The sequence below is a fragment of the Rhodococcus sp. NPDC059969 genome (assembly GCF_042738325.1).
Taxonomy (GTDB): domain Bacteria; phylum Actinomycetota; class Actinomycetes; order Mycobacteriales; family Mycobacteriaceae; genus Rhodococcus_F.
Window position 1 is genome coordinate 56,896 of record NZ_JBHWUF010000002.1, and the last position, 57,671, is coordinate 114,566.

Here is a 57,671-nt window from a genome sequence, read left to right on the forward strand (position 1 = left end):
GGAGATGGCGATGTTGCGGACCAGGATCTGGCCGTCTTCGAGTTCGGGGAGTTCTACCTCGACGGTGGAGAAATTCTCCGGGGTAGGCCAACCGTTGGGGCGTGAAGCGAGATGGATTTCTCGGCTGACAGTGGTGGTGGTGCTCATTCGTCGTCCTTACTTACTTCGAGGGTGACCTCGATGTTGCCGCGAGTTGCGTTGGAGTACGGGCACACCTGGTGCGCCTTCTCCGTCAGCTCGACGGCCTGATCGTGGGGCAGGTGGGGGAGTGAAACTTCCAGCGTCACAGCGAGTCCGAAACCACCTGCACCGTTGGGGCCGATGCCGACTCGCGCGCCGACTGCGGAATCGGCCACGTTGGCCTTCTCGGCGCGGGCGACCATCTGCAGTGCGGAGTGGAAGCAGGCTGCGTACCCGGCGGCAAAGAGCTGCTCAGGGTTGGTGCCTTCGCCGCTGCCGCCCATTTCCTTGGGAATGGCGAGACCGAGATCGAGGCGGCCATCCGAGGTGCGAGCGTGACCGTTGCGGCCTTCGCCGGTGGCAAGTGCTTCTGCGGTGTAGACGATGTTCATGACTTCTTCTTTCCGTCGGAGTGGGCATTGGATGCTTGAAGTGACTCGCCGAGACGAGTGAGAACGTCTCGGAGCTCGGTGAGTTCGTCGTTACTCAGACCAGTGGCGCCTGCGAGCTTGGCAGGGATGTTCTCGGCCTTGCTACGCAAGGTGGAACCCGACTCCGTCAGGTGGATCTCGACGCGACGCTCGTCGGTGGTGAGGCGTCGTCGTTCGATGAATCCCAGGCCCTCGAGCCGCTTGAGCAGCGGCGACAGAGTTCCGGTATCGAGATCGAGTGCCTCACAGATCTCTCGCACGCCGCGGCCGTCTCGTTCCCAGAGTGTCAGCAGGACGAGGTACTGGGGGTACGTGATCCCCAGGTCGTCGAGCATTGCTCGGTACGCGGCCGTAGTAGCCCGCGACGCCGAATAGAGGGCGAAGCAGACCTGGCGTTCGAGGGCGAGTGGGTTGGTCACGAGAACAACTGTAGCGCACAGTTAAGTTGTGCACAACAAAGAAGTGTCAAACAGACCTGGGGTGATCAACAGTCTGTCTACGGCGTCGACAGAATCTCGGAGACACGCTCCAGGAAGGTATGCACTGTCCGGGCCGCGGGTGCCGGAAACCTGGTGCGCACTGCCAATCCGTCGTGAGTGCGAGAGAACCAGAACTGAACGTCGTCTGCGCTCGACACGCGACTGAGTTGCTGCGGATTGATCGGCGCAGGCTGTGATTCGCAGGACTGTGATTTGCAGGACTGTGATTTGCAGGACGGCGATTCGCTGGACTGTGATGTACGGGGGCGCGATCCACCAGGCATGCTTCGGTAGTCGGCGTAGGACACCGAGAAGATGTCTCTGCGAGTGGGCGAAACCTCGGGCCCCAAGCTCTGCAAGACTTGTCTCGACGACACGGACGACAGTGAAAGTGACTCGTGGAAAGCGAGATTGACTGCCCGAGCAGTGCTGTGAAGATTGTCCATGCTCGTCACGGTGATGGGCGCATTGGCCACCAGCCAACCGAAGGTGTGGTTGTGTCGCGGTTCCCGACGGGTGTGGACCGGGAACAGTAGGTGTGTGTCCCTCTTGCCGGTCAATTGTGTTGTGGCCAAACCGATCGATGCGAGAATCGCGCCGAACGACGAGTGTCGATGATCGGCGCAGTTCTGGTCGAACAGCTCTGCTTCGCCGGCATCGAGAAGCATCCGGGTGTCTGTGCCCTGGGGCGACATGGTTCCGGCGGGCAGTCCCAGATCTACGGGAAAATGGGGAGTGTCACCCCCGCATGATCGGAGGAAGGACCGCCAACCCGCAATGCGGTGGTCGCCGGGTTCTGGATCCGCGGTTGCCGATTCGCGGAAGCAGTAGTTGAGGAAACTCCCGGGCTCCGGCAGGAGATCCGACGCCGTCGGAACACGGTCCGCCCGCGTGTATTCGCGATACAGAGTACTGATCTCGGCAATTGCGATGCTCATGGACCAGCCGTCGCAGATGGCATGGTCGAACCCGCAGATCACTGTTGACTGGTCCTCGCGGGTGATGGCACCGAGAAAGTACGCGGGAAACGCAAAAGGGTTGCACCATCGATCCAAGCGCTCGCCCAAGAGTTCTCGTACCTGTTCAGGTGTTCGTGCGTCAGCCACTGTTTCCTCACGCAGGCGCAGATCGCCGACGTCGGCGACGTCGACGAACAGTGCCGAGGATTCGCCCGGATCTTCGGCCTGGGAGAACGAGCACGACAGGGCGTCGTGACGGGACGTCCATTCCTCGAAGCTGGCCTTGAGTGCGTCCGTGTCGATGGGGCCGGGAACGTCGAAAGTGGCAGCGAGCCAAGTCGTATCGCCGCGGCTGCCGGCAAGATGCAGCTGCTGATTGGAGGTCGGAGGAACCGGATACGTCGATCCGGAGGAGATTTCGCTCGGCGTCCACTGCAGGATGCGGCCCGGCCGTGCCTCGAACCTGTCGAGAAAGGTGATGTGCATCAGGCGGTCTCCACTTCCTGACGTGCATCCGCCTGACGAACGACGCGGTAGTCGCCGGCATCAGCGACCGTTCTCAGGACGTTGCGGAGGTGTCGAAGGTATCGATCGACCGATGTGTGTGCCTGCTCGGTGTCGGGAAAGCTGACCATCACATACGTACGGTCTTCCTTCCTGTTGATCCACATCGACAGATCACCCGTAGTTCCAGGTCCACCCAGTGCGCGCGCTTCGAGTTCGTCGTGGTGCTCGGCACCGGGAATGAGGCGCATGTCGATGTACGACACCATCGGCGGGACCGACGTTCCGCCGATGTCGGTTCCGGTCAACTTCGACACCTGGGCGATCACCGAATGGATGGACACGTCCGCGAGCCCCTTCACTGCGGCGCGAGCAGCATGGGCAAGGGGGAGTGCATCGGTGAAGCTGGTGACACCACTCAGCATGAACGAGACCGGGACGAGATTGATGAACCAGCCTTGAGAAAAACGGTATCTCGGATCGGAGCGAGTACCGACCGCGTTGAGCGCGAAGTAGTTCGCTCTGTTCGCGACCTCGATCTCGGTGAGGGCGAGGGCCGCGAATATCCCCGTGGAGAAGCCGACGCCATTGGCCTTGCACAGCGCTGCGAACGCGGCCGACTCGTCGCTGTCGAGAACGTCGATATGTGTGCGGGTCGACCGGGTCTGCTCGCCCCGCGGCACGCCGAGGTCGAGGGGGAACGTCGGGAGTTGTCCGGCGTTGGCCGCGAGAATCGAAATCCACTGCTGCACAGGGGCTGCGGACAAGTCGAGGTCCCCCGCGGCTGCCCGTTCTTCGCCGCTGTACTCGACATAGCTTCCGGGGGAGGGAAGTTGAGCGTCGATGCCGGTGCTTTCGGCGATGTACAGGGCACGAAGTTCTTCGACGCCCAGCATCAGCGACAGGCCGTCGGTGTGCGAGTGATCGACGCCGTAGTAGATGGTGAAGCCGGCGCCCGTGCCGTGTTCGACGGCGCCACTGATGAACGAGGGCCACTGCAGTGGGCTGGTATCGCCGGCGAAACTTCGGCTCACGTGTTCGCGAACCGCATCTGTCGTGTTCAGGGGACCGACGCTGTGTGACGTGAGTTCGATCGTCGACGCCTCCACCACCCGACGGTCGATGACCCCACTACCAGCGGGATCTTCGGATGGTCTGACCTCGAACCAACTGTGCAGTGTGTTGTGCCGCAGGACAAAAGCCTGCACTGCCCGCCGCAGGGCCTCCCGATCGAGATCACCGGGCAGAGTGAAGGTGAATCCGATCCACGGTGACCAGTCGACGCCTTGTGAGCGCTTGTGGTCGGCGGTACGAATGTGTCCCTCTTGCAGGAACGAGAGCGGTTGTTCGCTCCGTGGTGCCCTGGATGCCGCCGCCAGGGATTGCTCAGTAGGCCTGAACTCGGTGAGCGTCCCGGCTTTCGGTGCCCAGAGATCGATCGGTGTCATTTCCATGAGAGTTCTCCTCGATCGTTGCAGCGGGGTTGATCGGTGCAGTGGTGTCAGTCGACGCTGCGGATGTTTCGGTCAGGAAGGCAAAGTCCTCCATCTCACGGCGTAGCAACCCGGCGAACTGATGGATGTGGCGGCTCGTGCGCGCGTTGCCCGGGTGGCGTATGGCCAGATTGAGCCCTTCCGGCGTCCGCGTCAGCCAGATGTAGACGTCGGTTCCCGAATGATCGCGACTACGAAGGCCTCTGGTCTGCCAGCTCGTCCACTGCTCGGCACCGGGAACGTGACGAACGTCCATGTAGGAGAGCACGAACGGCAGGTGCTGCGGGCAGTCGATCAGCTCACACACTTTCGAATACGGCAAGGCCGCTGCGGGTCGGACGCGTCGTACCGCCGCGCCGGCAACCTGGGCCAGATCGCTTACAGTAGCGGCGGGGGCAATCGGAATCCTCACCGGCACAACACCGATGAACCATCCCAGGGATGCAGCCCATCGAAGCTCCGAACGGGTGTGTTGCGGCACGACGACGCGGAATTCGTCTGCACCGGTGAGATCGCCGGTCACTTTGGCCGCGCACGCGAGTATCGCGGCAAGGAAACCTTGGTTGCTGCGCTTGCTCGCTTCTGCCAGGCGTTCGGCTCCCCGGGCGCTCAGAAGCCAGGCGGACAGGCTTTGCTGAGGAACTCGGCGTCCGGTGACCGGTTCGGGTAACGCCGGAAAGAGCGGAGCCTCACCGTGCGTGTAGAACTCACGCCACGTCTGCACCGCAGGGTGGAAGCAGTCCGCGTGTTCCACGAGATCTCGTTCCGTGGTGCCGAAGTCGATGTAGCTCCCGGTCTCCGGCGGCGAGGTAGGGCTTCCCTCGCTCAACGATCGGTAGATCGTCTGCAGTTCATGCGCGGTCAGCGCAACCGAATATCCGTCCAGCAGAGCATGATCAGCGGCGAAAACCACGGTGAAATGATTGGGACTTTCAATCGTCGCGAATTGATACGCAGGCCAGACGAGTGGATCGGTCGACCGGTCGAGCAGTTGCTGCAGGTGCGTGAAGACGGACATCGAGGACGCCAGGTGTCCGACTTCGGTGCCCAGAATCCGGACCTCTCCGGGCCCCGCGGTGCGTCGGACTATCGCTTCGCCCTCTGTGGCGACGTGTGTCCGCAGCACTTCGTGGCGATCGATCCAATGATCGAGTGCAGCCGCCCAGATCCTTCGGTCGAGTCGATCGTGGATGCGAAACGAGGTACCCAACCAGGAGGGAGTGCATCCGTCGATCTGATGGTGCACCTGCTGTCTCACCTGTTCGGCATGTTTCAGGTGTGCTTCGTGAATGTAGCTGGCGGGACGCTGGTCGACAGGCCAATGCTCGGGCGGATTCACCGCAGCGGGAGTCCACTCGGTGACGGTCCCAGGCGGTAAGGGATAGTCGGCAAGTTCCGTGAATTCCATTGGGAAACCTGATCTCTCGAGATGGCGAAAGGTGGGGATCGTGAACGGGGCGGATGTTTGTAACCGAGAGTGACAGATGATTAGTCAAGGCAAGTAGAACGCGACCCGAGGCTGCGCGCAACTGCTTCGGTCCGGGATGTGACGAGGAACATTCCGCTCGTTATTTCGGACAATTCGAATACTGGACATCCGGTTTACAGCCCCTGGTCAGCTGTCAGTTTATCGATCAATCACTCTGTGGTGAAACAAATTTCATCAACCTGCTTCAACAGCTGTGAGATCGCGACACATTCGAATATGCAAATAGTGGAATATGTTTGTGTGTAGTAAGTTTCGTTGAGATTCTGATGTATCTCTTTCTATTGCAACACGGTTCGTGTAGGTCCGGCGTGCGCACTCGGTGCCGCGGATTGTTCACCGAGTATTGACATGCTCGGCATCTGCCGGTCGTATGCAGACGGTATCTGTAAGCGATGACTGATCCGATGGAATACGACCTGGTTGTGATCGGCTCCGGCCCGGGTGGGCAGAAGGCTGCCATCGCAGCCGCCAAGCTGGGTAAACGGGTGGCGATGGTCGAGAAAGGCAACATGCTCGGGGGAGTGTGCGTCAACACCGGCACCATTCCGTCGAAAACACTGCGCGAGGCGGTTCTCTACCTCACCGGGATGAACCAGCGCGAACTGTACGGTGCGAGTTACCGTGTCAAGGAGAACATCACTCCGGCCGACCTGCTGGCGCGAACCCAGCATGTCATCACCAAAGAGATCGAAGTCGTGCGATCTCAACTCCTGCGCAACCGTGTCGAATTGTTGGTAGGGGTCGGCTCGTTCGTCGACGAGCACACCATCCTCGTCGAGGACGCCTCGCGCGGAGACAAGATGACGATCACTGCGAAATTCGTCGTGATCGCGACCGGAACGTTGCCTGCCCGTCCGTCCGGTGTGTCCTTCGACAGTCACCGGGTGCTCGACTCCGACGGAATCCTCGATCTGACCTCCATCCCGACCACCATGGTCGTGGTGGGTGCGGGAGTGATCGGTATCGAGTACGCGTCGATGTTCGCGGCGCTCGGCACCAAGGTCACCGTCGTCGAAAAGAGAACGTCGATGCTGGACTTCTGTGACCCCGAGGTCATCGAATCGCTGCGGTTCCATCTGCGCGATCTGGCGGTCACCTTCCGATTCGGTGAGGAAGTGACGGCAGTCGACGTCGGAGCGAACGGAACGCTCACGACGCTGCGCAGCGGCAAGCAGATTCCCGCCGAGACCGTGATGTACTCGGCTGGACGTCAAGGTCTCACGGCGCCACTGGCACTGGAGAACGCCGGCCTGGAGGCAGACGAACGCGGGCGTATCTACGTCGACGACAATTTCCGCACCAAGGTCGAACACATCTACGCCGTCGGTGACGTCATCGGATTCCCGGCATTGGCGGCGACGTCGATGGATCAGGGTCGACTCGCGGCCTACCATGCCTTCGACGAACCCGGCGCGAAACTGATGGATCTGCAGCCGATCGGCATCTACTCGATTCCCGAGGTGTCGTACGTCGGCGCCACCGAAGTGGATCTGACCAAGGAGTCGGTGCCGTACGAAGTCGGGGTTTCCCGATACCGTGAACTCGCGCGTGGACAGATCGGCGGTGACACCTACGGAATGCTCAAGATTCTGGTGTCGACGGATGACCTCAAACTGCTCGGTGTTCATATCTTCGGCTCGGGTGCAACGGATCTCGTGCATATCGGTCAAGCGGTGATGGGGTGCGGCGGGACCGTCGAATACCTTGTCGACGCCGTCTTCAACTACCCGACGCTGTCCGAGGCGTACAAGGTGGCGGCGCTCGACGTCATGAACAAGATCAGGGCTCTCAAGCAGTTCCACTAGGGGTCGGGGTGTCCTCAGGTACCGGTCAGGGTTGGTCGGTGTACTTCTCGGGTAGCACTTGTTCGAATACCTGAGGGTGATGTCAGGACTGGGGAAATAGGGCAGGGTTCACGTCTATGACCATTGCCCTGGAACTTCGTGTGGACTTTCGATGCTGATCGGACTGATAGCCGCAATCGTGGCGTGTGTCGGATACGGCGTTGCGTCGGTGCTGCAGGCGTACGGTGCGCGCAAGTCGGCAGCAGCCGCCGAGCAGCGGGGCGAGTCCGGGCACGTGACGGCGTCGGGTGGCCCGACCTTGCGGTCGACGTTCGCAGCCGCGCTGACGGCGTCGTTCATTCTGGGCACCGTGCTCGATGCGGTCGGATTCGCCGGTAGTGCGATCTCCGCGCGGCTCATTCCATTGTTCTTGTCGCAGACCGTGGTCAGCGCCAATCTCGTCATCACGGCGGTGCTGGGGACCGTGGTCCTGGGCATCCAGCTGCATCGCCGCGACTGGTTCGCGATCGCCGCTGTGATCGGATCGCTCCTACTGCTCGGCTTGTCGTCGGGTCACGCGGGCGGCGGGAGTTCCAATGACGTCGTCCACTGGGGCGTCCTGGTGGGCTCGGCGTTGATCTTGTCGATCGGCATCGGTTTGATCCGATGGTTGGGTTCACGCGCAGCAGTTGTCGCCGGATTGATCTCGGGTGTGCTGTTCGGCTGTCTGGCCATTGCCGTACGCGTGGTCTACGGAATCGATCCGTTCGAAATCGGCACGATGCTCCGCGATCCGGCCGGGTGGGCAATCCTCGTCTCGGGCCTGGGCGGTTTCTATCTGCACACGGTCGCGCTGCAGCTGGGGTCCGTCAACGGAGCGACGGCGGCCCTTGTCGTCGGCGAGACGGTTGTTCCGGGAATCGTCGGCGTCGTGGTACTCGGTGACGCGTCGCGACCGGGACTGGAATGGCTTGCCGTCGTCGGCTTTGTCGGGGCGATCGCCGGTGCCGTCGCCGTGGCAGTCTTCGGCGCCGCGACCCACGAGGAGAAGCCGGTCGAAGAAGTGACCGTCTGATCCGTTAGCGAAAGTGTCCTCGAGGACACGACGGCGAACACGACTACAGACGTGTTAGAAAGGCAGTTCAGGCCGATCTCGGAGGGGCAGCGATGCACGGGGCAGAAGCGAAACACGAGGCCGAAGCGAAACACGAGGCCGAGGCCATCGCCAGCAACAAGGCGAATTGGGATGATCGCGCCGATGTGCATGTGCGCTCCGAAATGTACGACGTCGGAGGGTTTCTCGCCAACAGCGCGACCATTTCCACAGTTGTGCAGAACGACTTGTCGATTCTGGCCCCACATCTGCCGGAGTCAGGAGTGCGGGGTCGCTCGCTTCTGCATTTGCAGTGCCACATCGGGATCGACACCATCTCCTGGGCGCGACTTGGTGCGATCGACGTGCACGGGCTTGATCTGTCACCGAATTCTCTGCACCACGCAGCTCGTATCGCAAAGGCCGACAACCGCCGGATCACCTGGGTGGAAGGTGACGCGCGATTCGCTTCGACGCTTGTCGACAGGCGTTTCGACACGATCGTCACCAGCGCCGGGACCATCGTCTGGTTGCCGGAACTCGCCACCTGGGCTCGGTCGATCCACGACCTCCTCGAGCCGGGTGGGGTGTTTCAGATCCGCGACGATCATCCGATCCTCGGCGCAATGGCATTCGAACCGTGGACGATCACCGACGACTACCTCTCCGGAGGCGGTGTGCGTTCGTACGAAGACTCTGCGACCTACACCGGGAACTCCGACGGACAGATAGCGCACGCCACTAACCACGAATGGCGCCACGATCTAGGCGAGGTCATCGGTTCCTTGCTGGATGCGGGCCTTCATATCGAATCAGTTTCGGAACTTCCCTACATGGACTGGCCGGCCTTCCCGGAACTCGTTGCGTGCGCCAACGGATGGACTCTGTCGGACCACGCTCCGAGGATCCCCCTGAACTTCGCCATCGTCGCCAGACGAATCAGTGACGTGAGTAAGCAGGGCTGATTCCCTTGGGGGACTTCGCTAACTTCCTGGAGTCGCGTGCGGCTTCGGTGCATGACAATCGAGCGGCCAACTCGCCTGATCACCGTCGGTGCGCTGTGGGTCTTGCCGCCCGGAAAACGCGTGGGTCGTAGTCCTTTCGAGCTAATACTTTTGGTGGATAGCGCTTTTCGCTCGAACTCTGCATGGCGTTGTTGCAACCGTTCGACGGCATCTGCAGTACCAGGGTTCGCAGGAACAGGTGTCGCTGTTCGGTGGGCCCAGCGGTAACGGAAACCGCATTCTGGCAGATAGTTCTAGTGCGCGACCGATGCCTCGCATACGTCATGTGGTCACAGGCAGCGGGATGTTGACCGGAGGAAATCAATGAGCAGCTTGGACATTCAACGTTGGTCGAACGACTTCACCGCCCTCACCAAGGTCATATCGGAAGGCATCGAACAGTTTGTTCTTCGGTTCATTTCCAGCTGAAATGATCTGCTGAATTGTGATGAAGCAGAGTTACTTACGGAGTTTCCGAGGCCTGGGCCGGGGCGAGCACGTAGGAGAACACGTACGTCATCAGGGCGATGGCCGCCAGTACGATCAAGGACGTCGGGAATCCTCCGGCATCTCGCACCGGGTCACCCGTAGCGATGACAGCCGCCATGAACACTGTCGCCACCAGTAGGGTCACCGCCATTGTCGAGTACGCAGCGAACCGATGCTTCCAGCGGCGGACTGTGCGCGCCGGCCATCTGTGACCTGTGCTCAGCGCACAGCGCCCGCCTGCAACGGCGCTCGAGCCGACAATCAGCCCGACCAGTGCTCCGATGAAGGCGGGTATGAACAGTCCTACCCAGGACCAGGCTTCATCGCCGACTATCGGGATCATCACGGCGACACCTGTGACGGCGCCGGTGAGCGCGGCCAGACTCAGTTCCTTGTCGACCCAGCTCATGGATCAACTAGAACACAGGCACGATCGCGGGGCTGTGAAGTATTGCGATTCAAGGGCTGAAGAACTCGAGGCGGCGGTGCAGACGCGAGATCGACGGGTCTCCGATCGTGCGTCTGCCGTCTGTGCGTGCCTGGCTCGGGGTCATCCCGTAGAAGTCCTTGAACGCGCGCGCCAACTGGGACTTGGACGTGAAGCCGCAACGCTGCGCCAGCGCTTCGATCGTTTCGTTAGGCATCTCGGCTCGGGTCAACTCGCGATACACGAGTTCGAGACGCTTGCGCCGTATGACAAGCGCAATTCCGCCGTCGGACGCGAACGCGCGGTAGAGCTGGGCCCGGGAGACCGACAGGGCCGCGCACATGGTCGTAGGCCCCAGCCAGGTCTCGGAGAGATGCTCGGCAATGTAGGCGTACGCACGATCGCGGAGAGAGTGATCGGGCCGCGGCAACAAGTCGGGCTCGGCGATACCCAAGCTGACGCGGAGAAGTGAAGCGACGACGTCCTCGTAGCCGGCCGCAGCATCGGGGTCGAGATGCGGCAGCGCCAGTACGACCGATTGCAGGCACTGAGCGAGAACGTAGGCGGGAACTCCGCGCAGGACCGTTCCGTGGAGGGAACGACCCTTGGACTCGGCCTCGACGAGAGAGCGCGGGGCGAGGAGCGTGATGGTGCGCCCTGTCGCCTCGGCTTCGGCGGCGGCGGTCCAGGTCCGCCCTAGGTCGAAGAACGTGACGTCCCCTGGGCGGGCGACAAAATCCACCCCCTCGGCATCACCACTCACCTGCCCGTCGAGGACGACCTGGATCATGTACTGATCGTCGAGTCCGCTCTCGGCGATGACGATTTTGTTTCGGGTGTACTTCTGCGCATTGAAGGTAGTTTCACCGATCAGCGAGGTCCCGATGGGCAGAGCGGATATCGAGCCTTCGAGCGGAGTGTCGGCACCCACCGGTTCGGTGACGAAGAACGGACGCGTCGCGTCGCGCCAGAAGTCGTCGGCATCTGCGGGGTCGACCGATCCGGTCGACACGCGAATGCGGGCGGAATTGATCGACACGCGGGCATGATATGTCAGATCCTGCAGGCCGCAGTCACTCTCCCGCAAATAATCGTCGATAGTGATCGAGCCCACATATTGAGACAAAACGGACGAGTTTTTGAGACGCACGGCCCTCGCGTGTCGTGCAGATTCTGTCTATGTTGTTCGTTATGGGTGGACAGGCTGTGAGTTCGGTTCTCGAACGAAATCTCGAATTCGGTGGGGCTCGGCTGCTCACTGGCCGAAAATCGTGACGTCCCCTTCAAATCGATCACAGCTATCCCGAGCAAAGCGAAACCCGCGCGGAACGGGCTCGCTGCATCGGCGTCTCGCGGGTCGTGGACCGACCGCGGTACGCCCTCGCCTCCTGGCTTTGATGGAGCGCCCCGCGGGGTTGACGGTCATCGACTCGCCCCGAGGGTTCGGCAAGACCGAACTCGCGGCCTTGTGGTTGACAACTCTCGGGACGGTGCCGAGTAGACCGGTTGTGTGGGTGCCGGCACCGTCGAAACGGATGACTCCCGTCGACTACTGGAACTCGGCTTTCGCCCTGATTCAGGATTCGCTGGAATCGCTGAAGGCTCCGCCACGAATCCTCGACGATCCGGTCGGAGCCGTCGAATCACTTCTCCACTCCTCGGCTACGCCGTTCGTGTTGGTGTTCAATCGCATCGACCTGGTCGAGGGAGACGAGGTGGGGCACCAACTCGTTGACCTGATCGTGCGGTTGCCCGGGTTGAAAGTGATTGTCACGCTCCAGGATCGATCTGCAACGGACTTGCTCGACGGTGTGCGCGTGGACGAGTACCTATGCATGAACGACCTCAGATACACACTCGACGAGTCCACGATTCTGTTTGCGGACGCCGGGATTCACCTTCCGTCCGGCATCGTGCATTCGATCTGCGAACGCGTTGCGGGTGTCCCTGTTCTGATGAAGGTTGCTCTGAGCGCGGTTGCGGGGCTGAGTGAACCGAATCGCGGGCGTGAACGCGTTCAGAAGCGGGTGGACCAGGCGATCCTCGCTTACGTCAGTCGCACCGCTCCTCGATCGGGCAAAGCGCTCGAGCTGTTCGACTTCACGACGACGATCGCCGCCGCGCGCACGGTCACACCTGCGATCGCGGCCGTCGTGTCCGACGACCTTGACGTGACGGGCAAACTCGACGTGCTCGAGTCTTTCGGACTCATCTTCCGGGACGGCCGCGCCGGGGAGCCGGCCTGGTATTTTGCGCCATCAGTTCGATTGGCGCTCATACGGATACGGTCCGAACAAGGGGCGAGATTCGAAGACCCCTTTCCGATGCTCGTCGACCACGCTCTCGCGACTTCGGATTTCGCCAGTGCGGTCCGCTACGCGATGGACGGTCGTCAGTGGCTTCGCGCGCTCGACATACTCGAACGGCACTGGGCCGATCTCTTGGTCGATCACACTGGACTGATTCGAACGGCGTTGCAATCGATTCCCAGTGACGTCTTGGCCGAGAACCCCTCGATCCTGGTGGGGCGTGACCTACTCGAATCACGCCTTCGTCCACAGTTGATGAACGGCGATTCGCTACCGACGGAACCTGCGGAGTTGCGCGCAATAGGCGGTAGTTCGCAAGCATGCAGTTTGTTGAACGTCGGGACCGTCCAATCCGTCGTACTGAGAACGTCCGGAAAGTACCAGCGCTCAACCGACATCACACGCAAGTTGGCGCACGTCGTGTACGGACTCGGCGACGAATCGTTGAGCGCGTTGGGGTCTCAACTGCCCGCCCTGCGGCTGATCTGGGGAGTCTCGCATCAGTTGACCGGTGACCTCGGTGATGCCGCGGTGGAATTGCGGCTCGCGTATCACGGCGCCGTTCAGCACGGTCCGGAGTTCGTCCTGCGGCACGCCGCAGGCAACGCTGCGCTCAACTCCGCGCTGATCGGCGATGTCACACACGCGACAGAGTGGCTTCAACTCGAAAGCATGCACCCGGACGTTTCGGGATGGTTGGGACCACCTTCGCACATGGGCGGAGCGATCGCGCGTGCACTGGTGGCGTACGACAGCGTGGACCGGATTGCGGGCGCTGCCGCGATGGACGTGCTCGCCGAGATCACGCCGCCAGGGGATCTATGGGCATTTGCCGCCTACGCGTACACGAGATTCGCACTGCTGCAATCAGACCCGTTCTCGGGCCTGATTTCATTGCAGCGTGCAGTGGCTACGCATGGTCACGTGAATCCGTGTGAACGATCGCTCGGTGACGCACTTCTCACCGCAGCACGCATCGATCTTCTTTTGGCGTCCGGGGAGGGTGCGAAGGCACTGGAAGAAGCAGTTGCTGCCGCGCACACGTTTGCTGTTGTCACGGTTTCTGTCGCTCGTGCGCATCTACTGACCGGAGCGCCGGCACAGGCATTGGAATTGTGCCGTGAAATTGACTGGAGTGGAGAGTATCTCACCAGAAATCGTCTCGAATCGCTGTTGATCGAATGCGCAGCGCTGGGCGAACTGGGCACAATCGCCGCTGCCGCGCGTCCATGGGAGCAGGCTCGCGGACTGCTCGAAACCTCGGGTGTCCTGTCGGCGCTGGCGACGATACCGCGGGATCTGATCAGGCGACTCGAGGAGCGGGCCGAGGGCTCGAGCAGTGCCGTCGCGGCCTTTCTCGAATCCGAAGCGCCGCAGATGTATCCAGCGGTGATCGCTCGAGTCCAATTGACGAAGCGGGAGATGGACGTTCTCGTGGAACTCGGTCTCGGCATCCCGATCGGTGAGATAGCGCGAAAGTTGTTCGTATCCAACAACACGTTGAAGAGTCACCTGCGAGCCCTGTATCGCAAACTCGGTGCGCATTCCCGCGAAGAGGCCGTCGCGGCAGCGCACCGACACAACCTACTCGGCAGCGGGCAGGACTGATTACCGGTTAGTGCAGATTGCGCTGGGCGTAGACCTTCATCGCATCACGGACCAGCACAGCGGTGCCTTCGCCGTACTTGTCGTAGTTTGCAGTGAAGCGAGGGTCGTCGACGTATATCTGCCCGAGTCCGGTGAAGGCGTCGGCGCTGGGAGTCCTTCCCTGCCAACCGATTTTTATCCACTCGAACTGTCTCTGGGTAATCGACTGGACGTCGTCGCTCTCCGCGGACAGACCGGCTGTCACTGCGGTGCCGAATGCTTCTGCGATGTCAGCTTGGTTCTGCAGATGCGCTTTTCGGTCCTGCTCGGACATCGATCGCCACCAGTTGTCCCCGCTCGTGTAGGCGTCCTTGCCCCAACGCTCGATGACCTCGTCCTTGTATCGGGTGTGGTCGAACCCGTCGAAAACATCTTCCGGCATGAGTGATTCACCTTTCTTCGTCTTGTTCAAGGTCCTGTTGACCGATTCGATCTGTCTCGAGATCCGCGTGCGCTCTTGCTCGAGAAGTTCGAGGTGGGTACGCAACGCGGCGGCCGTGTCGCGTTCACCGGTGAGGACTTCGGCGATGGCCGGCAATCCGAGTCCGAGTTCTCGGAGCAGTAGGATGCGCTGCAACCGCACCAGGGCGTCTTCGTCGTAGAAGCGGTAGCCGTTGGCGCCGATGCGGCTCGGTTCCAGGAGTCCGAGATCGCCGTAGTGACGCAGCGTTCGGCTGGTGGTACCAGCGGATTTGGCGAGTTCTTGGATGGACCATTCGCTCACGTGTAGTTCCTACTCTCGGATCGGTTGTGCTCATTCAGCATGCAAGTTGACGTTGCGTCAATGTCAAGGATGTTTTCGGTTTGCATTGTCGGGAACGTTTTATGTCCGTTTCGCCGTATCGCCACGAACGGGTCTCCAACTGATTGATTCGATGACCTAGGTCACGTGATTTGGCTCACAAATTGTCAATTTGAATAGTTGAACAAGCCTCTGTTGACGCTTTCACATACCTCGACCACGATCATCTGAACAGATCGAGTTACGCGGTTGTTGAAAATGCACGGTAGTTGAAATGCACTGCAGACGGAACGGTGGTCCACGATGACTGAACTGGTGTCGGGCGTAGCCCAGGCCAAGCCCTATGACCTCGATGATCGGTACCGGTCGGGATCGGGACCGGTGTTGCTGACCGGTGTTCAGGCAATTGCACGCGGCTTCGTCGAGCAGCACGTTCGCGACATTCGGGCAGGTAAGCGTATTGCCACCTTCGTGTCCGGTTACCAGGGCAGCCCGCTCGGCGGCGTCGACAAGATGCTTCACGGCATGCCGAAGGTACTCGCAGAACACGACATCACCTTCATCCCCGGCTTCAACGAGGAACTTGCTGCCACCGCGGTGTGGGGAAGCCAGACGGACCTCCCTGCAGGAACCGCGACCCATGACGGCGTGACCGGCGTCTGGTACGGCAAGGGCCCCGGCGTCGACCGCGCTACCGACACCATTCGCCACGCCAACATGTACGGCGTGAACCCCAAGGGCGGCGTCGTCCTCCTGGTGGGCGACGACCCGGCGTCGAAGTCATCTACGGTTCCTGCCGTCAGTGAGCGCTCGCTTGCTGCGATGGGTGTGCCGGTTCTGTTCCCGCGCAATGCCGAAGAGATCATCACGATGGGTATGCACGCTGTTGCACTCTCGCGTGTGTCCGGTTGTGTCGTGGCGCTCAAGATCGTCGCCGACGTCGCCGACGGCGCCTGGACGATCGACGGCAGCATCGCGGACTTCGACATCGTGGTTCCGGAGGTGCAGTTCGAGGGCAAGCCCTTCGTCTACAAGCAGCGTCAGATGGCCGCGCCGCCGGACAGCGTCATCGCCGAGGCCGATCTGTACGGCCCGCGATGGGATCTGGTGCACGCGTACGGAACTGCCAACAATCTCGACGTCATCGAGGTCAACCCGTCCGGTGCGAAGATCGGTATCGCGGCCACCGGGACAACTTTCGACTCCGTTCGCCAGGCGCTGGCAGACCTCGGTGTCGACGACGCCGCGCTGCACCGCGCGGGTATCCGCCTCCTCCGCATCGGCATGTGTTATCCCGTTGTGGGCGAGAAGGTTCGCGAGTTCGCCGAAGGTCTCGAGCAGATCGTCGTGGTCGAGGACAAGACCGCGTTCATCGAGGCGCAGATCCGGGAAGTCCTGTACGGCACCGACGATGCCCCACGCATCATCGGCAAGCGCGACGGCCAGGGCCGTCTGCTCATGCCTGCCAGTGGTGAGCTGACTGCAGGTCGGCTGCTGGCCCCATTGCGCCGCGTGCTCAAGCCGCACGTCGAGCTCAAGCGCACCCTCCCGGCGCCGCTGTCGCTGAACGTGCTCTCCGCCAAGCGAACCGCGTACTTCTGCAGCGGGTGCCCCCACAACCGTTCCACCGCTATCCCCGAGGGTTCCATCGGCGGCGGCGGAATCGGTTGCCACACACTCGTCACCATGTCCGGCCGTGAGGACAGCGCTGTCACCGGTCTGACGCAGATGGGCGGCGAGGGCAGCCAGTGGATCGGGCAGGCACCGTTCACCGACGTGCCTCACCTGTTCCAGAACATCGGCGACGGCACCTTCTTCCACTCGGGTCAGTTGGCTGTCCAGGCGTGCATCGCTGCAGGCGTGAACATCACCTACAAGTTGCTCTACAACGAGGTAGTGGCGATGACCGGTGCGCAGGACGCGGAAGGTGCCCTCTCCGTTGCTCAACTCAGCCACAAGCTGACCACCGAGGGCGTCAAGCAGATCATCATCTGCGCCGACGAGCCTTCGCGTCACAACAAGCGCGCACTGGCCAAGGGAACCAAGCTCTGGCACCGCGATCGCCTCGACGAGGCTCAGAAGGAGCTTCGCGAGATCAAGGGCGTCACAGTGCTGATCTACGACCAGCACTGTGCGGCCGACGCTCGTCGTCAGCGCAAGCGCGGCACGCTGCCCACTCGCAACACTCGCGTCGTCATCAACGAGGCAGTGTGCGAGGGGTGCGGTGACTGCGGCGTCAAGTCCAACTGCCTCTCGGTCCAGCCCGTGGACACCGAGTACGGCCGCAAGACGAAGATTGATCAGACGTCCTGCAACACCGACTACACCTGCATGGACGGCGATTGCCCGTCGTTCGTGACCGTCGAACTGGTACCGGGCAAGAAGGCTCCCAAGGCCGCACGTCCCGTCCCGCCGGTCGTCGCAGATCCTGATTTCGGCCCGCTGACAACCACGCAGAACGTCTTCCTGGCAGGCATCGGCGGCACCGGCATCGTGACCGTCAACCAGGTGCTCGCAACGGCGGCACTGCGCGCAGGCCTCGAGGTGGAGAGCCTTGACCAGATCGGACTGAGCCAGAAGGCCGGGCCCGTCGTCTCGCACCTGCGTTTCAGCTCCAGCGCGCTCGAGCCGTCCAACCGCCTCACCCCTGGCAGTGCGGATTGCATCGTCGCATTCGACCTGCTGACCGCGACGGACAACAAGAACCTCGACTACGGCAACTCCGAGAAGACGGTCTCCATCGCGTCGACGTCGCAGACGCCGACCGGAGACATGGTCTACGACAAGGCTGTTCGCTACCCAGAGGAGACTTCACTCCTCGCCCGCCTCGACAAGGTATCGCGCACCCTGCGTTCCTTCGACGCCCTCGCAGCGGCGCAGGAGCTGTTCGGTAACACCGCAGCTGCCAACTTCCTGCTGATCGGTGCGGCCTACCAGAGCGGCGGACTTCGTCTGCCGGCCGAGGCCATCGAAGAAGCGATCGGCATCAACGGCGTTGCCGTGGACGCGAACATCGCAGCATTCCGTTGGGGTCGCGCAGCAATTGCCGACACCGCTGCGTTCTCGGCCGTCACCACGCCGGCCAAGTCCGTCCGCGAACCCGTTGTCGCACCGGCTCACATGTTCGCCGGAACCACCTTCACCGGTGAAACCCTGCGACTGGTGGAACTGCGTGCTGCGCAGCTCATCGAGTTCCAGTCCGTCAAGATCGCCCAGCGTTACATCGATCAGGTCCAGGCAGTCTGGACTGCCGAGCGTGCCGCAACCGAGCGGACCGACTTCAGCGAAGCGGTTGCCCGCGGCCTGTTCAAGTTCACCGCGTACAAGGACGAGTACGAAGTTGCTCGTATGCTGGTCGACCCCGCTTTCATCGAAGACGTCAAGTCGCAGGTGCCGGCCGGGGAGAACCTGACCTACAAGCTCCACCCGCCGATCCTTCGAGTGATGGGCCGCAAGAAGAAGATCGGCCTCGGACCCAAGTCGCATGTTGCACTGAAGGTTCTGGCCAAGGGCAAGAAGCTTCGCGGCACCAAGCTCGACCCCTTCGGCTACATGCACGTCCGCAAGGTCGAGCGTGAACTGCTCGCCGAGTACGAGGCCATGATCGCTGATCTCTCTCGTACGCTCGGCACCGACGGATACGATCGCGCCGTCGAGATCGCGGCGCTGCCTGACGTGGTTCGTGGCTACGAGGACATCAAGCTCGGCAACATCGAGCTGTACAAGACTCGCCTGCGCGAACTCGGCGTCGGTGAGTAGGAGCGCCGGCGAGTAGCTCGAAGAAACTGTGCCCCAGCAACCGTTGTTGCTGGGGCACAGTTGTGTTCGGAGCCGAATCGTGCGTAGACAGGTTCAGGAGGGCGGGAACTGCCCGTCGGCAACCACGGCGCTTCCGTTCCACGTGAAGTTCACGATGTTCGGTCCTCCTTGGGGGCAGCAGAACGCGTCGTCGTCCAGCAGCCATCGGTATTGGACGGATACCGAATCCTTGTTGCTGTCGATGACGTGTGTGTATGAATACGGCTTACTGGTAGCCGTGCCCAGGTAGGTTCCGTCGCGGAAGAACAGAACGTGTGTCTGATACGTAGCATCGCCGACGCCGTCGCCGTCGACCGAAACCCAGAGCAGGTCAGGGCAATTACCGACCTGCTCCTCGCTCGAGGATGTCGGTATCCAGTTACCTCCGTTGACGTCGGTACCCAGCGTGCTGATGGCATCGGTGACGAGCGGAGAGCCGACGTCGAGACAGGGACCCGAAGCGGGGATTGCTGTCGTGGATGCGCTTGTGCGGGTGTCCGATTGTGGCGGGGGAGAACTCGCTACCGTCGTCTCGGATTCGCTTGCCGTCGAAGACGCCGCCGCCGAACTTGCTGTCGTTGAACTCGCCGCTTCAGGTGTTCCTTCGGTCGACCCGCAACCGGCGACCGTCAGGGCAGTGGCCGTCACCAGTGCAATGGCCGCGGCGACGACCGAAATCGGAGCTTTCCTGCGCATGCGTCCTCCAGAGAGTATGGGTTCACGTGTTCACGTCCCTCCTTCGTTCTGTCGCCGGGATATGCGCTTGCGTTATCGAACAACTGGTAACGATCGGCTATCAGGCTTCGGTGTCGACGACTTCTGAGGCGTCGTATCGCACGGATCCGGCAACCACGGTCATTGCGATCTCCGTGGTCAGGAGAGAATCGGCCCCTTCGGTGAACGGATCTTGTTTCAGCACGACAAAATCGGCTGATTTACCCCGAACCAGTTGGCCGGTCACATCTTCCCATCTGCACGAGTAGGCAGCGTCACGAGTTGCGTGGGCCAACGCATCCGCAAGGGGGAGGGCGTACTTCGGCAGATTGGGTGCCAGTGACGGATCGATTGCGGATCGGCGGGTGGTGGCGATGAACATGTTCGGCAGCGGCGGGTGAGGCGCCGTCGGAGCGTCGGAACCCAACGCCAGAATCGCTCCGGCCTCGGTGAATTCAGGCCAGGGGTACGCGCGATTCACGCGATAGTCGCCGAGCATCGCCTGCCAGTTCTCCTGAATCGCAGGGTCAGCGTGAACCGGTTGCATCGAGGCGATGATGCCCAGGCGGGCCAGCCGTTCGACGTTGTCTCGCGTGATGGACTCCAAGTGTTCCATTCGGTGCCTGCGGGGAATGTCTCCGTTGGCGGCGATCGCGTACTCGAGTGCAGTCAATCCGATTTCCGACGCCTCGTCGCCGATCGCGTGCATGGCGATCTGCAGGCCGGCGGCGTCAGCTGCGGTCACGACCGGGATCAAGGACTCCAGATCCCAGATGGGCTCGGCGTTGGTGCCGTTCGAGTAGGGTTCTTTCATTGCGGCAGTGCAGCTGTCGATCACTCCGTCGATGATGATCTTGATTCCGGCGATGCGGAGCCACGGCCCTTGGATGCGTTTGTGGAGTTCGGTGGCCTGGTGAACTTGCCGCACGTTGTCGGCCTCGTTGTCTTCGCGGGTCATCAGCCAGTGAGCCGCGACTCGTAGCGGGAGGGTGCCGTTCCCGGCGTCCAAAGCTCTTTCCAGCGCGGCCAATTCGTCCGCGCCGAGGGCCATGTCCACCGCACCGGTCACGCCGTCCTCGAGATAGTGGCGGAACGTGAGCGCGAGGGCGGCGTCCCGGTCCTCGTCCGAAGCGAGTTCCGCCAGTTTCGGCCAGACGTAGAGCATCATGGCCGTCTCGTACAGCATTCCGGTGGCTTCTCCGGTGTCCGGATCCCGGCCGATACGACCGCCGATCGGATCGGGAGTGTCCGCGTCGATGCCGAGTTCTCGCAGTGCTGCGGTGTTCACCCAGACCGAATGTACGTCGTTGGCGTCGAGGTACACCGGGCGATCGGGTACGACGGCGTCGATCATCTCTCGCGTGGGGTGCTCTCCGTTCAGCGCCGAGAACAACCAACTGCGACCCAACAGGCGCGGCGCGTCCGGGTTCGATTCCGCGAATTGCCGGATGCTGGACTGAATGTCGGCAAGATCGGTGGCATCGAGGAGATCGAGCTTCTGCAGCGCGAATCCCATCATGACCAAATGTGTATGGGCGTCGACAAAACCGGGGAGCACGACCGCACCTTCCAGGTCGACCACCTCGGCGTTGGGAGCCAGGATTTCGGCATAGACGGTCTGGCCCACGAACCTGAGCTGTTGGCCCTCGACGACTATCGATTCGGCCCACCCGTCCTCGGCGGCCGTGAAGATCTTTCCGTTTCGGTAGTGAGTGATGCTGTCATTCATGACTTCTACGTGATCCTTACGCGATGACGGTGGTAGTGATGGCGGCGCTGTGGTGACGATACGCACCCTCGGTACGTGCGGAGAGCCGCGATACCAAGGCGAACGGGACCAACAAGACGAAGCTGATCCCCGAGATGATGACTCCGAAGGTCGGATAGCCGAGGCTCGCAGTCACCGAAGTGCCGAACAACGGCGCAAACGCGGAACCGATGAGGTAGGTACCGAGCAGTGGGGCGGACCATCGGCCGGCGGCGTCGAGGGCCGCCGAGATGGCGACCAAGACGATGAACGTTGCCGCGTAGGTTGTGTTCCAGGCGATCACCAGGATGAGGTAGATCGTGGAATCGGTTGCGAGGCAAGCCGACAGCTTCAGAATTGCCCCGAGGATCAGGAGTGCCGAGATCGACACTGTCCGGCTGACGTGGGAACCCAGCGCGGTCAGGACAACTGCCGCGAGGACACCACCTGCCGTTGATGCGCTCAGCGCGAGCCCCATCTGTTGGTCCGAAAGTCCGGCGTGCTCCGAGCCCATGATGCCGAGTACTGCCCACAGTGAGTCCTCGCTGATCGCCCAGACGGCGAGCATCGCGAGGAAGGCGGTCCCGGCAAAAGTGAGTCGTTTCGCGCTGACCCCGGCGGGGAGAGTTGTGGTCGCCTTGGCGGACTTCGTCGCCTCCGGCGACTCTTTCACCGGGGATGACGGCAACCAGGTCACCGTCGCGGCGGTGGCAAGCGCCAGGACCGCGACGATGCCGAAGGCGTTGGTCATATGTGTGCCGAGGATGGGAATGAGAGCGAGGACCGCTGTGACGACGACCCGATTCACAAGTCCGCTGATGCTTGATACCCGGTCCGGGTTCGTGAGCGCTGCCAATGCCGCGCCACCGACGGATGCGGCGCCACCAGCGCCGACGCCGCCGATGATGATCGCCGCACACGCGATTGCCGTGGTCGGTGCGATGGCCGCGACGCCGAATGCAGCCGCCATCGCGATCAGACTGATGCGGCCGAGCAGGTGACGACGCGGACCCGATGCGATCCGCGTGGTGGCGAGGCAGGTGCCCGCGCAGACCAGCAGCGACGCGGTCAGGACGGCACCAGCGGCAGATTCGGTGACACCGAGGTCATCGACCATTGCCACGATCATCAATGGGATGAGGTTCGCGGTGATGAACCCCATGACGCCGATGCTGAAGACGGCAACACCGCGGTTGGTGGTGAGTGGAACCCGGTCTGACTTCGTATTCGCAGAAGCGTTGTTTGGCACTAGGGCAACCCCAAGTCCTGAAGGGGGTGGCGGAACCGACCCCTGATGGCGTGATGCGAGTCACTTAATGAATGTGATTCGTTAAGTATGGGGACGGCCGAGGGCTCGGTCAAGAGGTATAACGAATTTGATTCGTTAATTGTATGTTTCGGGATATCGACTCTCCAAAGTGGCGTCACCGGTCTGTTTCTTGTTGCGAGGCTTATGCTTCCGCAATGGCTGAGATCGAGGAACGAACCCGCTACTTCGAGCGCTACGTCACTTTCATCGACGCGATAGTTGCCATCGCGATCACGCTGCTCGTCCTGCCGTTGGTCGAATTGACCAGCGACCACCACGGCACCACGTCCGAGCTGCTGCGCGAGCACGCGGCGCAATTCTGCTCCTTCGCCCTGAGCTTTCTGGTGATCTTCCGGCTGTGGTGGTCGCAGCATCGACTACTTCGTTTTGTGATCGACGGGGACAAGGTGGTCGTGCGCGGGCTGGGGTTGTGGGTACTGACGATCGTGTTCTTGCCCTTCCCGACGGCGCTGGTTGCAGCGCCGTCTCAGGACCTGGGAACCAGGGCTCTCTACATCGGGACGATGGCCGCCAGCGCTGCGTGCCTGGCGGTGGTCGCGTGGGGTCTGGTCCGCAACCCGTCGTTGAGCGAAGAGAGTGCACAGCCGCACTTCACGGCCGAGATCGTCACCGTCCTGATAATGCTGGTGGCACTGCTCGTCAGTGTGTTTGTCCCGGTGACGTCGTACTTCCCGTTGCTTCTTCTCCTCTTGTCGACCCCGATCGAAAAGCTGTGGGATCGAGTGGCGGTGAAATCGAGAGGCGGTGAAATCGAGAGGCGGCGAAGGTGAAATGAGCTAGTCGGCGCGCGCGGTCATCGCGGATTTCTTCGCCTTGTTTCCGCAGATGTTCATCGAGCACCAGCGTCGGTTGTTGCCGCGACTGGTATCGACGTAGAGGCCGGTGCACCCGTCGCCTTGACATGCTTTGACGCGGTCACGGTCGGGACCACCCAGTATCGCGATCGCGTCGGCTGCCACGATCGACAGGGCGTCGCGGACCGGATTGTCTCCGGTCGATTTCCAGAGGGCTCGGCCGCCGTAAAGGGTGAGGTGGGCGCTGCCGAGTTCGGATGCGGTGTTGACGATCGCGACATCGGCGCGTGAAGCCTGGCGGTTCTCGCACACGGCGGTTCCAATGCGATGAATGGACTCACGTAAATCCTGCGCGTCGTGGAGGTCGTCTGTCGTTGCTCTTGCCGCGGTGTTCATCAGATCGTTGGCGCGCAACCATAATTCGACCCGCTGCGGACTCGTGAGTCGCTCGAACCTCGAGCCGTTTCGATTGGTGAGGGTGGCGGTGAAGCGGAACGCGAGCGTGTCGTTGTCGAGTCGAAAGACGTCCCGAGCGGATTCATCAGCTCCTGCTTCGTTCACTTTCGCCCTCCTTTGTGGTGAACCATCTCAACCGGTTCGACACCAACTGTACCTGTATGAGAGTGTTCAACCGTCTTAGATGGTTCAACACTTTCGAGAGGGAATTCCATGACTTCTGTTTCCGTGGTCGGTTTGGGCGCGATGGGTCGTCCCATCGCTCGAAATCTGATGGGCGCAGGGTTCGACGTGACGGTGTGGAATCGCAGCCCTGAAGCGGTAACCGAACTGGTCGAGGAAGGGGCGACCGGCGCGAAAACCGTTGCCGAGGCATTCGAGTCCGGTGTGGTGCTGTCGATGTTGGCGGATGATTCGGCCGTGTCTGCGGCCATTCTGGATCCCGCCGTACTCTCATCCGTTCCGAGTGGAACCGTGCACGTCAACATGGCCACCGTCAGCGTCGATCTTGCCAAGCGTGCCGCCGCAATGCACGCCGAGCACGGCATCGGTTACATCGCGGCGCCGGTGTTCGGACGCGTTTCTGTTGCTCAGGCTGGTCAGTTGAACATCATCGCCGGTGGCGACAGTGCCCTTCTCGAGCGAGTGCAGCCGTTCTTCGACGTCATCGGGGCTCGCACCTGGCCACAAGGTGAGCGTCCGGAGCAGGCCAACATCGTCAAGATCATCGGCAACTACCTCATCCTCTCCGCGATTCAATCCTTGGGTGAGGCAATCACATTGGGGGAGAGGTCAGGTGTGGACGCAAGCCAACTCGTAGAACTGCTGACCTCCACGATCTTCCCGGGGCCGGTTTACTCCAGCTACGGAAACCTCGTCGCGACGCGTCAGTACGAGCCTGCGGGATTCACCACCGCTCTGGGCTTCAAGGATCTGAAGCTTGCGCTCGACGCCGCCGACAGCGTCAATCTGGATTTGCCGTTCGGTGGCGTACTTCGGGGCGTGCTCACTCAGGCTCTGGCGAACGGTCAGGGCGAGATGGACTGGGCGTCGATTGCAGAACTGGTCCGTTCCGGCCAGTCGGGCGAAGGCAGTCCCGAAACACCGACGAGGTGAGCGCGACTTCGGACGGGACTGTGACTTCGGACGGGACTGCGACTTCGGCACTGGCGGAGACCGATTCCGTCCGGACACTACCGCTTTCGGGGTTGTCGGCACTCGCAACGGCAGGTTTCATCGCGATCACAACCGAAACCATGCCGGCCGGACTACTGGTGCAGATCGGGTCAGGACTGTCCGTATCTGTCTCCGGCGCCGGGCAATTGGTCACTGCATACGCCTTGGGCTCTGTCGTCGGGGCTGTACCGCTGATCGCAGTGACGCGGGGATTGCGACGGCGCGCGGTCCTGGTGTCGGCGATTGTAGGGTTCGGTGTCTTCAATCTGGTGACAGCGCTGTCGTCGAATCTTGTTCTCACCTTGGGTGTTCGGTTTCTGGCGGGCATGGCGGCAGGTGTGGTGTGGGGATTGCTTGCCGGGTACGCACGTAGGATGGCGCCCCCTGACCTGCAGGGGCGGGCCGTTGCGGTTGCCTCAGTCGGACAGCCGATTGCGTTGGCAATCGGCGTTCCGATGGGGGCGTGGCTCGGGACCTTGGCCGATTGGCGCGTCGTCTTCGCCTTGATGTCGGGTTCTGCGCTACTTCTGGTGGTGTGGATACTCGCAGTGATGCCGGACTTTCCCGGGCAACAAGCGGATCGGCGGCTGTCGGTGCGGAAAGTCCTGGTCTTGCCGGGCGTACGACCGATTCTCCTTGTCGCGTTCTTGTGGATCCTCGCGCACAACATTGTGTACACGTATCTGGCGGCGTTCCTGGATCGCATCGATTTCGGCGATCGGTTGGGAATCGTCTTGTTCGTGTTCGGACTTTTCGCCTTCGTGGGCATCGGTGTGGTCGGGGTGCTCGTCGACCGGGCGCTTCGAAGCCTCACCGTGTTGAGCTTGGTGGTCTTTGCCGCAGCTTTGACGGCCTTGGGTGTCGGCGGCGCGAACTTCGCAGTGATCGCACTCAGCGTTGCAGTATGGGGTGTGGCATTCGGAGGCGCTCCCACTCTCCTTCAGACTGCGCTCGCGGAAACGACGGGTGACGCGGTGGACACTGCACAATCGGTTTTCGTGACGATCTTCAATTCGGCGATCGCAGCGGGTGGCGTCGTCGGCGGCCTGATCTTGGCGAACAGGGGTGCGGGAGCGTTGCCCTTGGTGGCGCTGGTGCTCATCGTGGTCGGTGTTCTTGTGGCCAGTATCCGACAAATCGGACATCGCTTGTGATTCACTTCACGCATGCGGAAGTCATTGTCGGTGGTTGCGCTGGTTGCTGCTTGGTTTGTCGCAGGGGCGATGCCTGCGGGGGCGGCGGATGCGAACTGGTCCGGTGATTACTCGCTCAAGCGCTTCGCCGCGACCAAGACGGGTACAAGTCTGGCCGCCGGCCAATGGGAGCCGGATTTCTCCGATACGTACACGTTCGAGACGGACTGCTCGGGCGGAGTGTGTGTTGCCACTGTGGTGGGCGGGCCGGCTCCCGCCAATCCGACTCTGCCGCAGCCGGCGCAATACACCTGGGACGGAACCAGTTGGGTGCACCCCTATGACTGGGAGTGGGATTGCTACCAGGGTGAGGGTGTACCCAAGGTGTGGGCGCCGGCACACTCGGACGCGTACTACACACCTCAGCCCGATGGCAGCCTGAAGGGTTCGTGGCGTACCGACATCAAGAGTGGTCCCTGCGAGGGGTCGGTGATCATGCACATCGAGGCGTACCCGGTCGGTCGATCTACCGGATCTTTCGGTAGTTGAGAACGATCTTCGTCCCGAGTGTGTTGAAACAAATCTGAGCCCACGGGAATTGATCGAGCCCCATGCACGTTAATTGAGTCAGTAACGCTCAACTTTCTGCAAGGAGGCTTCGGAATGCCAGCATTCTTCGGGCCCGAGGGTCCCGGTCGCATCGATATTTCCCGGCTCATGAGCAGGGCCACCCAGCAACTCATGGCTGACGCTGCACGCGTAGCGGCTGCTCGCGGTGATTCGGATCTCGATGCACTGCACGTTCTCCGCGTCATGGCGGAGCAGGATCCGGTCCGCACGCTCATGCAGCGCGCCGGAGCCGACCCGAAATCCGTGGTCGACGCCGTCGACCTGCGACTGCCACAAGGCCGTGAGCAGGGTGCATACTCAGCTCCCGCGCTCAGCAGCGCCGTCAAAACTGCTTTACTCGAGGCACATCAACTGGCCCGAGCCCTGGGATCGACGTACATCGACCCCGAACATCTCTTCATCGCACTGGCCGGTGACCCCGATCATGTCCCGGGTCGCCTGCTCGCTTCCGCCGGTATCACGCCGGAGAAGCTGCAGGCCGCTGTTCAGAATCCCGCGGCCGGTCCAGTGGAGGACGAGTCCACCACTCCGACGCTCGACAAGTACGGCGTCGATCTCACCGATCGGGCTCGCAACGGCGGTGTCGATCCGGTGATCGGCCGCGCCGACGAGATCGAACAGACCATCGAGATCCTCTCCCGCCGTACCAAGAACAACCCGGTCCTGGTGGGTGAGGCCGGCGTCGGCAAGACTGCCATCGTCGAAGGGCTGGCCCAGCGCATCGTCGACGGGGACGTCCCGGAATCGTTGGTGGGCAAGAAGATCGTCCAGCTCGAACTGTCGAGCATGGTTTCGGGTACCCGCTACCGCGGTGACTTCGAGGAACGGCTGACCAAGGTGATCGACGAGATCACCGCACACAAGGACGAGCTGATCGTCTTCATCGACGAGATGCACACCATCGCCGGTGCAGGCGGCGGTGCCGAAGGCGCGATGGATGCCGGAAACATCCTCAAGCCCAAGCTCGCTCGCGGTGAACTGCACATCGTCGGCGCCACCACGCTCGACGAATACCGCAAGAACATCGAGAAGGATCCCGCGCTCGAGCGGCGCTTCCAGCCCGTACAGGTCGGAGAGCCGTCGATCGAGGACGCGATCGCCATCTTGAGCGGACTGCGCAGTCGCTACGAGGATCACCACAAGGTGCACTACACCGACGAGGCGATCACCGCTGCGGTGGAATTGTCGGCACGGTACATCGGCGACAGGTTCTTGCCGGACAAGGCAATCGACCTGATCGACCAGGCCGGTGCCAGGCTCCGTTTAAGGACGGCCACCGTAGACACCGCTGCCCTGCAGCAGCGTCTCGAGCAGCTCGAGAGCGACAAGGAAAAAGCCGTCGCCGACGAGTTGTACGAGAAGGCGTCTACCCTGCGTGACGAGATCAACGGCGTCGCAAAGCGTCTCGAGAAGGCAGGATCCTCGGTTCCTTCCGAGGAAACTCCGGACGTGACCGCTCAGCAGATCGCCGAGGTTGTCGCTCGCGCCACGGGTATTCCGGCCAGCCAGATGACTCAGGCAGAGAAGGATCGCCTGCGCCGTCTGGAGGAGGAACTGCACGGTCGGGTCATCGGACAAGATGATGCCGTTCGCGCCATCGCTCGTGCGGTGCGTCGTAGCCGGACAGGTATGAGCGATCCTGATCGCCCCGTCGGCAGCTTCCTGTTCCTCGGACCTACCGGTGTCGGTAAGACGGAGCTCGCAAAAGCTCTGGCTGCCACACTCTTCGGTGACGAGAACAAGATGTTGCGCTTCGACATGAGTGAGTTCGGGGAACGCCACACGGTCAGCCGATTGGTCGGTGCTCCTCCCGGATACGTCGGCTACGGCGAGGCCGGGCAGCTCACGGAACAGGTGCGTCGTAACCCGTACTCGGTGGTCCTGCTCGACGAGATCGAGAAGGCACACCCGGACGTGTTCAACAACTTGCTCCAGGTGCTCGACGACGGGCGTCTGACCGACGGCCAGGGTCGCACGGTGGACTTCAAGAACACCGTCGTGATCATGACCAGCAACCTCGGCTCGGACATCATCTCGAGCAAGTCCGGTGGACTCGGCTTCACCACGGGTGATGCAGAGTCGGCGGAGAAGCCACTGCGCGACCGCGTGATGGCCAGGTTGCGCGAATCGATGCGGCCGGAGTTCCTCAACCGCATCGACGAGATCGTGATCTTCCGCAAGCTCGACACCGAGCAACTGCACCGGATCACTGATCTGTTGCTTGACGACAGCCGGAAGCGGTTGCAGTCGAAGGGCATCGACATCGAGTTCACCGCCGACGCGGTGGACTGGATCGCCGAGCACGGGCACCAGCCCGAGTTCGGGGCTCGCCCGTTGCGCCGCTCGATCCAGCGAGTGGTCGACGACAAGATCGCCGACATGCTGCTCGACGATCTCCTCGAAGAGGGAGGCAGCATCACCGTCGCGGTTGACGAGGGTGAGTTGGTGTTCAGCTAGGGGCACAGCCCCAGTGAGCGGTTAGGGAGTCTCTGGGCTCCTTAACCGCTCACAGGCGCGCAGCGCCCAAAATCTCCGCCGCCAGAGCGTCGTTGTGCCGGAAGAACCCTGCATTGGTGCGCGGGCGAGGGAACGCCGCCGACCAGTTGTGTCCGGCAACCCACGGCCCGGCAGCAAAGCGACGGGGATGAGCAGTGTTGTCCTGATGAAGAATTCGTGATGTTCCGTCGACGGCGAGCTTCGCCGAACTGTCGGCGGTGGCACGTAGTTCGACTGCCTCGCCCCGACCGTGAAGTGTCCGCAGGAGCGAGTCACCGCTCGCGCTGATGGAAGCGACCGGCAAGCGCGCCTCGACGAGGGTGTTCGCGGCCACGATATCGGTGTGCGACGCACTGCGAGCGACAAAGATCCCTGCTCCCGTTGCCGGGTCGATCTCGGTGGAGAACACCGAATCCGGCCCGAGGAACTGGACGATGCCGGCCTCGTTGAGGGCGACCAACTGTTCCAGACGCTCGGGCGGCGGACCACTGGCAATGAAGCTGAAGAACGAATGTAGCCAACCCTCGACGTCCTTGGCTACGGATTCGGCCGGGATTCTGCCGCGCCGCAACAATTCTCCGACGGTCATGTACGTCGACAGCAGCGCCGAGAAGACAGCTGCGTCGGCGCTGAAATACGGGTCCGACCGGCGTACGACGTCTGCCGAGATGTATTCGGTGATCCGAGATTGGACCTCGGCAAGTCCGTCGTAGCGCTCACCGCCGAGTGGGCGGTTGAGCCGTTCGAGATCGATACGGTCTTCCGGCTTCGGGACCGCGTTCTCGACCAGTTCCTGCAATCGAGGCGATCCCCAAGCCAGCGAGGCGAATTCGGCGTCGAACTCCTCCCAGGTGCCCACCGTCCGGTCCGGGTGCGAGGCGAACAGTTCGTGATAGTGGGCGCCTGCCAGTTCTTTCGACGCGAGCGGCCAGATGTCGTTTCGGAAATCCAAAGGCCCGTCGCCGGGAACAAGATCAGCGGTGAAGAACCGCGGTAGCGGTGGCCGGGCGTCAGCGATCGAGTAAGAGATCTTGGAGTGATACGGCACGCCGCGACGAGATCCGGCATACAACAGTGGTTCCCGACCCGAGGGAGCGTAGGTGAGGGCGCCGTCGTCACCGCGTTCGAAAATGCCGCCGCGGCTCTCGGCGAGCAGAACCATCCAGTCGATGAAAGCCAAACCGAGTCCGGCGATCAGTACCGGCTCGCCTGCTGGAATGACATCGGCATCGAGGTCGGCGGTGTATCCCGGACCTACATAGGTCAACCCGTGCTCCGACGCGAAGCCGCTCAGTGAGGTTTCGCGCGGAGCAGCCAGCGCATCCGGGTGCCCCTGTGCAAGAAGGACGGCCGTCGCCTCGATGACAACGCCGTCGTCCAGATGAACATTTTGTATTTCGCCCACGTTCACGATGTCGACCACGGATCGTCGATGAACCCGAACATCGACGTGCGCTGGTGCGGAGTCGACCGCGGTCTGGAACACCCAGTTCAGGTACCGGCTCTGCAATGACCTCGATGCAAACGACGACGGCGTGACGGTCGGCACTTCTGCCGCGATTTCAGGGAAGTGGGCAAGCTCTGCCGAGTTTTCGGCGACCCATTCCGCGAGCGTCGGACCCGGCAGTACCGGACCGGTCACTGCGGTGGTCTCGTCGGTGAACATGGTGACGTCTGCGGTCGTCGAATTCATCCACAGGAGCGGCGCCTGGCTGCCTCGCCAAATACGGCCGGCACCTGCCGGATACGGGTCGACGACATGAATGTCGATCGGTGTGGGATCGGCGTCCACCGATTCGTGAGCGAGGATCCGCTCGAGTACGCCGGTACCGCGGGGACCACCGCCCACGATCACGATGACAGTTGCTGTCCCCACTGAGGTACGGGGTCGATCGCCGGGCACGAGTCCTCCATCGGACCTGGCAGAAAGCACCCGCACCTCAGCTGAGGGGGTTGCTGCGACGTCACGGAGCCAGGACTCTCGATCGCTCTGGATGGTTAGTCCAGCTTATCTTCGGAGAATCGTGAGGCAAGGAATTCCGGACATCAGATCAGCGTGAATCAAACAGTTGTCAATCACTATCTTCCGGTTTGAGTTGCAGGCAGGATCCGAGCGTGAACATCCCCGAAACCGATTCGTGAACCGCCGACGCCGGGAGCGGTGGCCGAGATGGCGATGGTGTCGCCGTCTTCGAGAAAGGTACGGGTCTCGGAGCCCACAGCCACGGGTTCCTTGCCGCCCCACGTCAGCTCGATGAAGGCGCCCCGCTGATCTCTGTCCGGTCCGGAAATTGTTCCGGACGCAAAGAGATCGCCGGTGCTCGCTGCTGCGCCGTTGATGGTGGTGTGCGCGAGCATCTGTGCAGGCGACCAGTACATCTGGGCGTAGGGCGGTCGCGAGACGACGTGGCCGTTCCATTCGACGGCCAAATCGATGTCCAGTCCCCACTTCTCCTCACCGCGTAGGTAGGAGAGCGGTTCGGGGTCCTGCACCGGAGTGTCGATTCGGGCTGCTTCGAGGGCGAGCAACGGTACGACCCACGGCGAGATGGACGTCGCGAAGCTCTTCCCCAGGTTCGGACCGAGGGGGACGTACTCCCACGCTTGGATGTCTCGCGCAGACCAGTCGTTCACGACGACAGCGCCGAAGACGTGCTCGGCGAATTCGTCCGGGGTGATGGAATCGCCCATTTTCGAGGGAGTTCCGACGATGAACCCCATCTCGGCTTCGATGTCGAGGCGACGAGACGGTCCGAAGTCCGGGCTTTCCTGATCGGGTGCCTTCCGCTGTCCGCAGGGACGAACGATGTCGGTGCCGGAGACGACGATGGTGCTCGAGCGCCCGTGGTATCCGACGGGAAGGTGCTTCCAGTTCGGCATCAAAGGCGCGGCGTCGGGACGGAATAGCCGTCCGAGGTTGGTTGCGTGATTCTCCGAGGCGTAGAAGTCGACGTAGTCGGCCACGGCGATCGGCAAGTGCAGTGTCACCGAGTCGACGGAAAACACTGCATCCGAGTCTATTTCACCGGTCACGAGTTCCGAGATCCGGTTTCGCACAGATATCCACTGATTTCGGCCCTGAGCCATGAACGCGTTCAGGGTCGGTTCGGAGAAGACGGAATCACCCAGTGTGGCTGCGAGATCGACCACCGAGTCGGCGACCCGTACACCGATGCGCGGCGACCCTCCCGCGGGGGAGAAGACCCCGTACGGCAGATTGTCGAGCCCGAACAGTGAGTCGGCGGGAATGTCGATGGTCGTGACGGTCATACGAGTGTTCCTTCGGTTTTGTCGGAGCGGACGATCAATCCGAGCCCTTCTAGCTCGGTGAGAGGGTCCGAGATGCTGCAGGTACCGAACGAGAGGAATCGGCGACGCACCTCGCCGGCCTCGGGCTCGGTCAACCCGGCCAGGATTCGCGCGATTGAATCTTGATCACGCTGCGCCAGTGCGGCAACAACTTCCGAACGACCGGCGCCCCGTCTCGCAGCATCGACGGCCACCATGATGTTGAGGAAGCCGTGTTGCTCGAAGCCTGTTTCCGGATCGGTGTTGCGCACGCCGTGGTGCAGTCCCGCGGTTGCCTTGAACGGGATATTTGCTCGGACAACGGATATCACCGCATCTGCGAGCTCTTCCTCGTCCGGGTACGCCTCGGCGACAATCCCGCCGGTTCGAAACTTTGCGGAGTACCCGGCAGTTTCGAGAGCTGTCAGATAGTCCGCGCGCCGATCACCGCGGGGTACCTCGACAAAAATATCGATGTCGGGATGAGCGGCATGGACACGAGCGAGTTCCTCGAAGGCCGCATCGGCGTCCAGCCCGTCAGGAATTCCCACCTCGACGGCGGCGACGTGAACGCCAGGGATGGCGAGCGCATTCGACAGCGCGGCCGCTGTATCGGCTGGGCCGGCCGGCACGGTCAGACTCAGCGTCACCGGGTTGTCTGCCGAAACATACGCGGCCAGTTCGCTCAATCGCGGTGCGGGAAAGACGAAGGGCCCGACCAGTGCGTCGTAGTCCGCCTGCAGGTAGGCGCCGTGGGCCGGAACTGCCTCGGCGAGAGGAGCATTGCCGGGTGGGAAGAGTGCTGCGTCGTCACACAGGCCGCGAAGGAGGGGAGAGATGACTGTCATTGCTGCGGCCCCCGTCCCGCCCAACTCCAGGCGTAGGCACCGTCTTCGCAAGCCAATGCCCCCTCGCCCAATTCGAGCGGCCGGAACGTATCGACCATCACGGCCAGTTCGTCGAAGAACTCGGCGCCGATGCTTCGCTCGTACGCGCCGGGTTGTGGGCCGTGAGCGTGGCCGCCGGGATGAATCGATATCGATCCCTGCCCGATGCCGGAACCCTTGCGTGCCTCGTAGTCACCGCCGCAGTAGAACATGATCTCGTCCGAGTCGACGTTGGAGTGGTAGTACGGCACCGGGATCGACAGGGGGTGGTAGTCGACCTTGCGCGGTACGAAGTTGCAGATAACGAAGTTGTTCCCCTCGAACGCCTGATGTGCCGGCGGCGGCTGGTGAACGCGGCCCGTGATCGGCTCGTAGTCCGAGATGTTGAAGGTGTACGGGTACAGGCAGCCGTCCCAGCCGACGACGTCGAAAGGATGCGTGGGGTACACCATTCGGGTTCCGACGATGCCTGCCGACGTGCGGTGCTTGACCAGTACCTCGACGTCGATGCCTTCGGCGATCATGGGCGCGGTCGGTCCGTGCAGATCTCGCTCGCAGAACGGTGCGTTCTCGAGCAGTTGGCCGAAGCGGGAGAGATAGCGCTTGGGCGGGACGATGTGACTGTTCGCCTCGATGGCGTAAGCGCGGAGTGGCTTGTCGCCCTTGGGGATCCACCGGTGGGTCGTGGACATCGGGATCAGGACGTAGTCACCCTCGCGGGCGTCGAGCGTGCCGAAGACGGTCTCGACGGTAGCCTCGCCGGACTCGACGTAGACCATCTCGTCACCGATTGCATTGCGGTACAGGGGGGATGGTGCGGAAGCAACCACGTAGGAGAGTCGGACATCGGCATTGCCGAGTATGAGACGACGGCCGGTTACCACGTCGGTCTCGTTCCAGATGCTCTCGGGGAACAGTGCATGGAGTTTCAGATGGCGGGGTTTGAGGGGGTGGTTGGGCGTGGTGCTTTGGTCGCGCAGTTCCCAGACCGTTGCGTCGACGATGGCCGACGGAATTTCGCGGTGGTAGAGCAGCGACGAGTCGGAGGAGAAACCTTCCTCACCCATCAGTTCTTCGTAGTAGAGGTTGCCCGACTCGTCACGGTGTTGGGTGTGACGTTTCGGTGGAATGTTGCCGAGTTGTCGATAGAACGCCATGACGGGGCTCCTTCTGTGCTGTTCTGCCTGGCTCACATCCACCAGATAGTAAATACATTAACTAAAATGATGTGATGCGTGCAACCCTCGAGACGGTGTTGATTCGCGTCAGTTACGCCCGCGTACGTCGAATTGGCTGCGGTTGGTGATCAGTTTGTCCAGGAGCATGACAAGGATGCGCTGTTCGGCTTCGCTCAGGACGCTGACCCAGGCGTGCTCGCGTTCGTTTTGCTCGCGAAATGCCTCGACCATGGCTTCCCGGCCCTTGTCGGTCAGGTACAGCTGGACAGAGCGTCCGTCGTTCTCGGTGGGGCGGCGATCGATCAGTCCGTCTGCCAGCAGGGACTTGGACAGGTTGGAGACCGCGGCTCGACTCATCCCGGTGAGCTCGGCGGCAGCCTTCGGCTCGATCGGTCCGGCGAGCCAGGTGACGAACAATAGTCGGAACGACGACCATGACCAGCCGCGAGGGCGGTGGATCGACGACTCGAGATCGTAGGTGACGACGTTGGAGGCTCGATTGAGCGTCAGGAGTACCTCGGTGGCCAGCTGATCGCGAAAGCCGTGTTCGGTGGCCAGTCGCTTGTTGGCCAGTTCGATGAACGACCAGAAATTCAGTTCGCCGACGGTTGCCTGGTCATCGGTTGCCTGGTTGTCGGTCGTCGGGTCATTCATGGCCTAACCCTAGCGTGATCGCGTGGTTCAATACTTAATTAACATGTGTATTACTTCTCTGGACTGTGACGAACCTTGACGACTCGGAAATTCGAGCGCTGTTCCGAACGATCGTGATTGCGCAAGGCGGAGACGACGGCAGGCGGGAGATCGAGCACCCTTCGTGGTGGGATCAGTTCGCCGAGGCGCAGTGGAAGGCTCGACGATGCCATCTGGTTGGTGTTCAGCGGACCAGAGACATCTAGAATTCGATTCTCTTTTCCTCGTCAATATTGTGAATCATCGTCTCAGCTTTGCGAAATCGCAGACACAGAATGAGTCCTTACCTAGAATTCACTCACAAATCTGTCGGGTGTTGGATCCATGAGATCGACGTGTCCGTGAACTGTGAAAGTGAGTCGCAATGAAGCGCTCGTACCGAGCTCGCGCTCGAATCTGGATGGTTGTCCTGGCGTCGGCGACACTGGTGGTGACCGGGTGTGCGAGTAGCGGCCAAGGTACGACCACGGATGCATCGGACGTGACGGCCGGAGTTGTCGGCGACCAGAACGACGGGGGAGAGCCACGCTCGGGTGGCACGGTCTCGTTTGCGACGTACAACGGAATCAGCAGTCTCGACCCAGCAGACCGTCAGGACGGCGGCGCTACCGGTGGTAGCGAAATGGCAGCCATTTACGACCTTTTGATGCGCTTCGACACCGCTGCGGGAGAATATGTTCCCCACATGGCGCAGTCTTTGTCTGCCAACGACGACAACACGGTGTGGACACTGAAATTGCGCGACGGTGTCACCTTCAGCGACGGCACCGCGATGGACAGTGCAGCAGTGTTGTGGAGCATCGATCACTATCTGCAGAAGAAGGGAACTCACGCGCTGGTGTGGAAGACCGCTGTGCGCGAGATGAATTCACCGGATCCGAGTACGGTCGTCTTCACCTTGGCGCAGCCGTGGGACGAGTTCCCGATCATGTTCACCACTGGCCCGGGCATGATCGTCGCACCCTCGTCGATGGCAACCGGCACTTTCGTCCCGGTCGGAGCAGGCCCGTTCACCGTCGAGAAGTTCGCTTCCCAGGACGAATTGGTGCTCGCTGCCCGTGCGACGTACTGGGACGGGGCGCCGTATCTCGAGAAGTTGCGCTTCCCGGCAATTGTCAACGAGAAGAGCAAACTGGAGGGCCTACACACCGACGGAATTCAGGTTGCCTATCTGAAGTCTCCCGATTTCATTCACGAGGCTTTCGAAGCCGGCGATCCGGGATTTGTGTACTCGGCCAGCATGGCCGGTGTCCTGGCGATCAATCAGCGCGACGATCGGGCGGCGAAGGACGAGCGTGTGCGAAAGGCGATCGTCGCTGCGGTGGATCCGAATACGTTCAACGAGCGGGTTCAAGGCGGCTTCGGCGAACCTGGCACAGACATGTTCGCGTCGTGGTCGCAATGGCACGGTTCGGTGGCGGGAAACGGTTTCGATCCCGAGGCTGCGAAGAAGTATCTGGCCGAGGCGAAGGCCGACGGTTACGACGGAAAACTGACCTACGTCGGAATGAACGACCCGGCGACGCAACGCAGCGCGCTGACGTTTCAGTCGCTCTTGCAGGCAGTGGGTTTCACGGTCGACATCACCTACGCAACCAGCATCAACGATCTGATCTCCATGCTGTATGCCAAGCACGACTACGACGTGTCCTACTTCGCGTTCAACGTTCTCGAAGAGTCACCGTTCGTGCGTATGTACGGCAATCTGTTCAGTGAGTCGCCGTCGAATATCCTCGGCTACAAGAACGCTCGGATGGACGAGTTGCTCGGCAAACTGCAGACGGCGTCGGGGGAGGAAGAGCGTCGAGCCGTCATCGACGACATCCAGACAGTAGTCAACGAGACGGCGCCGATGGCTGTGGTCAACTCCGGCAAGGTCTTCATTCCGTGGCGCGAGAACGTGCACGGAGTGACGCCGAGTGCGGACGGAATTCTGCTCTTCGGCAATACGTGGTTGAGCTGACCCCCGTGCGCCTTTTTGGTAGTGCCCACTACCAAAAAGGCGCACAGGGGCTTTGCCCCTAAAGCTCCGCTCGGACCAACTTCGCGGCTTCGACGAGGTTACGCAGCGACGCTTCGACCTCGACCGGGCCGCGGGTCTTCAAACCGCAGTCCGGATTGACCCACAACCGTTCGACCGGAACAGCTTTGAGTGCCTCACGCAGTGATTCGGCGATCTCGTCGACGCTCGGCACACGCGGTGAGTGGATGTCGTAGACGCCCGGGCCGACGCCGAGGTCGAACCCGACCGAACTGAGATCGTCGAGCACCTCCATGTGTGATCGCGCCGCCTCGATGGACGTGACGTCCGCGTCGAGACCGGCAATGGCACCGATCACCGCTCCGAACTCGGAGTAGCACAGGTGGGTGTGGATCGCGGTGGAATCTGCGACGCCCGAGGTGGCCAACCGGAAAGCGCCGACGGACCAGTCCAGATAGGCGGGCTGGTCCGCCGCACGCAGCGGGAGTAGTTCACGTAGTGCGGGTTCGTCGACCTGGATGATTCCGATTCCGGCGGCCTGCAGATCGACCGTCTCGTCTCGAATGGCCAGTGCGACTTGATTTGCCGAGTCGGCAAGCGGTTGGTCGTCGCGGACGAAGGACCAGGCAAGGATGGTGACGGGCCCGGTGAGCATGCCCTTGACAGGCTTGTCGGTCAGCGATTGTGCGTACGTGATCCAGTCGACGGTCATCTGCTTCGGACGCGAGACGTCGCCGTACAGAATCGGCGGACGCACGCAGCGGGTGCCGTACGACTGGACCCACCCGTTGGCGGTGGCGAAGAACCCGTCCAACTGCTCCGCGAAGTACTGGACCATGTCGTTGCGTTCCGGCTCACCGTGAACAAGGACGTCGAGATCCAGCTTTTCTTGGAGCGCAACAACTTCGGCGATCTCGGCGCGCATACGGTTGACGTACTCGGCTTCGTCGATCTCGCCCTTGCGCAGCGCCGCGCGAGCGATACGGATCTTCGACGTTTGCGGGTACGAGCCGATGGTCGTCGTGGGGAGCGGCGGAAGAGAGAGCAACTCTTCCTGGGCAGCGCGACGCTCGGCGGCGGGCGCGCGACCGGTCGCCGAGTTCAGAACGGCGTCGAGACGGCCTCGAACACTCGCGTCGTTGAGTCTGCGATCGTCCTTGCGGGTCGAGGCGGCCGCTCGCGCCAGAGCGAACTCGTCCTCCACCGATTCCCGACCCTGTGTGAGAGCGGTTGCGAGAGTGACTACTTCCTTGACCTTCTCGGTGCCGAACGCGAGCCACGAGCGCAGTGCCTTGTCGACCCCGGCTTCCGCGTCGAGCGTGTACGGAACGTGCAGCAGAGAGCACGACGTGGAGACGGCAAGCGTATCGACGCTCCCCAGCAGAGCGCCCAATGTGCTCAGTGCCGAGTCCAGATCCGATCGCCAGATGTTTCGTCCGTCGACCACTCCGGCGACGATTAGTTTGCGGGCGAGTTCAGGTACGGAGCCGATCGAATCCTGACCGGCCACCAGATCGACGGCAAATCCTTCGACGCCGGTCGAAGCAAGTGCAGGCAACGCGTCACGCAGCGAACCGAAGTACGACGCCAACAGAATCGACGGTCGCTCCGAAAGTGCCGAAAGCTGTTCGTACGCAGCGCGTGCCGCTTCGATCTCCTCGTCGGTGCGATCGCCCACGAGCGCCGGTTCGTCGAGCTGGACCCACCCTGCACCGGCCTTCACGAGCCGGCCGAGTAGGTCCGCATAGAGGGGGAGTAGCTCGTCGAGCCGCGAGAGCAGCGGCTCGTCTGTGCCGACAGCCTTCGAGAGCAGCAGGAAGGTAACCGGTCCGATGACGACCGGGCGGGCCGCAATGCCGTCGGAAAGCGCTTCTGCCAGTTCGGACAAGACCTTGGACGGGTCGAGTTCGAAAGTGGTGGACGGTGAGATCTCCGGCACCAGGTAGTGGTAGTTGGTGTCGAACCACTTCGTCATTTCCAGCGGCGCAATGGTGTCCGTCCCACGGGCAGCTGCAAAGTAGCGGTCCAACGGATCGGTGACGGGCGCGACGCGATCGGGTAGTGCGCCGAGAAGAACTGCGGTGTCGAGCATCTGGTCGTAGAAGGAGAAGGTGTTGACCGGGATTGAGTCGAGGCCCAGGTCACGGAGGTCGGCCAAGCCCTGCCGACGGAGGTCACGGGCCACGCTCTGCAAGGCGTCGGCGTCGATGCGCCCCGCCCAGTAGCTTTCGGTTGCCCGCTTGAGTTCTCGATGAGGACCGATGCGCGGTGAGCCCAGCACGGTCGAAGTGAATGTCGTTGTCACGGAGTTTCTCCAGATTGCCAATGCATTGATGGCCACTGCCGGCAGACGGGTACACCTCACGAGACCTCGAGTTTCGGCGGGCAGCACTGCCCGCACCGCACACGAGGTCCGATGGAGATCTACACGCCCATTCCACGAGGCGGTGGACCGTCGGGCACGGCGTGCCCGACACAGTCGGCAGGTCTTCGGACTCGCGGGCACTCGATCGAGTTGGATCGAACCTACTGGCCGTCGCTTCCCAGGCGGATGCCCAGTGCACATAAACGGCGGTCGTTCCTGCTTACCGCTGCGGGACAGTCCCGGATTTTCACCGGGTTCCCTCTCACTCCGACAGCTTGCGCTGACGGGGCTTCGACGCCGGGAACGGTCTTCGGGGCTCCTCATGACCGTGCCGGGCGAACCAGCTGCATCGACCAGCATAAGGCCAACCCTCCCTGAGCAGTCAAGGAGAGTCGACGAAGCACTAGGCGCGAGACATGTAGGAATTCGAGTCCGGTGGTACGCGCGGAAGATTCTCCGAGGAGCGCAGATTTTCCGCCATTTCCACGAGCAGATCCTGCGACGACGGTGAGAGGTCGACGACTCGCGAGGTGAGGTTTCGCAGGCGCACGTTGTGCAACTGTTCGAGCAGAGAAAGGTCAGCTTCGCCACCGGAGATGGCGGGCGGAGTGTGGTCGGACGGGGCGTAGAAGTAGTCCGGATGGACGTTGAAGAAGTGCGCGAGGGCGGCGACCACTTCCGGTGACGGATTGGTTCGGACGCCGGTGCGCAGTTGTGACAGATACGGAGTCGAAATGCGGCAACCGAACTCGGTCATGCCGCGAACGACCATCGCATTGGTGACGTGAAAGTCGGCAGTCTCGAACAGCGAGTTCAATCGATCGTTGAACTGGTTCGACATGAGACGCCCCTTCCCCGTTACACAGGCTCCGTCAATTCAATTAACTGCATCATAGCCAGTTATCGAACGATTAGCTGTTTCGGACTTGCGTGACCGGGTAGTTTTCTGGGCAAATCCCTAGGGTATAAGGTCCCTACTTTGAGTGATCTGGACAAATTGCCATCGATGAACGAGCGGCGAACTATTTGCCGGGAAGCGGGTTCTCTCCCGTTCTGATCAGAGCCAGCCGTTCGCCTCGGCGATTCTGACGGCTTCGGCACGGGTCGTGGCACCGGTTTTACCCATCGCGGCCGACAGATGATTTCGAACCGTTCCCGGGGAGAGGAAGAGTTCCGAAGCGATGGCTGCCACGGGTGCGCCGTCGTGTGCGGCCCGAAGGACTTGGGTCTCACGTTCTGTCAGGGGCGACTCGCCGCTGACGAGGCTGTCGGCCGCAAGGGTGGGATCGACGACGCGCAATCCGGCATGGACACGTCTGACGGCGTCGGCAAGCTGCCTGGCGGGCGTGTCCTTGACGACGAACCCGCCGGCCCCGGCGTGCAGGGCTTTGCGAAGAAATCCGGGACGTCCGAACGTGGTGACGATCAGGACTCGGGTGTCGGGTGCTGCCTCGCGAAGGGCTGCCGTCGCGGCGATCCCGTCCATGCCAGGCATCTCGACATCGAGAAGCGCAACATCCGGGCGGTGCTCGAGAACGGCGGCCACTACCTCGTCACCGCGGCCGACCTCGGCCACTACGGACAGGTCGGATTCCAGATCGAGCAGCGCGGCCAGCGCTCCTCGCACGAGTGCCTGGTCGTCCGCCAAGAGCAGCCGTATGGATGCCCGCTCGCCCTGGTTGCTCACACTTTCTCCTGTTCGACTACCTGAAGTGCAAACCCCTGCGGCTGGGGATGAGTGATGACCACTCGTGCGCCCGACGCACCGGCTCGCTCTCGCAATCCGATCAGTCCGTTGCCGGAAGACACCGACCCGGCCCCGTGTCCGTCGTCGACGACAGTCGCGCTTTTCTCGTCGACCGTGATCCGGCAGTGTGTTGCCCCGCTGTGTCGAACCACGTTGGTCACGCCCTCACGGATCGTCCATGCGAAGAGTTCACGAAGGCGCGTAGGAACCATGTCGGTACTGCTCGGCACCTCGTCGTCGATCCCTGCCGCACGCAATGCCTCTCGCGCACGTGCTATCTCGACGGGTAGCGAAATCCCACGAAATCCTTCGACTGCCGAGCGGACGTCTGCCAACGCGTCGCGAGAGAGTCTTTCGAGGTCGTCGAGTTCGCTGCGCGCGCGTTCGATGTCCACGTCCAGTAAGCGGTTGGCCAATTCGGCTTTGATCGTGATGACGGTCAGTGAGTGCCCGAGTATGTCGTGCAGATCGCGCGCCATCCTCGTTCGCTCCTCCATGATCGCTCGCTGCTCCTGCTCTTCGCGCTCATGGAGCATGGCGAAGTTACGGCTGATCAGCGACATGATGCCCCATGTCGCAAATGCGGCCGCGCAGACACCGAGTGAGAGGCCGGAGTAATTTCCCCACCCTGACGAGAGGCTCACTATCTCCACGGAGGCCGCGAACACCAAGGCGAGAATGCCGCCCGCGACGGTCGGGAGCAGCGTCACCGCTGTCACCGCGAGATAAGGGGCCGCTGCCAATCCCGTCGGCCCGACGCTGACGATCATCACAGCGGCCAATGCGGTCAAGGCGGTCAGAGCCAGTGCAGCTTCGCGAATCGTCGGCCGAGTCATCGTCATTCGTCGCCGCTGCTGCGTTGTGGCGAAGGTGTAGAGGTAGAGCGCACCGAAGGCGATCGTCGCGAGAATCCCTGTCCAGCCGCGCAGTTCGTCGCGCAGATTCCATCCCTCGATCAGCGGTCCGCCGAGAAACACCATCCAGACCGCCGCGAAGAGAACGCCGAAACGATTCCGTCGCGGCAATGCGACGGAATCGTTTCGGTCAGTCGTTTCCGACAACTACACACGCTCCGTATCTCGTTGGAATCGCCAGATCGCTCCGCCGGCGAAGATGGCGAACCACACCAGGATATTGACGATCCAGGTCCAGTGAATGTTATTGCCCGTCAGCGGTGCGTGGGCGAGGGCGTTGATGCCGAACATCGGTGTGAACTGCGCGATGCTCGCCCATACCGAACCGTCTTCGAGCGGCACGAAGAGTCCGCCGCCGAAGGCGAGCAGGGCCAGTCCTGGCCCGAGCAACTGCATGACGTTCTCGCTGGGCAGCAGATATCCCATGAACAGGCCGAACGCCGCGAAGATCGACGATCCCAGCCACGCGATCAATGCTGTTGTGAACCACAGTGATCCGTCCATCTGAGCGGAGGTGAACGAGCCGACGGCGTAGACCACGAGAATCGAGACGAGCCCGAGCAGCATTGCCATGATCAGTTTGACGGCGATGTAGGCGACTGGCGTCAGGGGAGTCAGCCGAAGTTGCCGGCTCCATCCCGACGCCCGTTCGATCGAGACCATCGCTCCGCCGCTGGTCGTGGCCAGCATCGCGCCGTACAGCGCCATGCTGATCATGATGTACGCGGCGACATTGCCATGCCCGATCCCGTGATCGTCGTCGCCTTGACCGAGCCCGAAGACGAGGAAGAAGACAACCGGCATGACGAGCGTGAAGATCATCGTGCGCCGATTGCGGGTCAGACGACGGAATTCCAGTCGCAGAAGCGTCGTGTTGAATCCGCCGAGAGGTACGACGGTTCGCTCGGCCCCGTAGGTGTTCGGTTCGGTTGCAGTGGTCATCACTTCTGTCCTTCGGAGTTGTTCGACGTGAGCGCGATGAAGGCGTCTTCGAGACCGCGGGAGACGATTTCGAGATCGCGAGCCTGCGTGTTGGTCAACAGGAACCGTGCAACGGCGTCGGTGTCACCCGAGTGCACGAGCAGTGACTCGCCACGCACCTCGACGGCGTCCGAGTTCGGAATCGCGCGCAGGAGTTCGTCGGTGATGCCGGGGACTGTCGCGCGCAGGGTCCGTCCGGACGCCATGGACTTGACCTCGGCTGTGGTCCCGTCTGCGACCACGGTGCCTTGCCGGACCAGGATGATGCGGTCGGCGTAGACATCGGCTTCTTCGAGGTAGTGCGTCGCAAAGAGCACAGTGCGACCGTGATCGGCGTCGGCGCGGATGGCGGACCAAAAGTCCCGTCGCCCTTCGACGTCCATGCCGGTGGTCGGCTCGTCCAGAATGAGCAATTGCGGGTCCGACAGCAACGCCATCGCAAATCGTAGGCGTTGTTGTTGTCCGCCCGAGCATTTGCTGACGAGGCGATCGGAGATGTCGAGGATTCCGGCTCTCCCCAGCACCTCGTCGACCGGACGGGAATGGGCGTACAGACTGGCGGTCAGCTGTACGGTCTCGGCCACTGTCAGTTCTTTGAGCAGCCCGCCGGTCTGCATGACTGCGGACACGAGTCCGCGCGCTATCGCTGATCGAGGTGACATTCCGAAGACGCTCACCTCGCCCGACGTCGGCCGAGACAGGCCGAGAATCATGTCGATGGTCGTGGTCTTGCCTGCGCCGTTCGGGCCGAGGAACGCGACGATCTCGCCGGGGCGGATGCTCAGGTCGATTCCCTTGACTGCGTCGACGGTGCCGAAACTCTTGCGAAGTCCGGTCAACCGGACGGCGTCGTGTGTCGATCCTTCACTGAGTGGATGCAGTGCCTGTGCTGAGGTCATACATAGAATCTGCTCGCTTCGAGGACGTGAACCCTCGTCCGTCCGTCATTCTTCTGCCATGACATTTGTCATCGGGTCGGCCGGTATCTGTTTCGGTGCAACCTGGCCGAGTCGGGCGAGGACCAAACCGGCGATGATGGCTGCACCGCCCGCAGCTTGTAGTGCGGTGACGGACTCCCCGACCAGGATCCAGGCGGCGACAACCGCACACAGCACTTCGGTCAGCGCTACCAGGGATCCGATGGTTGGTCCCAGGAGCGTGATCGCGGCGATGCCGGTGAGATAGGCGATGACGGTGCTGACCAGGACGAGAACCGTTACCGGCAGCCACACGCCCACCGAGTGTTCTGCCACGACGGTGTTCGAGGCCGAGAACTGGAAGGGGAGGATGCCGACGAGTCCGAGGGTGCCGATGACCAGTGCGCTGACGGTGAGCCCGGACGCCGCGAGTACAACGGGATGGAGGTCGCCGTCCGCGCGCTCGGAAATGACGAAATAGACTGCAAGACAGGCAGCTGCCGCCAATCCCCAGGCGACGCCGACGGCACTGATCTCCGCCGATCCGAAGACGTCGATCACCACGGCGGCACCGATCAGGGCAACCGCTGCACCGAGAAGTGTCTGCACACTCGGGCGCGCGCCTTTGGTGATCCACACCCACCCGATGACGATGATCGGTGCAAGGTATTCGAGCAGCAGGGCGACTCCGACCGAAAGATGTTGCACGGCATTGAAGAAGCACAGTTGAACGCCCGAGATCGCGAACACCCCGTACAGCAGTACCGTTCGCGTGTGGGCGCTCACCTGGCGTAGGCGATTCCACTGGGTGGCTACTGCGATCACCATCATCACCAGTGCGCCGCCGGCAACGCGCGCGAATACTGCGCCGCCGGGGGACCACCCTGATTCGATGAGAGATTTCGCGAACGGGCCCGATACGCCGAACGTTGCCGCGGACAGCAGAGCGAAGATCAAGCCGTTGCGAGAGTTCACGTCGTCACCCGTCAGGAGTAAAAGCGATTACGATGCTGACATTAGGTTGATACAGCTCAGGAGTCAAAGTGCATTTTGCTGGTGACACGGAATCGGCGCTCGTCTTCGCTGCCTCGTTGGTCAACACGGACCGCGGCGGGGCCGAACTGCTTCCGGATCAAGAGGAACTGACACGGTTTCTCGACGCGGATCACTGGACCGGCAGGCGGGACGGCACGCTGGAGGAATTGACGGCGGTTCGTGCACTGCGTCCCAGGCTGCGACAGTTCTGGGAAGTTGCGGGAGTGGACAACGCCGTCGAGGTGGTGAACACTCTGTTGCTCGAATCGGGTGCGCGGCCGCGGCTCACCAGGCACGACGACCTCGGTTGGCATCTGCACGTCACCGCCGACGATTCGCCGCTGGTGGACCGGATGGCCGCAGAAGCGGCGATGGGTGTGCTCGATCTGATCCGAACCGACGAATTCTCGAGACTGCGATGGTGTGAGGCCCGGGACTGCGGCGCGGTCTTCGTGGATCTGTCGCGCAATCGTTCGAAGCGATACTGCGACACCGGAAACTGTGGGAACAGGGCACACGTCGCCGCCTATCGTGCCCGTAGATCCAGGGCGTAACCGAGTGGTGTTCGGAGGGTTAGGACCAGGCTGAGTGAATACCTTGTCGGGAGCCAGGATCGGTCTAGCGTTGTGAAGTCGGAACAGATTTCGCGAAGCCAGGAGGATATTCGGTGGCCGATCGTAGGCGTCCGCTCAAAACGGTGACCGGTGTCAGCGGGGCGGCGAGTATCTACGACGCCGCGATCGATCCGACGACTTCGACGCTCGCGTCCGCGATCGAAATCGCGAAGACGGCCGAGGCGAACAAGATCGACGGACTGTTTGCCGCCGACCTGTTGAGCTTCGGTGCGCAGGGCGCGATCGGCGCGCAGGAACCGCTGATCTTTCTTGCCGCGCTGAGTGCGGTAACCACCCACGTGGGCCTCATCGCGACCGTCACGACCACGTTTCATCACCCTTTCAACCTGGCGCGGTTGTTCGGCACCCTCGACCATGTCAGCAACGGCAGAGCTGCGTGGAATGCGGTCACTTCCTCACTCGGAGAAGAGAACTACAGTGACCTGACGCTGCCGAGTCCGGAAGAGCGGTACGCCCGAGCGGCAGAGTCGCTCGAGGTCGTCAACGCACTGTTCGACAGCTGGAAGCCCGGTGCCCTGGTCCAGGGCAAAGGGTCCGCAGTGCTGGATCCGTCGCGGGTGGTCCCCATCGAGCACCGAGGCAAGTATTTCACCGTGCAGGGGCCGTTGAACATTCCCTCACTGCCGCAGCGTCGTCCGGTTCAATTCCAGGCGGGCCAGTCTGCCGGGGGTATCGAACTTGGTGCTTGCTTCGCAGAGGTCGTATTCACCTCTCTCCCAACCTTCGAGGACGCGGTCACCTACACGAAGACCATTCGCGCAAGGGCGGCAGAGTTGGGGCGTGGGGACGAACTGCCACTGATTTTCAGCTCGTTCCACGCAACGTACGGCGCCACCGAAGCCGAAGTCGACCGATTGGTCCGAGAGGCCGAGGAATCGACGGACTTCGACGCCGGACGCACGCGGCTTGCCGACATGTTCGGCGGCGACGTGGATTTCTCGGAATTGCCGCTGGACCGGCCGATCCCGGAGTCGTTGATCCCGGACCCGTCGTCGGTGAATCGACGACGGGGTCGGGTCGAGATCTTCGGCAAGCTCGCCGCGCAAGGAAAGACGCTGCGTGAGTTGATCATCGCTTCCAGGGATACCGGCCACTGGGCAGCGGCGGGCACCCCGGAACATCTCGCGGATGCGATCGCGGAGCGTTACGACGCGGGTGTCCTCGACGTCATCACCCTCGGTGACCTTGCCGATCCGCGCACGCGCGATTTCGTCACGAACGGTCTGCTGCCGGAACTACGCAAGCGCGGAATCGTGGGAACGGACTACGTCGGCGGTACGTTCCGCGAGAATCTCGAGTTGCCGCCGCTGCCAACAGTTTCCGGCGCCTTAGTTGTTGGAGGCGAGTGAGCGCATGAAGAACATGAGGTTGGCCGGTCGTTCCGCGAGGCGACGCATGAAGTAGCCGTACCACTGGCTGCCGTAGGGAACGTAGACCCGCAGGTGATTGCCTTCGGCGACCAATCTGCGTTGTTCGCCGTCGCGGATGCCGTAGAGCATCTGGAACTCGAAATCCTCGGGTGTCCGCTCGGTGAGTGTGGCGAGTTCGAGTGCGGCGTTGATCATCGCGGGGTCATGGGAGGCGACCATCGGGTATCCGTCACCCTCCATCAAGACCTTCAGGCAACGCAGGTACGACGCGTCGACTTCGGCGGGCTTTTGAAATGCGACCCCTGCCGGCTCTTTGTATGCGCCCTTGCACAGGCGAATTCGCGAGTCCGGTCCGGAGAACTCGCGACAATCGGCTTCCGTGCGGTGCAGATAGGCCTGCAGAACGGTACCGAGCGTCGGGAAGTCGCGGCGCAATTCTTTCACGATGGACAGCGTCGAGTCGGTGGTGGTGTGATCCTCTGCGTCGACGGTGACCCACGCTCCCACTTCGTCCGCTGCTGTGAGAATTCGGTGTGCATTCGCCAGCGCAATCTTCTCACCGTCGCCGGGGAGCGACTGCCCCAGTGCGGAGAGTTTGAGTGAGACCTCGAAGGGGTGTTGCGTCCCGGCGGTGTCGGAAAGCGTTGCATAGGTGCGGAGAAGAGAGAGATAGGCGTCGACGGTCGCCGTTGCCTGAGCTGGATCAGTGGTGTCCTCGCCGAGGTAGTCGACCGTCGCGAACCGGCCACCGGTGAGGATGTCGCGTACGGCGGAGACCGCTGCGGGTTCCGCGTCGCCGGCGACAAATCTGTCTACCAGCTTGCGGGTCAAGGCCATTCCGGAGACTGTCTTCTCCAGTCGCGGCGAGCGCGCTGCCGCCAGAAGTACAGGGCGCAGCGGGTTGCTCAGGGACACGGCACTCATCAACGGTTCTCGCTTTCGGCTGAATCGACGTCCTGGTGGGGGTAACGATGATCGGTGGGAGGAACGAAGGTTTCCTTCACGGTTCGCGTCGAAGCCCAACGGAGTAGATTCTGTGGCGAACCGGCCTTGTCGTTGGTGCCCGAGGCCCGTGCACCTCCGAAGGGTTGTTGTCCGACAACCGCTCCCGTGGGCTTGTCGTTGACGTAGAAGTTTCCGGCGGCGAACCGCAGACCCTGGTGGGCCTGATCGACGGCGGCACGGTCGGTGGCGATCACGGCGCCGGTCAGGGCGTAGGCGGATCCGCTGTCGATACGAGCGAGGGTGTCGGCGTAGGCATTCGGTGCGGAGTCGTCGTAGACGTGCAACGAGAGTATGGGACCGAAGTATTCGGTGCTGAATGCCTCGTCACTGGGGTCGTCGCCGAGCAGGACGGTCGGCGAGATGAAGAACCCTTCGCGGTCGTCGTAGTCGCCGCCCGCTGCGATGGTGAGGCTGCTGGTCGACTTGGCGCGGACGATCGCGGCGGCGTTGCGGTCGAAGGACCGTTGGTCGATGACGGCGCCGCCGAAGTTCGTCAGGTCGGTGACGTCGCCGTATTTCAGTGACGACACCGTGTCGATGAACGTGTCGCCCATCTTGGCCCACACCGACTTCGGGACGAATGCGCGTGACGCGGCCGAGCATTTCTGTCCCTGGTAGTCGAAGGCCCCGCGGATCAACGCCGTCGTGAGTACGTCCGGGTCAGCGGAACTGTGTGCGAGTACAAAATCTTTGCCGCCGGTTTCGCCGACGAGACGCGGATACGTCCGGTAGTTCGAGATGTTGGCTCCGACCTCACGCCACAATCGCTGGAACGTTGCGGTGGATCCGGTGAAGTGGATGCCCGCCAGGCGGGGGTCGGCAAGCGCGACCTCGGACACCATGGGGCCGTCGCCGAGAACGAGATTGATCACCCCGGGCGGGAGGCCGGCGGCTTCGAGTAGTTGCATCGTCAGGTACGCCGCGACGGCTTGCGTCGGTGACGGCTTCCAGATCACGGTGTTGCCCATCAGTGCCGGTGCGGTGGGTAGATTTCCGGCGATGGCGGTGAAATTGAAGGGCGTGATCGCGTAGACAAAGCCTTCGAGCGGCCGATATTCGACGCGATTCCATACTCCCGGAGCGGAAACGGGCTGGTCGGCGAGTATCTGACGAGCGAATGCGACGTTGAATCGCCAGAAGTCGATCAGTTCGCACGGTGCGTCGATCTCGGCCTGATATGCGGTCTTGGACTGCCCGAGCATTGTTGCGGCGGCGATGGTTTCACGCCACGGTCCGGAGAGCAGGTCGGCAGCTCTCAGGAAGACTGCAGCCCGGTCGTCGAACGAGAGGTCGCGCCAGGCGGGGGCGGCGAGGGTGGCGGCGTCGATTGCGTCTCGAACGTCCGAGTGCGTTGCGCCCGCAAATGATCCGATCACGGAACTGTGACGGTGTGGTTGAACGACTTTCTCCCGCTTACCTTCCGCGGTGCGGTGGACGCCACCGATGACCTGTCTGATGTCGGTCGGTGTTTCGGCCAGTTCGGTCAGCTTGGTGCGTAGGCGAGATCGTTCCGGGCTTCCCGGCGCGTAATTGTTGACCGGTTCGTTGGAGGGGTGGGGGACATTGGTGACGGCGTCCATGACGATCCTTCGGCAGACTCAGGAGTGGGCAGTTGTCGTGTTGTTCACCAGTCAAGTCGAAAGATCTCGGTGAGTAATCCGCTGAGCGGCCAAATATCGGCGGCCGTGTTTGTCCGATCGGCTGAACTGTTTTCGCAGGAAAATGCACTATTCTCGAAATCAAGGCGTAGGAACGGTCCGGAAAGTTGGTGGTACGTGTCTATCCGTGGGGTCAGGCTCGACGCGGTCCTTGGAGCACTGGGTGGAGCCTTTGTCGAGCTCGTCCTCGCGCCGCCAGGCGACGACTTCTTCGTCGATTCCGTGGTGTTCGCGGAGGTCGGGGACCTCGTGCGCCCCAGAACTGCAGACGTCGAATCCTCTGAGCTCTGGCTCACTGTCGGTGTCAGTGCAGCCGAACTGGCGGTCTGGTTGAACCGCCTCGATCAGAGTGGCTCAGCGCCTCGGGCCGTCATGTCGAAGGAGGCCTCGGACACGTCGGTGCAGGAAGCGGCAAACCGCGCCGGGATCGCGTTGATAGCGGTCCATGCGGACGCTCGTTGGGATCGATTGTTCACCACGGTCCGCGGCGTGCTCGATCATTCGGTATCCCGACAGGATTCGGACGACGTCGTATTCGGCAGTGACACAGACTTGTTCGAGTTGGCGCAGAACGTCGCAGCACTCACGCGGGGAATGGTCAGTATCGAGGACGAGCGTTCTCATGTCTTGGCTTACTCGGCATCGGGGGATGCTGCGGACGAGCTACGCAAACGATCCATTCTCGGACGCGAAGGTCCTCACGAATACCTCCGAAAGCTGCAAGAGTGGGGTGTCTTCGAGAGCCTGCGCCGCAGCGACGACGTGGTCGAGGTGCCTGCCCACGAAGACCTCGCAATCAGGCGACGGTTGGTGGTTCCGATACGCAGGATCTCCGAGAACATCAAGGGGGAGAGTGGTTTCAATTCTGGCCTGCTCGGCACTATCTGGGTTCAGGAAGGCCCGCTTCCCATTGCCGGCGACGCCGACAGCGTCCTCCGAGGCGCCGCTGCCGTTGCTGCTCGGCTGATTTCGCGTATTCGGGACGCACCGAACAACGAGGCGATACAGATTCAGCGGTTGCTCGGGGTTCGAGGCGGGGGCGTCGACGTTCCTTCCCTGGCGGCCTCGTTGTCCATTCCCATGTCCGGACCGGCGATGGTGATCGGGGTGGCGGGCGTCGGTGGCGGTGGGCTGCCGTCTTCGGGTGAACTCGTGTCGTCTTTGCGCCTGCACGCCAGCGCCTTTCAGCGTGAATCGCTGGTGAGTGCCGTCGGCACCCGGCTCTATGTGCTGTTTCCCCGAACCCAATCCGTGAAATCCACAGTCTCGTGGACCCGCGAAGTTATCGCGCGTTTGGACAAGGTGTCGCCCTCGGGTTTACGGGCCGCCGTGTCGTCTCCGGTCTCGACGCTTGCCGAGGTGGCTCAGGCTCGGGCCGAAGTGGATCGGGTACTCGACGGCACGTCGGGGGATGCTCGTGTGACCACTCTCGCGGACTCGCGTACCCCGGTGCTGCTGCGCGAAATCATGAACACGATCGCGGCCGACGAGCAACTGCATGATCCGAGAATCGACGCGCTCGACGTCTACGACGGGCGCAACGGGTCGAACATGCGTGAAAGCGTCTCCGTTTACCTCGCACATTCGGGCGATGTCCGGCGTGCATCCGAGCAGCTTCGCATTCACCCGAACACACTCCGGTATCGGATCAAGAGGGTCGAGGAGATCACAGATACCGACCTGTCCGAGCCGTCGGCGAGGCTGTTGATGGAGATTCAGCTGGCGGCCTCCGCTCGCGCAGTGAGGTCGCCGAACCTGTCGGACCCCAGCAGTACGCTTCGCGAATGATCGACTCAGCGAAGGTGCCAGGCGCAGCGCGCGCGTACTTCGACGGCGGCGATGTCCGCGACGTGTTCACCGAAGACGCGGTAGTGCGTGACGATGGCCGGACGTATTTCGGCATCGACGAAATCGTGGCGTGGAAGTCCGCCGTGTCGACTGCGTTCACCTTCACCCAGAAGATCGAGTCGGTGCACACGCCTGGCTCGGCCGTTGTCGTGTCTGTGAAGGTCGAGGGTGATTTTCCGGGAAGCCCGGTCCAGTTACATCACCATTTCACTTTCGACGGTGATCGGGTTTCCGCTCTCACGGTGTGCCCCTGATGCCCACAGCTGACGAACTTCTCGGGGTATCCGTCGTGGCCGATCTGGCAGGCTGCCTCGAGCGTGCGACTGGTGATACGCGCCTTTCCCTCGTTCGAGGTAGTTCATCCGAATTCGACGGAATGAGTCTCGGTGAGCGCACACGCGTCGTACGGGACGCGATGATTGCCGAACTGCCCGAGGACTTTCCGGTTTTCGCGGAGATCATCCGTCGTGGGCTCGAAGAGGAGACCTTCACGGGGTGGATGATCTGGCCGGTCACCGAAGCAGTTGCCGTCACGGCGACACGGAGCGGCTCCGAGTCGGATTTCGACGGTGGAATGGCACTCCTCGCTGAGCTGACTTCGCGTCTGACTGGTGAATTCGCGATTCGAACCTTCCTTGAAACGGACCTTCACCGTTCTCTGGCGATTGCACTCGCCTGGACCGGGCACGAAGACGAACACGTCCGGCGTTTGGCGACCGAAGGCACTCGTACACGTTTGCCTTGGGGAAGGCGAGTGAAAGAGTTGACGGCGCGTCCCGAGTCGACAATCTCCATTCTCGACGAGCTGTACCGGGATGATTCCGAATATGTACGCCGTTCGGTCGCAAACCATCTCAACGATCTCAGTCGTGCCGATGCAGCGCTCGCAGTATCGACCGCGAAGCGCTGGTTACAGACACCGGATTCCAACACACTGAAAATCGTCAAACATGCATTGCGGACGTTGATCAAGGCCGGCGACCCAGATGCTCTGTCGCTTTTGGGGTTCTCGCCGCCCACCGACGTCGTGGTCGAGGGCTTCGTCATCGACCGCGAAACAGTCGATGCGGGTGGAGAACTCACCTTCGACTTCGCCGTCACGAACAACGGCAGCGAGTCCGTCACCGTCGTGATCGATTACATCGTCCACCACGTGAAGGCCAACGGGCAGACGACGCCCAAGGTCTTCAAACTGACGACACGAACGCTGGAGCCCGGGGTTCCGGCCCGCATCGCGAAGAAGCATTCCTTCAAACCGATCAGTACCCGGAAGTACTACGCAGGCGACCATGCCGTCGAGGTACAGATCAACGGCGTACGCCAGGTGCGAGGTGTATTCCGTTTGGATGCGTGAATGACCCCACCCGGTGAGACGGGGTCACTCGAGTCCTGAACGAATGCCGCACAGATGTCAGCGCATGACTTGTACTTGTTCGGCGATATCAGCGGCCAGGGCCATGGCAGTCAGAGCGAGGCCGTTGTTGAGGTCGTAGCGCAACTGCCCGACATTGTCGTTTTGGACAGCCCGTACTCGTTTCCACGTGGGCGATTCGGCTTCGACAGCGTCTGGGTTCTGTAGCAACACGAAGTCGGCCTGGTCGAAGATGGCGAACTCCTCGAGGCTGTAGAAGGTCGAATCCTTCCGATCGGGTGCGGCATGGGCAGCGTCGGTCAAGACGTTCAAGCCGAGGTCCTGCGCAACCGACACCGCGAACGTGTTGTTTTGCAGCCAGATCTGACCGCTGTCTGCGCCGGCGATCGCGATCGTTTTTCCTTCGAGGAGACCACCGATCTTGGCCCGCGCTTGTGCAAGTTCAGCGTTGTATCGGGCGATGACGCGCTCAGCGACCTCGCGGCGATCGAGAGCCGTGAGTTGCGCGGTCATGGCGTGCTTCCAGGACGAGCCCGTCTTGCCTTCGTCGACGACGAGCACCGGTGCGATGTCAGTGCCGAGCAGGCCCTTGTCCTGGTAGTAATCCCACCAGCCTTTCCCGACGACCAACAGATCGGGGTCGTGGCTCAGTATCGATTCGGCATTCGGTTCGTTGTTCGTCCCACCGAGGCGAGCTGCGCCGGCGGGTACCTGCTGCATGAGTTGAGACTTCGGATCCCAATTGGTCGCGACGATCGGGTACTCGGCCAGTAGTGCGAAATCGAGGGCTCCTCGGGCTTCGAGCACCACGACACGCTTGGGGATCCGCGGGAGGCGGTAGGCCTGGTCCGCGACGACGATGTCGACCCACTCGTCCGAAGCTTCGGTGCCGTTGGATTCGCTCGAACACGCAGACAGTGCGCCCAGTGCACCGAGCGCCGTCGCACCGGTCAGGAAGCCACGTCGTGTCAAGGAATCGATCAGACGGGTGAATTCGCGGTCCACATCTTTCGTCGACTGCCAGGCGGTTTCGGGCGCGGAAGGGGAAACCCTCGGGTGGACGGTTTCGGTCGATTCGATCACAGGCATGAGAAGGCGCAGCTCCATCTGATGTTCCGGGCATTGGCAGGGTGCCCACTCAACGTATTCGAACTTCGATGTCGGAGCCTTGCTCGAAAGCGCCAACCGCTCAGCGGATTTGGCCATTCTTCAACGGACTCGTGCTGGGGGACGCTCTCCTCGGACTCGGCTCGGAGTGGAGGGGCACGCCCATCTGATCCGAACTCGAGGTATCGTGGCCGACATGCAGCGCGTTTATTTCTGGTTTAGCAGGCCGGCCCCGGGTGGGCCTGCCGGCGTAACCACGCGCTGACAACCTCCACCCAAGAGCCGGACTACAGACCGGCTCGCTGGAGTTTCTCTTCATCTCTGGGGTCGGCCTGAGAACAGGAAACCGAAAACCCCATGACTGTCACCATCGACACCACCGCATCTTCGGACAGCCTCGACGATCAGCGCACTGTGAGTATCAGTCCGCTCGTGTCACCGGCGACTGTTCGTGCTCAGCACGCTCCGGACGAGGTCGCGGCCGCAACCGTGCGCACCGGTCGTGCAGACACCATCAACATCCTCAACGGTGACGACGATCGTTTGATCGTCGTTGTAGGTCCGTGCTCTGTGCACGATCCGGAAGCCGCGATGGACTACGCCCGCCGGTTGGCCGCCAAGGCCGAGGAGTTGCGGGACGATCTGCACATCGTCATGCGCGTTTACTTCGAGAAGCCGCGCACCACGCTCGGGTGGAAGGGACTGCTCAACGATCCGCACCTCGATGGAACTTTCGACATCAACACCGGGCTCGGTATCGGTCGCAAACTGCTTCTCGACGTGTCGAGTCTGGGTCTGCCTGTCGGTTGTGAATTCCTCGACCCGATCATGCCTCAGTACATTGCGGACCTGGTCAGCTACGGTGCGATCGGTGCCCGGACCGCTGCGAGCCAGGTGCATCGCCAGCTGTGCAGCGCACTGTCCATGCCCGTCGGTATCAAGAACTCCACCGAAGGTGACGTGCAGGTAGCCGTCGACGGTACCCGCGCTGCCGCCGCGAGCCATGTGTTCCCCGGAACCGACCTCGACGGTCAGGCAGCCTTGATTCGCACCGCCGGCAACCCCGACTGCCACGTCATTCTTCGCGGCGGCAGCGACGGACCGAACTACGATGCCGAGACAGTCGCAGACACCCTTGCCCGCCTGCGCAAGTCGAACTTGCCCGAGCGCGTGGTCATCGACGCGAGCCACGGCAACAGCAGCAAGGACCACGAGCGTCAGGTCATCGTCCTGGACGACATTGCCCGTCGTCTGACCGAGGGTGAGCGGGGAATCGCCGGCGTCATGTTGGAGAGCTTCATCGAGGCCGGACGTCAGGACCTGACCTTGGGCAAGGCGGACGAGCTCACCTACGGTCAGTCGATCACCGACGCGTGCATCGACTGGTCCACCACGGCAGCGCAGTTGGATCGTTTGGCGCGGGCTGTTGCGGCTCGGAGGGGCTGACGCCCCCGTGCGCGTTTAGGGAGTGCCTGGACTCGCTAAACGCGCACAGGGCCGCTAAGCCAACACTTCTCGCGTGGCCGTGACCAGGCGTTCCAGCCAAGCGTCCGTGCCGACGGCGCGGCGCAGTGGCTCGTTGGGCAATTCGACGCTGACCGGCAGCCCGGCGGGCAACGTCGACCAGATGTCGGCCAGGGCGATGCCGCCGGTGCCGGGCACCAGACGCTCCTCGCGGGCCTGACGGATCAGCTCTGCGTCCCCAGTGGGAGCGGGGGTCGAACCGTCGCACATCTGGGCGTAGTGCAGCCACTCGCGAGGGATGGACGCAAGATCCTCGAGCGTTGTCGCCGAGCGGTCGGTGTGCAATGCGTCAACCAGGACACTACGAGCCGGACCGTCTGCCGCCGAGACGATCTCGATGGCCGCCCGCGCATCGGGCACAGCGGTCCACGGCATGAACTCGAGTGAGGCGACGATGCCGTAGTTCGCGCACAGTTCCGCGAGGCGGGCGTAGGAGTCCGTGAGACGAGCACGGTCACGGTCGTCGCCACCGACCAGAACGGCCTTGGCGCTGAGCTGCGCTCCCGCTTCGAGGAGCGGAACGTAGTCGGCGGGATCGAAGTCGGCTGCAAGACGGATGATTTCGAGATCGAATACCTCGACCGGTGAATCATCCAGTCGACGCACCAGTTCGTTCAACCCCTGCTTGTCCTCGTGCAGGGGGTACGCCGTCGTACCCGGTGCCGCGGGCATCAACCGGATACCGATCGTGTCGAAGCCGTGCTTTTCGGCCAAGTCGACATGCTGCATCGGTGCGGTATCGAGCACGGTGAGGGCCGCCAGCCCGAGTGAGAGTGTCATGCGTGCGCTCCAACTGTTTTGGTGCCGGCCAGTTCCCGGCCTGCCAGGTAACCGAAGGTCATGGCCGGACCGAGGTTGATACCGCCGGAGGGGTAATGCCCACCCATCACGCTGGCCTGATCGACACCCACAGCTAACAATCCCTCGATGGGGCGGTCGTTGTCGTCGAGGACATGCGACGACGAGTCGGTGACAAGCCCGGCGAAGGTGCCGAAGCTGCCGGGTACCACCTTCACCGCGTAGTACGGACCCTTCTGCAACGGCGCGAGTGACGGGTTCGGCCAGGGATTGGCGGTATCACCGGATCCCCGGTTGAACGGTGTTGCGCCGCGACCGAACTCGGGGTCGTCGCCACTGCGAGCTCCGGTGTTGAACGCCGAGACGGTCTTCTCCAACTGCGCCGCATCGACGCCGATCTTCTCGGCCAAGTCCCGAACAGTGCGCCCCCGCGTGAGGTATCCCGAGCGCAGATACGGCTGGATCGGGATCGGTAGTGGCTTGGCCATGCCGAGCGGGAGGTAGCGCACGTACTGCTGATCGGCGATCAGCCACGAGCACACCTCATCGCCCTCAGGAACCTGCTCGACCATCGCAAGCGTGTAGTCGTGGTAGCCGAGTGCTTCGTTGACAAACCGCCTGCCGTTCGCGAGAACCCCGATGACGCCGGGCTTTCCGCGGTCGAGGATGTGGGGGAACACACCTTCCTTGCCGTTGCGGTAACGAACGATGGAGACGGGGCAGTAGGCAACGGGGGAGGCGAGCGTGCGGTCGAGTCGTCCGCCCACGGATTCGCCGAGGGTGATGCCGTCGCCGGTGGTTGTCTTCGGGGTGAGCGACCAGTGTTCGTGTCCGGTTGGGGTGCGCGGGAACAATTCGCGTCGTCGATCGATGTCGTGTGCAAAGCCGCCGGTGGCGAGTACAACGCCACGCGTGGCTGTTACCGAGTACGCACCGTCCGGACCTTCGAGACGGACGCCGACAACGCGGCCGTCGTCATCGGTCTGCAATGCGGTCGCGGACGTCTTGACCCGAAACTCGACGCCCAGATCGAGCGCTGAACGCAGCATCATGCCGACCAGGGC

Annotated in this window: 47 protein-coding genes and 1 riboswitch (2 of these 48 only partly in view); of the genes, 17 read left to right on the forward strand and 30 right to left on the reverse strand. The window is 62.1% G+C overall.

The features are described 5' to 3' along the window. The 6 genes from ACFWAD_RS09205 to ACFWAD_RS09230 form a co-directional block, all read right to left on the reverse strand. Window positions 1-147 carry the start of an NADP-dependent oxidoreductase gene (locus ACFWAD_RS09205; protein ID WP_378543041.1) on the reverse strand. It extends 864 nt beyond the left edge of the window, so the window shows 147 of its 1,011 coding nt (coding positions 1-147); its start codon is at window positions 145-147; the stop codon falls past the left edge of the window. Next, window positions 144-572, reverse strand: coding sequence for an organic hydroperoxide resistance protein (locus ACFWAD_RS09210; protein ID WP_003939720.1), 429 nt, complete (start codon window positions 570-572; stop codon window positions 144-146). Before ACFWAD_RS09210 ends, ACFWAD_RS09205 begins: the two co-directional genes overlap by 4 nt. Further along, on the reverse strand, window positions 569-1,030 hold the full coding sequence (locus tag ACFWAD_RS09215) for a MarR family winged helix-turn-helix transcriptional regulator (protein WP_378543043.1): 462 nt from the start codon (window positions 1,028-1,030) through the stop codon (window positions 569-571). Before ACFWAD_RS09215 ends, ACFWAD_RS09210 begins: the two co-directional genes overlap by 4 nt. A gap of 77 nt (window positions 1,031-1,107) precedes the next feature. After that, window positions 1,108-2,535 carry a condensation domain-containing protein gene (locus ACFWAD_RS09220; RefSeq protein WP_378543045.1) on the reverse strand — a complete coding sequence of 476 codons (1,428 nt, stop codon included), beginning with the start codon at window positions 2,533-2,535 and terminating at the stop codon, window positions 1,108-1,110. Next, the gene (locus ACFWAD_RS09225) at window positions 2,535-4,007 is read right to left on the reverse strand and encodes a condensation domain-containing protein (protein WP_378543047.1); all 1,473 of its coding nucleotides are present in this window, start codon (window positions 4,005-4,007) and stop codon (window positions 2,535-2,537) included. The genes ACFWAD_RS09220 and ACFWAD_RS09225 overlap by 1 nt, the downstream gene beginning before the upstream one ends. Further along, window positions 3,940-5,454, reverse strand: coding sequence for a condensation domain-containing protein (locus ACFWAD_RS09230; protein WP_378543049.1), 1,515 nt, complete (start codon window positions 5,452-5,454; stop codon window positions 3,940-3,942). The genes ACFWAD_RS09225 and ACFWAD_RS09230 overlap by 68 nt, the downstream gene beginning before the upstream one ends. Window positions 5,455-5,927: 473 nt before the next feature. Between ACFWAD_RS09230 and sthA the strand changes: the two genes are divergently transcribed. The 3 genes from sthA (at window position 5,928) to ACFWAD_RS09245 (ending at window position 9,377) form a co-directional block, all read left to right on the forward strand. Continuing rightward, the gene (gene sthA, locus ACFWAD_RS09235) at window positions 5,928-7,340 is read left to right on the forward strand and encodes a Si-specific NAD(P)(+) transhydrogenase (protein WP_283302488.1); all 1,413 of its coding nucleotides are present in this window, start codon (window positions 5,928-5,930) and stop codon (window positions 7,338-7,340) included. Window positions 7,341-7,491: 151 nt separating this feature from the next. After that, window positions 7,492-8,394, forward strand: a complete 903-nt coding sequence (locus ACFWAD_RS09240; RefSeq protein ID WP_378543051.1) for a hypothetical protein — start codon at window positions 7,492-7,494, stop codon at window positions 8,392-8,394. Window positions 8,395-8,486: 92 nt separating this feature from the next. Next, entirely contained in the window at window positions 8,487-9,377 is an 891-nt protein-coding gene (locus ACFWAD_RS09245; RefSeq protein ID WP_378543053.1) for a class I SAM-dependent methyltransferase, read from the forward strand. A gap of 502 nt (window positions 9,378-9,879) precedes the next feature. Here ACFWAD_RS09245 and ACFWAD_RS09250 read toward each other — a convergent pair. Together ACFWAD_RS09250 and ACFWAD_RS09255 are read right to left on the reverse strand one after the other, a co-directional pair. Further along, window positions 9,880-10,314, reverse strand: a complete 435-nt coding sequence (locus tag ACFWAD_RS09250) for a hypothetical protein (RefSeq protein ID WP_378543057.1) — start codon at window positions 10,312-10,314, stop codon at window positions 9,880-9,882. Between the two features lie 49 nt (window positions 10,315-10,363). Further along, a complete protein-coding gene (locus tag ACFWAD_RS09255; RefSeq protein ID WP_378543059.1) occupies window positions 10,364-11,371 on the reverse strand; it encodes a helix-turn-helix domain-containing protein in 1,008 nt (335 codons plus the stop codon). 358 nt (window positions 11,372-11,729) lie between these two features. Here ACFWAD_RS09255 and ACFWAD_RS09260 point away from each other — a divergent pair, with 358 nt between their 5' ends. After that, window positions 11,730-14,249 (forward strand): response regulator transcription factor, encoded by a 2,520-nt coding sequence (locus tag ACFWAD_RS09260; RefSeq protein WP_378543061.1) that lies wholly within the window; start codon window positions 11,730-11,732, stop codon window positions 14,247-14,249. Window positions 14,250-14,256: 7 nt separating this feature from the next. Here the strand turns inward: ACFWAD_RS09260 and ACFWAD_RS09265 are convergent, their stop codons facing one another. After that, entirely contained in the window at window positions 14,257-15,012 is a 756-nt protein-coding gene (locus ACFWAD_RS09265) for a MerR family transcriptional regulator (RefSeq protein WP_378543063.1), read from the reverse strand. Window positions 15,013-15,333: 321 nt separating this feature from the next. On the opposite strand from ACFWAD_RS09265, the gene ACFWAD_RS09270 reads away from it, so the two are divergent. Continuing rightward, complete coding sequence (locus ACFWAD_RS09270) at window positions 15,334-18,789, forward strand: indolepyruvate ferredoxin oxidoreductase family protein (RefSeq protein ID WP_378543065.1); 3,456 nt, start codon at window positions 15,334-15,336, stop codon at window positions 18,787-18,789. A 93-nt stretch (window positions 18,790-18,882) separates the two neighbouring features. Here ACFWAD_RS09270 and ACFWAD_RS09275 read toward each other — a convergent pair whose 3' ends face one another. From ACFWAD_RS09275 to ACFWAD_RS09285, 3 genes are all read right to left on the reverse strand, one after another. Continuing rightward, window positions 18,883-19,524 carry an LppP/LprE family lipoprotein gene (locus ACFWAD_RS09275; RefSeq protein WP_378543067.1) on the reverse strand — a complete coding sequence of 214 codons (642 nt, stop codon included), beginning with the start codon at window positions 19,522-19,524 and terminating at the stop codon, window positions 18,883-18,885. A 100-nt stretch (window positions 19,525-19,624) separates the two neighbouring features. Further along, window positions 19,625-21,271 (reverse strand): amidohydrolase, encoded by a 1,647-nt coding sequence (locus ACFWAD_RS09280; protein ID WP_378543069.1) that lies wholly within the window; start codon window positions 21,269-21,271, stop codon window positions 19,625-19,627. 16 nt (window positions 21,272-21,287) lie between these two features. Beyond that, entirely contained in the window at window positions 21,288-22,538 is a 1,251-nt protein-coding gene (locus ACFWAD_RS09285) for an MFS transporter (protein ID WP_378543071.1), read from the reverse strand. Window positions 22,539-22,753: 215 nt separating this feature from the next. On the opposite strand from ACFWAD_RS09285, the gene ACFWAD_RS09290 reads away from it, so the two are divergent. Then, a complete protein-coding gene (locus ACFWAD_RS09290; RefSeq protein ID WP_378543073.1) occupies window positions 22,754-23,389 on the forward strand; it encodes a TMEM175 family protein in 636 nt (211 codons plus the stop codon). Window positions 23,390-23,395: 6 nt separating this feature from the next. On the opposite strand, the gene ACFWAD_RS09295 is transcribed toward ACFWAD_RS09290, so the two are convergent. Further along, window positions 23,396-23,974: a CGNR zinc finger domain-containing protein gene (locus ACFWAD_RS09295; RefSeq protein ID WP_378543075.1), complete on the reverse strand. Its 579-nt coding sequence runs from the start codon at window positions 23,972-23,974 to the stop codon at window positions 23,396-23,398. Window positions 23,975-24,082: 108 nt separating this feature from the next. On the opposite strand from ACFWAD_RS09295, the gene ACFWAD_RS09300 reads away from it, so the two are divergent. The 4 genes from ACFWAD_RS09300 to ACFWAD_RS09315 all read left to right on the forward strand — a co-directional run bounded on the left by ACFWAD_RS09300 (window position 24,083) and on the right by ACFWAD_RS09315 (window position 29,265). Continuing rightward, a complete protein-coding gene (locus tag ACFWAD_RS09300) occupies window positions 24,083-24,985 on the forward strand; it encodes an NAD(P)-dependent oxidoreductase (RefSeq protein WP_378543077.1) in 903 nt (300 codons plus the stop codon). 20 nt (window positions 24,986-25,005) lie between these two features. Beyond that, complete coding sequence (locus ACFWAD_RS09305) at window positions 25,006-26,199, forward strand: MFS transporter (RefSeq protein WP_378543079.1); 1,194 nt, start codon at window positions 25,006-25,008, stop codon at window positions 26,197-26,199. Window positions 26,200-26,211: 12 nt separating this feature from the next. Further along, entirely contained in the window at window positions 26,212-26,727 is a 516-nt protein-coding gene (locus tag ACFWAD_RS09310) for a hypothetical protein (protein ID WP_378543081.1), read from the forward strand. Between the two features lie 114 nt (window positions 26,728-26,841). After that, window positions 26,842-29,265, forward strand: coding sequence for an ATP-dependent Clp protease ATP-binding subunit (locus ACFWAD_RS09315; RefSeq protein WP_378543083.1), 2,424 nt, complete (start codon window positions 26,842-26,844; stop codon window positions 29,263-29,265). A gap of 49 nt (window positions 29,266-29,314) precedes the next feature. On the opposite strand, the gene ACFWAD_RS09320 is transcribed toward ACFWAD_RS09315, so the two are convergent. From ACFWAD_RS09320 to ACFWAD_RS09340, 5 genes are all read right to left on the reverse strand, one after another. Then, window positions 29,315-31,207, reverse strand: coding sequence for an FAD/NAD(P)-binding protein (locus tag ACFWAD_RS09320; protein WP_378543085.1), 1,893 nt, complete (start codon window positions 31,205-31,207; stop codon window positions 29,315-29,317). A 176-nt stretch (window positions 31,208-31,383) separates the two neighbouring features. Beyond that, window positions 31,384-32,574 carry a fumarylacetoacetase gene (gene fahA / locus ACFWAD_RS09325; RefSeq protein ID WP_378543087.1) on the reverse strand — a complete coding sequence of 397 codons (1,191 nt, stop codon included), beginning with the start codon at window positions 32,572-32,574 and terminating at the stop codon, window positions 31,384-31,386. Next, the gene (locus ACFWAD_RS09330) at window positions 32,571-33,440 is read right to left on the reverse strand and encodes a hypothetical protein (protein ID WP_378543089.1); all 870 of its coding nucleotides are present in this window, start codon (window positions 33,438-33,440) and stop codon (window positions 32,571-32,573) included. Before ACFWAD_RS09330 ends, fahA begins: the two co-directional genes overlap by 4 nt. Beyond that, on the reverse strand, window positions 33,437-34,636 hold the full coding sequence (locus tag ACFWAD_RS09335) for a homogentisate 1,2-dioxygenase (RefSeq protein ID WP_378532145.1): 1,200 nt from the start codon (window positions 34,634-34,636) through the stop codon (window positions 33,437-33,439). The genes ACFWAD_RS09330 and ACFWAD_RS09335 overlap by 4 nt, the downstream gene beginning before the upstream one ends. A gap of 108 nt (window positions 34,637-34,744) precedes the next feature. Next, on the reverse strand, window positions 34,745-35,311 hold the full coding sequence (locus ACFWAD_RS09340; RefSeq protein ID WP_378543091.1) for a MarR family winged helix-turn-helix transcriptional regulator: 567 nt from the start codon (window positions 35,309-35,311) through the stop codon (window positions 34,745-34,747). A gap of 403 nt (window positions 35,312-35,714) precedes the next feature. Between ACFWAD_RS09340 and ACFWAD_RS09345 the strand changes: the two genes are divergently transcribed. Next, the gene (locus tag ACFWAD_RS09345) at window positions 35,715-37,313 is read left to right on the forward strand and encodes an ABC transporter substrate-binding protein (RefSeq protein WP_378543093.1); all 1,599 of its coding nucleotides are present in this window, start codon (window positions 35,715-35,717) and stop codon (window positions 37,311-37,313) included. Window positions 37,314-37,371: 58 nt separating this feature from the next. Here ACFWAD_RS09345 and metE read toward each other — a convergent pair whose 3' ends face one another. The 7 genes from metE to ACFWAD_RS09380 form a co-directional block, all read right to left on the reverse strand. Next, window positions 37,372-39,636 carry a 5-methyltetrahydropteroyltriglutamate--homocysteine S-methyltransferase gene (metE, locus tag ACFWAD_RS09350; protein WP_378543095.1) on the reverse strand — a complete coding sequence of 755 codons (2,265 nt, stop codon included), beginning with the start codon at window positions 39,634-39,636 and terminating at the stop codon, window positions 37,372-37,374. Between the two features lie 158 nt (window positions 39,637-39,794). Next, a riboswitch (cobalamin riboswitch) is annotated at window positions 39,795-39,996 on the reverse strand. A 103-nt stretch (window positions 39,997-40,099) separates the two neighbouring features. After that, window positions 40,100-40,537: a helix-turn-helix domain-containing protein gene (locus ACFWAD_RS09355; RefSeq protein WP_030535308.1), complete on the reverse strand. Its 438-nt coding sequence runs from the start codon at window positions 40,535-40,537 to the stop codon at window positions 40,100-40,102. Window positions 40,538-40,753: 216 nt separating this feature from the next. Next, entirely contained in the window at window positions 40,754-41,383 is a 630-nt protein-coding gene (locus ACFWAD_RS09360; protein WP_378543097.1) for a response regulator, read from the reverse strand. Next, the gene (locus tag ACFWAD_RS09365; RefSeq protein WP_378543099.1) at window positions 41,380-42,504 is read right to left on the reverse strand and encodes a sensor histidine kinase; all 1,125 of its coding nucleotides are present in this window, start codon (window positions 42,502-42,504) and stop codon (window positions 41,380-41,382) included. The genes ACFWAD_RS09360 and ACFWAD_RS09365 overlap by 4 nt, the downstream gene beginning before the upstream one ends. After that, on the reverse strand, window positions 42,505-43,299 hold the full coding sequence (locus ACFWAD_RS09370; RefSeq protein ID WP_378543101.1) for an ABC transporter permease: 795 nt from the start codon (window positions 43,297-43,299) through the stop codon (window positions 42,505-42,507). It abuts the gene before it with no gap. Beyond that, on the reverse strand, window positions 43,299-44,237 hold the full coding sequence (locus ACFWAD_RS09375) for an ABC transporter ATP-binding protein (protein ID WP_378543103.1): 939 nt from the start codon (window positions 44,235-44,237) through the stop codon (window positions 43,299-43,301). Before ACFWAD_RS09375 ends, ACFWAD_RS09370 begins: the two co-directional genes overlap by 1 nt. A 45-nt stretch (window positions 44,238-44,282) precedes the next feature. Continuing rightward, window positions 44,283-45,230, reverse strand: coding sequence for a DMT family transporter (locus ACFWAD_RS09380; protein ID WP_378543105.1), 948 nt, complete (start codon window positions 45,228-45,230; stop codon window positions 44,283-44,285). A 68-nt stretch (window positions 45,231-45,298) separates the two neighbouring features. Between ACFWAD_RS09380 and ACFWAD_RS09385 the strand changes: the two genes are divergently transcribed. Next, complete coding sequence (locus tag ACFWAD_RS09385; protein ID WP_378543107.1) at window positions 45,299-45,844, forward strand: CGNR zinc finger domain-containing protein; 546 nt, start codon at window positions 45,299-45,301, stop codon at window positions 45,842-45,844. A gap of 113 nt (window positions 45,845-45,957) precedes the next feature. Beyond that, on the forward strand, window positions 45,958-47,274 hold the full coding sequence (locus ACFWAD_RS09390; RefSeq protein WP_378543109.1) for an NtaA/DmoA family FMN-dependent monooxygenase: 1,317 nt from the start codon (window positions 45,958-45,960) through the stop codon (window positions 47,272-47,274). On the opposite strand, the gene ACFWAD_RS09395 is transcribed toward ACFWAD_RS09390, so the two are convergent. Beyond that, window positions 47,254-48,219 (reverse strand): proline dehydrogenase family protein, encoded by a 966-nt coding sequence (locus tag ACFWAD_RS09395; RefSeq protein ID WP_378543112.1) that lies wholly within the window; start codon window positions 48,217-48,219, stop codon window positions 47,254-47,256. The two genes, ACFWAD_RS09390 and ACFWAD_RS09395, sit on opposite strands and share 21 nt — an antisense overlap. Then, window positions 48,219-49,880 (reverse strand): L-glutamate gamma-semialdehyde dehydrogenase, encoded by a 1,662-nt coding sequence (gene pruA / locus ACFWAD_RS09400; protein ID WP_378543114.1) that lies wholly within the window; start codon window positions 49,878-49,880, stop codon window positions 48,219-48,221. The genes ACFWAD_RS09395 and pruA overlap by 1 nt, the downstream gene beginning before the upstream one ends. 195 nt (window positions 49,881-50,075) lie before the next feature. On the opposite strand from pruA, the gene ACFWAD_RS09405 reads away from it, so the two are divergent. From ACFWAD_RS09405 to ACFWAD_RS09415, 3 genes are read left to right on the forward strand one after another with little or no spacing between them, the layout of a single operon-like run. After that, window positions 50,076-51,746, forward strand: a complete 1,671-nt coding sequence (locus ACFWAD_RS09405; RefSeq protein ID WP_378543116.1) for a PucR family transcriptional regulator — start codon at window positions 50,076-50,078, stop codon at window positions 51,744-51,746. Next, the gene (locus ACFWAD_RS09410) at window positions 51,743-52,060 is read left to right on the forward strand and encodes a nuclear transport factor 2 family protein (RefSeq protein ID WP_378543118.1); all 318 of its coding nucleotides are present in this window, start codon (window positions 51,743-51,745) and stop codon (window positions 52,058-52,060) included. Before ACFWAD_RS09405 ends, ACFWAD_RS09410 begins: the two co-directional genes overlap by 4 nt. Next, complete coding sequence (locus tag ACFWAD_RS09415; RefSeq protein ID WP_378543120.1) at window positions 52,060-53,160, forward strand: DNA alkylation repair protein; 1,101 nt, start codon at window positions 52,060-52,062, stop codon at window positions 53,158-53,160. The genes ACFWAD_RS09410 and ACFWAD_RS09415 overlap by 1 nt, the downstream gene beginning before the upstream one ends. 57 nt (window positions 53,161-53,217) lie before the next feature. Here ACFWAD_RS09415 and ACFWAD_RS09420 read toward each other — a convergent pair whose 3' ends face one another. Next, entirely contained in the window at window positions 53,218-54,267 is a 1,050-nt protein-coding gene (locus ACFWAD_RS09420; protein ID WP_378543122.1) for an ABC transporter substrate-binding protein, read from the reverse strand. 375 nt (window positions 54,268-54,642) lie between these two features. Here ACFWAD_RS09420 and ACFWAD_RS09425 point away from each other — a divergent pair, with 375 nt between their 5' ends. Then, on the forward strand, window positions 54,643-55,731 hold the full coding sequence (locus ACFWAD_RS09425) for a 3-deoxy-7-phosphoheptulonate synthase (RefSeq protein WP_378543124.1): 1,089 nt from the start codon (window positions 54,643-54,645) through the stop codon (window positions 55,729-55,731). Between the two features lie 54 nt (window positions 55,732-55,785). On the opposite strand, the gene ACFWAD_RS09430 is transcribed toward ACFWAD_RS09425, so the two are convergent. Next, on the reverse strand, window positions 55,786-56,589 hold the full coding sequence (locus ACFWAD_RS09430; RefSeq protein ID WP_378543126.1) for a sugar phosphate isomerase/epimerase family protein: 804 nt from the start codon (window positions 56,587-56,589) through the stop codon (window positions 55,786-55,788). Continuing rightward, window positions 56,586-57,671, reverse strand: the 3' portion of a protein-coding gene (locus ACFWAD_RS09435) for an FAD-dependent oxidoreductase (protein WP_378543128.1). The gene runs 642 nt beyond the window's last position; 1,086 of the gene's 1,728 nt are visible here — the last part of the coding sequence; its start codon lies beyond the right edge, outside the window — the gene reads right to left on this strand; the stop codon is at window positions 56,586-56,588. The genes ACFWAD_RS09430 and ACFWAD_RS09435 overlap by 4 nt, the downstream gene beginning before the upstream one ends.

What these genes read in the sequence shown, in the direction of transcription:
- ACFWAD_RS09210 (WP_003939720.1), bottom strand. Translation starts at nt 572, where the DNA reads ATGAACATCGTCTACACCGCAGAAGCACTTGCCACCGGCGAAGGCCGC.
- ACFWAD_RS09220 (WP_378543045.1), bottom strand. Translation starts at nt 2,535, where the DNA reads ATGCACATCACCTTTCTCGACAGGTTCGAGGCACGGCCGGGCCGCATC.
- ACFWAD_RS09225 (WP_378543047.1), bottom strand. Translation starts at nt 4,007, where the DNA reads ATGGAAATGACACCGATCGATCTCTGGGCACCGAAAGCCGGGACGCTC.
- ACFWAD_RS09230 (WP_378543049.1), bottom strand. Translation starts at nt 5,454, where the DNA reads ATGGAATTCACGGAACTTGCCGACTATCCCTTACCGCCTGGGACCGTC.
- sthA (WP_283302488.1), top strand. Translation starts at nt 5,928, where the DNA reads ATGACTGATCCGATGGAATACGACCTGGTTGTGATCGGCTCCGGCCCG.
- ACFWAD_RS09240 (WP_378543051.1), top strand. Translation starts at nt 7,492, where the DNA reads ATGCTGATCGGACTGATAGCCGCAATCGTGGCGTGTGTCGGATACGGC.
- ACFWAD_RS09245 (WP_378543053.1), top strand. Translation starts at nt 8,487, where the DNA reads ATGCACGGGGCAGAAGCGAAACACGAGGCCGAAGCGAAACACGAGGCC.
- ACFWAD_RS09250 (WP_378543057.1), bottom strand. Translation starts at nt 10,314, where the DNA reads ATGAGCTGGGTCGACAAGGAACTGAGTCTGGCCGCGCTCACCGGCGCC.
- ACFWAD_RS09260 (WP_378543061.1), top strand. Translation starts at nt 11,730, where the DNA reads ATGGAGCGCCCCGCGGGGTTGACGGTCATCGACTCGCCCCGAGGGTTC.
- ACFWAD_RS09270 (WP_378543065.1), top strand. Translation starts at nt 15,334, where the DNA reads ATGACTGAACTGGTGTCGGGCGTAGCCCAGGCCAAGCCCTATGACCTC.
- ACFWAD_RS09275 (WP_378543067.1), bottom strand. Translation starts at nt 19,524, where the DNA reads ATGCGCAGGAAAGCTCCGATTTCGGTCGTCGCCGCGGCCATTGCACTG.
- ACFWAD_RS09280 (WP_378543069.1), bottom strand. Translation starts at nt 21,271, where the DNA reads ATGAATGACAGCATCACTCACTACCGAAACGGAAAGATCTTCACGGCC.
- ACFWAD_RS09290 (WP_378543073.1), top strand. Translation starts at nt 22,754, where the DNA reads ATGGCTGAGATCGAGGAACGAACCCGCTACTTCGAGCGCTACGTCACT.
- ACFWAD_RS09300 (WP_378543077.1), top strand. Translation starts at nt 24,083, where the DNA reads ATGACTTCTGTTTCCGTGGTCGGTTTGGGCGCGATGGGTCGTCCCATC.
- ACFWAD_RS09310 (WP_378543081.1), top strand. Translation starts at nt 26,212, where the DNA reads ATGCGGAAGTCATTGTCGGTGGTTGCGCTGGTTGCTGCTTGGTTTGTC.
- ACFWAD_RS09315 (WP_378543083.1), top strand. Translation starts at nt 26,842, where the DNA reads ATGCCAGCATTCTTCGGGCCCGAGGGTCCCGGTCGCATCGATATTTCC.
- fahA (WP_378543087.1), bottom strand. Translation starts at nt 32,574, where the DNA reads ATGACCGTCACGACCATCGACATTCCCGCCGACTCACTGTTCGGGCTC.
- ACFWAD_RS09330 (WP_378543089.1), bottom strand. Translation starts at nt 33,440, where the DNA reads ATGACAGTCATCTCTCCCCTCCTTCGCGGCCTGTGTGACGACGCAGCA.
- ACFWAD_RS09335 (WP_378532145.1), bottom strand. Translation starts at nt 34,636, where the DNA reads ATGGCGTTCTATCGACAACTCGGCAACATTCCACCGAAACGTCACACC.
- ACFWAD_RS09340 (WP_378543091.1), bottom strand. Translation starts at nt 35,311, where the DNA reads ATGAATGACCCGACGACCGACAACCAGGCAACCGATGACCAGGCAACC.
- ACFWAD_RS09345 (WP_378543093.1), top strand. Translation starts at nt 35,715, where the DNA reads ATGAAGCGCTCGTACCGAGCTCGCGCTCGAATCTGGATGGTTGTCCTG.
- ACFWAD_RS09355 (WP_030535308.1), bottom strand. Translation starts at nt 40,537, where the DNA reads ATGTCGAACCAGTTCAACGATCGATTGAACTCGCTGTTCGAGACTGCC.
- ACFWAD_RS09370 (WP_378543101.1), bottom strand. Translation starts at nt 43,299, where the DNA reads ATGACCACTGCAACCGAACCGAACACCTACGGGGCCGAGCGAACCGTC.
- ACFWAD_RS09375 (WP_378543103.1), bottom strand. Translation starts at nt 44,237, where the DNA reads ATGACCTCAGCACAGGCACTGCATCCACTCAGTGAAGGATCGACACAC.
- ACFWAD_RS09395 (WP_378543112.1), bottom strand. Translation starts at nt 48,219, where the DNA reads ATGAGTGCCGTGTCCCTGAGCAACCCGCTGCGCCCTGTACTTCTGGCG.
- pruA (WP_378543114.1), bottom strand. Translation starts at nt 49,880, where the DNA reads ATGGACGCCGTCACCAATGTCCCCCACCCCTCCAACGAACCGGTCAAC.
- ACFWAD_RS09410 (WP_378543118.1), top strand. Translation starts at nt 51,743, where the DNA reads ATGATCGACTCAGCGAAGGTGCCAGGCGCAGCGCGCGCGTACTTCGAC.
- ACFWAD_RS09415 (WP_378543120.1), top strand. Translation starts at nt 52,060, where the DNA reads ATGCCCACAGCTGACGAACTTCTCGGGGTATCCGTCGTGGCCGATCTG.
- ACFWAD_RS09420 (WP_378543122.1), bottom strand. Translation starts at nt 54,267, where the DNA reads ATGCCTGTGATCGAATCGACCGAAACCGTCCACCCGAGGGTTTCCCCT.
- ACFWAD_RS09425 (WP_378543124.1), top strand. Translation starts at nt 54,643, where the DNA reads ATGACTGTCACCATCGACACCACCGCATCTTCGGACAGCCTCGACGAT.
- ACFWAD_RS09430 (WP_378543126.1), bottom strand. Translation starts at nt 56,589, where the DNA reads ATGACACTCTCACTCGGGCTGGCGGCCCTCACCGTGCTCGATACCGCA.